Genomic DNA, 57,671 nt, shown 5'->3' on the forward strand with positions numbered 1-57,671 from the left:
TCAAGCTCTTTCAGAAAACTAAGAACAAGAGGATCGACATCAGTTTGCGAGTGTAATCTTGGTAACATTTGCTTCCTGCCCCTACGACGCTGATCCGATCAGCTGCGGGTTGTGTAATTATTTGCTCACTTCTCATACAAATTGGCGCTAAGCGAAAAAAACACCACAAAAGAGTTAGTGAAGTAATATTCTTTGAATTTCGTCACTTTACAACATTTAAAAAGACGAGCAAATCAGAATCTCGATACAATAATTAAACTTATGCTTTATTTTTTCACGCTTGATGCCTTACATTGGGGAACGAATCGCGTTTCTAGATGAGTTTTCAGAATGAAAAAAAATAAAATTGTGACCACTGAAGATATCCTTCTCAAACTTTGCCAGTCTGTTTCTGGCGTACTTACTTCGGCGACATCTTCTCAAGTAAATTATTCAGCAATGGTGCAAAAAATCCACAAGACTAGCCTCAAACCAGATTTTGGCTGTTTTGTTCTGTTTGATGGCGGATTTACCGGGCTAGTTGTGATTAATTTTACGGCAAAAGCCGCACTGGAGATCTACACCAACTACATGCGTAATATGGGCATGCCAGAAGAAGAACTGGCAATATCTCATACTTCTGACGAGGTAGGCGATGTTCTGGGTGAACTCATGAATCAACTGGTCGGAGACTTCACTAATAAAATTCGTAAAGACCTGCAAACGAACATCACACAAAACCAACCAAAAATGCTGGCGCTGAATAAGCAAGTTATCTTACAAGTTGATACCAACCTTGACCGCCCTCAAGCGCGCAGAGTGACGTTCTCCACCGAAAACAACAATATTTTCTATCTCGAGCTAGCAATGGATAAAACTGAGTTCATCCAACTGGAAGAGTTTGAAGTTGCTGAAGACGAAAACCCAGACGACATTTTAGAGGCAACACGTAAACAGTTGGCTGAGAAAGAATCTAAATCGTCGGGTTCAAACGATGATGCCGATGACTTGCTCAACCAGCTCGGGTTGTAATTCTAACGAATCTTAATGAAGAATGGCTTCTTAGACACAAGTACGACTTCATACTGATTACGACGAACTAAAACGCCAGCCTCGCTTAATGCGAGGCTTCTTTTTATGTGCAGAAATTATCTTCAGTCCCACCTTGTATTTCGTTTTTATGTCAAAAAAGGTAATATGTCTGACTTCATAAATTTTCTGCTTTCGTTACTGGTTGTCGATGGATAAACAAAAAGCTCTGAAAAAAATCGCCAAGTGCTTAGAACTGGGCAATTCCGCTAATGTTAATGAGGCTGCCAATGCTATCAAAATGGCACATCGCCTCATGCTTAAATATGGTCTCGATAAAGACGATATTGAGTTCATCAGAATGGGAAAAACACAATCTTCTCATCTGCTACCAGCGAACATCAGTTCTACCATATTGCGAGTGATTCGCGGCATTAACACAAAATTCGGTGTCGAAGCAGTATTGTTGAATCACAAAGGGCTCAAACGTGTCGAATTTATCGGTGAAGCAGATCGCGCTATTTTTGCTGCATTTGCTTTCGATATTGTTTATCGCGAGATGAACGAAAGTACCGGACAATTCCGAAACAGCTTTGCTGGCACAGGCACCTCTTCTCAGGAAGTGACTCGCCGTGTGAACTCATTTGTATCTGGCTGGGTGGAAGGCGCGATTGAAAAATTGCCAATTATTTCTCCAGATGAAGAGTCGGCCAATAAAATTAATGACTATATTGATAAAGAATTCCAAAACATTGACCGCGAAACGTTCAAGAAGCAATTGAAAGAAGCGATGAAAAACCTAACTGAAGACTACGAAGTGGGCTTAAAGAAAGGTAGAAAGGTTTCAGTTAACCGTGGAGTGGGCGGCGAACAAGCACGCAAAATGTTGGGCGATTCATCGAAATAGCCAGGATAGTAAAGGATTCACATAAGCAGCAATGACTTCGATGTCGATGGGGCTTACTTTGAGAGCTTTGGCAGTATTGATAGGAATTTTCTTACAGAAACTCTTATCAATCTTACTTTCTCATAACAAATATTAATGCTTGTTTATTCATAATTCGCATCCCATTATGAGGCATGGTTTCGCCTCAGTTTTATACGGAGATTTTCCCTTGAAAAAGATGCCTATTGCACTAGCTCTAGTGCTAGCTCTTACTGGCTGTCAAGCCACTCAACGCCAAAATGCAACAACGGGTGAATACGAAACTAACTCCACCACGCAAGGCGCGCTTATTGGTGCGATCGCTGGCGCAGCAATCGGCCTAGCAACGGGTGATGATGCTAAAGAACGTCGTCAGCATGCACTCATTGGTGCAGCCGCAGGCGGAGCGACTGGCGCTGGCGTTGGTTACTACTTTGACCAACAAGAAGCGGAATTACGTCGCGCTTTGCTAAACTCTGGCGTACAAGTTCAGCGTGTTGGTGAAAATCAGCTTTTACTGCGTATGGAAAACGGTATCGGCTTCTCTTCAAGCTCTTACCAGCTTGATGCTAGTATCCATAATACTCTACGCGGTGTTGCTCGCATCCTAGTTGAGTACCCAGATACCAGTCTCGTTATTGACGGTTACACGGATAGCACAGGTAGTGAGTCATACAACCAAACGTTGTCAGAGCGCCGTGCAGAGTCCGTACGTCAATTCCTAGTATCTCAAAACGTTGCACCTGGTCGTGCAATTGCACGCGGCTACGGCGAACGTAACCCAATTTGCTCAAACCAAACTTCTGAAGGTCGTGCGTGCAACCGTCGTGTTGAAATCCAGATCTTGCCACTGAAGTAATTTGGTTGCACCATAACGGTAATAATAAAAAATTACCGGAGCAGGCCTAACCATTATCGTTAGGCCTGACATATTAATGTCTGTCAAAACGTCTGCCCTACTCTGCTTATTTAGCCTCAGCTTTTCTGGCTACTCACTTGCCTCTCAAGCTCCAAATGACCCCATCGAACAATACGAGTACGCACAACAATTATTGGCATCAAACGAAGCTGAAGCCTCACCAGAAACGCGCTACTGGCTAGAGCAATCCGCCAACCAAGGTTACCTCCCTGCACAAAAACAGCTCGCGAACGACTTTGCTAAAGGGATAAATGGCGAAAAAAATGAAACACAAGCGTTATATTGGCTAACCTCTATCGCACTCAATGACCCAACCGATCGTGGCTTTCTTCTCGCCGATTTTATTCAGCGCAATCCAGATAAGGTCACAACTTCTCAATTGACTGAAGCCTTGTATCAAATGGCTTCTCAGCATAATCCAGCAGCAGAACAAGCTTATAATCAACTGTTAGAGCTGCGCTTCAACCAACTGCGAGCTAAGCAAGTCTCGCAAATAAAGTCGCTCGATAAAAAGGCGGAGCAAACACAAGAAGAGAAAAGCACAGTTGCAAACCCCAAAGTAGAACACTCGCAGTTTCTATGGCTGATTTGGCTAGCGGCGATACTCATCATCAGCGGCTTAAGTTTTCTCGTAATCAAGAAACTTAAGCAGAATAGAAAAGCGCTTGAAGCCAAAGAGGAAAGCCAAAATCAACGAATGGCGAAAAAAATAAAAGAGCTAGAGTTTACGAACAAGCAACTGAAACGCCAGCTAGAGAAAGTATTCAAAGAATTTAAGAAATCCAAAACCCAGGCAGAGAACCATAAGCTAAGCGTCGCGTGTGCTATGTTTGGCTACACACCACAAACCATCCCTGATTTACAGGCAATCAAGCTACGCTATAGACAATTATCAAAGCTTTATCATCCTGACACAAGGGGCAGTGAAGAAGAAATGAAGCGACTCAATCATGCCTTTAAGCTCGTCTCACAAAATGTTACAAAACAGTAAAAATAGGTCAGGATACTTTGGCTACCATGCTTTTATTCCCATATAATCAAACACCGCAATCGATCTCCCTCTCAAAGAAATTAACAGACATTTAACTTAAGTCGCGCTTTTATGCCATAATGCCCGGCGCAAAATAACACCTAACGACTCAAATTAATCTAGGTGGGGAGAAAATCAATGTTCACTGAAGAAGGCACCTGTGATTGGTGTAAAAAACCTAGTCTTGTAACTCGTCACGATTATTTAGATGGCAAGCACCACTACTCATGTAAAGCTTGTTACGATATGGCGAAAATCGACGTGCGCCTATTTAACCAAGGCGAATTGCAAATGCGCGAACGTTTGCAACGAGCGAGCTAAGCAAGACGGAATCAATGGAACTGATTTTCAAAAGCGCCTTTTATAAGGCGCTTTTTTGATCGCCCAAGCCTATTTCCAATCTCTATCTCGTATTCCCTCCTATCCTACATAGCATGTCGCATCGGTTATCAGCCCTCTTCCACTGTATACAAACCACTGTCCGTGAAAAACACCTGTATATACAGTAGTAAACCCCTGTATGTCTCTCGTCCAACTTTCTACTCACCTCACATTTTTAAATTGATGTTAGACATATCAGAAATGAAAAATAAACAAATAAATTCAATTACTTAAAGTAAAATCCTTTTATTTCCTTTTCAAAAAACCGCAAATAACTTTTGAGAAACTGGTTGATCAGGTCGCCAAAACAAACTACTGTATACACATACAGCATGTATAAAGGAACAGTAAGATGCAGTTACAAAGTCAATCTCATACATACTCTCGTTACAACGTATTGGCACAAGCAACTCAGCCCATGGCCGTTTCGGATCAGCTTCTATCTAAGCTGGCTGTTTTATCGCAGCAGAAACAATGGATTTTGTTTACAGCAGACTGCCCTCGTCCAGACTTTGAACAACTCACTGCTTCTAATATTTGCTGTAAAAACGTTATTCAAATGAAGCCCTCTCAACAGCTTTCAGAAGTCGAGATCGTGATCAAAGCCATCCGATCAGGTAATGCCAGTGCTGTTGTCGCATCCAATAAAATTGCACTTATGAATCAATCTATGTTGCGCGACGTGGCGCAGCGCTATCAGTGTGAAGTCTTTTTCGTCGAAGGCAGAGTTAATAAGTACCACTAATAAGTTCGACGTTATCCATCCTGCATCTCGCCTCCTTTTTAAGGGGGCTTTTTTAGTATTAAAGAAAACAGGCAAACGTTTGCTTTTTCTCTGGCGAGTTAAAATAGTTCTGGTATGATGCCCACATTCGATTTATTCAGCGCCCACATTTTGCTGAATATCTTCTCTTTCTGACGTTTGATTAAGATGATAGGAATGTCGCAATGAGCCTTGCTAATCAAGTACTTGCCGTCAATGACGACCTGCCAATTCGCACCCATAAACCCGTTCATAGTGGAAAAGTTCGTTCAGTTTACTGGTTAACTGAAGAAGACAGCGCCCGACTGATCAAAGAAAAAGGATACAATGTCGCTCCAGATGCGCCTTTGGCTATCATGGTGATTAGCGACCGAATCTCTGCATTCGATTGTATTTGGCATGCTGAAGGTGGTCTTAATGGTGTCCCGGGTAAAGGCGCTGCGCTAAATGCGATTTCTAATCACTGGTTCAAACTGTTCAAAGAAAATGGCTTAGCAGATAGCCATATTCTAGACATTCCTCACCCTTTTGTTTGGATTGTACAAAAAGCCAAACCGGTAAAAATCGAAGCCATCTGCCGCAAATACATCACGGGTTCGATGTGGCGCGCTTACGCAAATGGCGAGCGCGAGTTTTGTGGAATCCAACTTCCTGAAGGGTTAGGAAAAGACAAAGCACTGCCAGAGTTGCTAATGACCCCATCCACAAAAGGCATTCTAAAAGGCATTCCCGGTGTGCCAGAAGCGGATGACGTAAATATTACTCGTCAAAACATCGTAGACAACTACGAAGCATTTAACTTCTCAAGCGCTGACGATATCGCACTCTACGAAAAATTGCTGAAAGAAGGCTTTAACGTTATCAGCCAAGCGTTAGAAGAAATCGACCAAATCTTTGTCGATACCAAATTCGAATTTGGTTATGTTCATGATGCTGCTGGCAATGAAAAGCTGATTTACATGGATGAAGTGGGTACACCAGACTCGTCTCGTATATGGGATGCTAAGGAGTACCAAGCAGGTCACATCGTAGAGAACTCAAAAGAAGGTTTCCGCCAGTTCCTACTTAACCACTTCCCTGACCCAGATATCTTGCTAAACAAAGAACGTATGCCTGAGCGCGAAGCTCTCGCTCGTGATAATGCTTTGCCCGTCGAATCTTTGATGGCGATTTCGAGCACTTACATTGGTATTGCCGAGAAGATTACAGGCAAGCCGATTCATTTGAGTGAGAATCCGAAAGCGGAAATCATCGAGGTTCTGAGCAAAGAATACGGATTGATTGACTAGCACTGTCGCTAGATTGCTAAACGCTTTCCAATAAAAAGTCCGCACTAGCCTGCGGACTTTTTTCGTATTAGGCTCACCTTAGCCGATATTTAACGTAGTGCCATCGGTTGTGGAGGCTGACTTGGTCGTCACCTGATATGTTTTGTCTTTAATCGTTGATACGAAATACCAGGTCGACTCTGCCTTATCGGGCGTAAAAGTAACGCGCATAAAGCCACGCTGTTTGATGTCTGCCCACTGTAATTCTGACACTAAGTGAGGCAACGTGTATTCCATTTGAGTGATCGCAACAGGGTCTAACGCGAGGTAGGCTTCTAACCCAGGGGAACTCACAGAGCTAGTCGCAAACTCTACCCCGATAGGATGCTTAGATACGTCTTTAAGCTCACTTGCCCATGCATTGTGCGTATCTCCTGCCAAACAGACAAAGTTACCACTGCTGGCTTTGGCCAGTTGATAAACGTTCTCTCGCTCAACGTAGTAACCATCCCATGCATCTAGGTTATATGGCAAAGCAATGGTATCTAAACTTGGGTCAGAGAGATAACCCGTAATCGCAGAGTTTACCGCTAATAACGCCTCTGTTTTTTGTTCTTCAGTGGCAGTAAACAATTGAAACATCGCGGTCATAACCGAACTTGGCAACTCCATACGAGACATTAACACTTGTTGCCCTAGCACATTCCAAGTTGCGTCGTGCGTACTGAACGCATCCATCAGCCAAGCGAGTTGGTCACCGCCTAACAGCTCTCGGTCTTGACTGCGCGACTGGGCAACTAAACCGCCAATAGCTTCCATCGTTGGTGAGCTGAGCGAGAAATAATCCAACGGTTTATCACGCCCCACAAGTCGCGTGTCGAGCATCATCAAATTGACTAAACTTCCAAACGAAAACTGACGGTAAATCAGCATGTTTGAGAAAGTGTTTTCACGAACGGGCAACCATTCTGTCCACGCGGCAGCCGCAGCTGCACGACGATCATTAAAGCGGCCTTCCTCTTCTTGATGGTTTTCCGCACCATTTTTCCAACTATCATTTGCAAGCTCATGGTCATCCCAGACTGCAATCATTGGTAGGCTCGCATGTAACGCTTGCAGATCAGCATCTTGGCGATATTGCGCATACCGTTTTCGGTAATCATCTAAGGTAATGCATTCAGTGCCTTTGCTTGGCTCTCGCCCTAGTGCCTCAGCATCTTCACTAGCGTAGCCACCAGCCCCATACTCATAAATGTAATCACCGAGATGAAGTACCACATCAAACGGTTCTTGCTCATGTTGATTTAAGATCTCTCGATACACATGGAAATAACCAGCAGGATAGTTTGCGCAAGAAACAACGGCCATGGATGCCTTTTCTACACCACCCTCTGGTAATGTTTGAGTTTGCCCGACTTCGCTAGTGACATCTCCAACCATGAATCGATAGTAGTAGCGAGAATTTGCGTTGAGGTTTTGAACATCAACTTTTACCGTGAAATCTCGGCTCGTGTCTGTGGCAAAAGTGCCACTTTGCACGATATCAGTAAAATTTTCGTTAGATGAAACTTGCCAGCTTACATCTGCGTAGCTCGCTGAGGTTGTAACACGAGTCCAAATGATTACTTGTGTCTGAGTAGGATCTCCACTCGCCACTCCGTGCTCAAAGGTAACCGCAACAGATTCACTAGCATCGCTACCACAGCCCACCAGCCCGGTAACAATCGCCGTTGAAGAGGCAGCTTTCATAAAGTCTCGACGAGACAAAGACATATTGACTTCCTTTCTTATTGTGTTTGTTTTTATGCCCAAATGACGTGGTGACTCAATCATCCTTGTGTGCCAATAAGGGACGTTAATTCGAACTTACAGTACCAACCACTTAGTCGGTAATTTGTCCTAAAAACACAAAGTTAGAAGCTAGTTATGACAATTGCATTTCCAAACGTTACATTTTTGTTAATTTAAGTGCAAATACTCTATATTCATCACACTTCCAAGACCTGTGACAAAAACCTCAAAATAAAAAAGCGACCTACTTTGAGGTCGCTTTTCATTGCACTATTGTTAAGTGGTACATCGATGAAGTGGAAATGCTCAGCCTAAAACTTGATGTTAAGGACATCTTGTTCTGACGTATCCACCTTCAACTGACTGCGAGATTCTATGTACTCGATTTGCTGAACATCGAGCGAATATGGCATAACGACTCGCAATTCATTGATCCCTTCATGTTTAGCTAGCTGAGTTAAGCGGACCAAATTGGATTCATCACTTTTACGAGAAGACATCGATTTTAATGCGGCATCCCACAACCGATCTTCAGGCTTGCTCAATTCCGCAATGTTCTGTTTCCACATCAAACCGAAAATAGGCGCTATGGTGGCAAATGCCTCTAAAAAGGTCCATTTTTTACTACCTGTCGCTCCTAAAAAGCTAGTGTAGTCGAATTCAATGCACGTCTTTCCTTGTTGATCCATTCTATGCCCCCGACACTCGAAAATGAGATATACCAAATATCGTTCAACTGTTTTGATATAGCAATGGGATATAAAACATTCGTCTTTTATGCCCTAATTTACATACAAAAGGAAATATTAAAACCAGCTTTGTAACAACTGATGTACAGCTTCGCCATATATAAGCATTCAATTGATTAATATTTCAATTAAGAAACTAAAAACAACACGCAAGTAACGCTATCAATATGAAATCATTATAGATTCACCAAGAAAATATCAATTCTTGTCACAACGCCATCCGCCGACCTACTTTACATCAATCACTCGACTGGCCTTTTTATACTGTATCTTCCAACCAGCCCAGCGTGGCAGCTCCCAACGCTTCGGGTCTCCCTTACGGTTTCCCTCTCGATAAACGACCTGTACCAGCTTGCGAGACGCGTAATACTCGACATCTAGTTGGAGTTCTGGCAGCGAAAGTTCTAAAGGGTACTGCTCCGTGAAATCGTCGTATTCCCATTCTGGAACACCGTTAAATGTTAAGTCTTCTGGTTCAAACAACGCCATATCATCGATGTTTTCAACGCCTAATGTTTCCAACTGATCCTTTAACCAGCTAGAAAATGTCAAGGAGGCCAAGTCGTTAACCTCTTCTCCTTCGACATTAAGGCCCAATGCGTTGTAGAGTTTCCAGTGTTGGATTTGCTGTTTTCTTTGAGAAGCAAAACCTGGTAACAGTGTCTCGTCTTCTATCATTTCGACAATAGACTGAACAGCAACATCACCTTTTAACGCTTGATGTTCAGTACAGATTGTTCGCCCGGCGTAGACCAAGTGCATTGTTGCTCTTGGCGTCTCTTCTTCATAATTCGTCTCACCTTGTTGCCACTCCCCAAATTCAAGTTCGCGTAATAATGTCAGCGGGATAGGCATCATAACCGATGCGAGGTTCAGTGTTTGCTTAACGCCTCGTCCTGGCACGCTATGGCTATCTAGCACGATTGCCGCTTCTTCTTTGTCAGGAAAGCGGCTGTTACGCCCAACCAGCATCTCGACTACGCCATTTCCTAGAGCATCCCTTCGACGAGCTCGTCGGACAAACACAAGCTCAGGATGCAATGAGGCGATGGAGAAAAAGAGCGCTTCACGTTTATATCGAGAGGCAACGTCAAGTTCCGGCAATTCAAATACTTCTCGCATTTGTTTCGCTAAACCTTGTGACTCTTCGAGTGCGCTGGCATCAATGACAATGCCCGGAAGTCGCTCCCCTCGAACCAAACGGATCAGCAAAGAGGCATCACATCCGTATGGCTCCTCTTGAGATAGAAGCTCAGCAACTTCACCACTTTGTCGCTGATAGAGCTGCGCAGGCACAGATAAGGCGGCAGCCAAATCAATCATTGCTTCCTTCTCTGGCTTCGCTTGAATTCTGGTAACGAGATCGGCAAACAGTGCATCAATAGGTAGTGGATATACTTTTCTCCCGTGCTGCGTGACATTGCCATCCTCATCAATCGCTTCCATGGATAACAACGTCGAATGAGATGCCTCTAGCGACTTTGGGGGAATTGAGTCGAGAAAATCGAGTGTTGAGAGACGGTACCCACAACAAGCCGCTGCCAGCATGGGCTCGACGAGCTCTTCTCTGTGTAATTCTGGAGGCGTCACTAATTCTAAAGGCGCGTGCTCACCATATAGACGAATACAAGCCCCTTCGGTAACGCGACCTGCTCGCCCCATTCGCTGCGCGGCACTGGCCTTAGAAATGTTGGTTAATGTCAGTGCTGTACGTCCATTTCGTTGTACAGTTCTGCGCTCTAAACCACTATCGATTACCACACGGATATTAGGAATGGTCAGAGAGGTTTCCGCGACGTTGGTTGCCAATACGACTTTCCGTTGCTTTTGTACCGTCAGCGCACGATGTCGTTCTTCATCACTGACCGAGGCATGAAGTTTAACCACCATGACATCGCCGCAACTTTGTAGCATCTGAGCACATTGGGTGATCTCTTTGCGTCCTGGGAGAAAAACAAGAATATCGCCACCTTCATCTTCCAGTGCTTCTTTTACCGCTCCGACAACCTCCTGTTCACATCCCTTTTTGTTCGGTAAATAGCGGCTGTCTGTGGAACGATGTGTCACCGTGACTGGAAAGCAACGTCCCTCGGAACGCAGACGCTTAGCATTCAGGTAACGAGCAAGCTTTTCGCCTTCTAAGGTAGCGGAAGTGACGATCAATCGATGTTGATTTCCTTGCTTCAAAATGGCGGTTAATAGATCAATATCCCAGCGTCGCTCGTGAAATTCGTCCACTATCACGACATCAAAGTCTGCTAGCTTGTTTTCCGAAAACCAACGCAGTGCAACCCCCGGAGTCACAAATACAACTTCGGTTTTTTCATCAAAGTAGGCATGAAGCTTGATCGCGTAACCGACTTTGCGACCTATTGGCTCTCCAGATTGCTCCGCAAGAAATTCAGCCAGCGAGGTACAAGCAATTCGACGTGGTTCAATAACCAGAACGCGTCCGTGTTTTGCCGCCCACATGGGCAAGCGGGTAGATTTACCCGACCCGGTTTCGGCTTCCACCACAAGATGGTTAAGGCTTACATGATGGTCAAACTCGGCTTGCAGGCTGTCGATAGGTAGTTGAAACATAGAAATTGGATTTGATTTGATGATGCAAAACATTATACCCAAGTAAAAAAATCCTGCTTTAGGTATCTCTAAACAACCAATATTGCCGATATTTTCGTCGGTATCTGAATTTTTTTGCGACATTACATTGATGTGCATCAACGCATGTTTACAACTAAATAGTGAACCCGTTAAAATTTGGTGCGCATCCTTCAACCCTACATAAGGCACCCAATGAACAACGATAAACGCCCACTATATATTCCATATGCGGGTCCGGCTCTTTTAGCAACCCCTCTTTTGAACAAAGGCAGTGCATTCTCTGCTGAAGAACGTAGTTCATTCAACTTAGAAGGTCTGCTTCCAGAGTCGACCGAAACTATCCAAGAGCAGGTGGAACGTGCCTACCAGCAATACAAAAGTTTCGAAAGCGATATGGATAAGCACATTTATCTGCGTAATATCCAAGACACCAACGAAACATTGTATTACCGCCTAGTGCAAAATCACATTTCTGAGATGATGCCTATCATCTACACACCGACTGTTGGCGCAGCATGTGAAAACTTCTCTAACATTTACCGTCGTGGTCGCGGTCTGTTCATTTCATACCCAAACCGTGACCGTATTGACGACTTGCTGAACAACGCAGCAAACCACAACGTTAAAGTGATTGTTGTGACAGATGGAGAACGTATCCTTGGCTTGGGTGACCAAGGTATCGGCGGCATGGGTATTCCTATCGGTAAACTGTCACTATATACCGCGTGTGGTGGTATCAGCCCTGCTTACACGCTACCAATCGTGCTTGATGTGGGTACCAATAACCCGCAACGCTTAGCTGATCCGATGTACATGGGTTGGCGTCATCCTCGTATTACGGGTGCAGAATACGATGCATTTGTAGAAGAGTTTATCCAAGCGGTACAGCGCCGTTGGCCTGATGCTTTGATCCAGTTCGAAGACTTTGCTCAGAAAAATGCGATGCCTCTTCTAGAGCGTTACAAAGACCGCGTGTGTTGCTTCAATGATGATATTCAGGGTACTGCTGCTGTTACTGTTGGCTCTCTACTTGCAGCTTGTAAAGCAGCAGGAACTCAGCTTTCTAAACAACGTATTACCTTCCTAGGCGCAGGGTCTGCTGGTTGTGGTATCGCAGAAGCGATCATCGCACAAATGGTATCGGAAGGAATTTCTGACGAGCAAGCTCGCTCACAAGTTTACATGGTTGACCGTTGGGGTCTGTTACAAGAAGGCATGCCTAACCTTCTTGATTTCCAACAACGCTTGGTGCAAAAGCATACCAATACGAAAGAGTGGGAAAATGAAGGAAATGGCTTCTCACTACTCGATGTTATGCGTAACGCCAAGCCAACGGTACTAATTGGTGTTTCTGGTGCTCCTGGCCTATTTAGCCAAGAAGTCATCGAAGAAATGCATAAACACTGTAAGCGTCCGATTGTCTTCCCACTGTCGAACCCAACAAGCCGCGTGGAAGCGACACCGAACGACATCATTCGTTGGACAAATGGTGAAGCACTGGTTGCAACAGGTAGCCCATTTGAGCCAGTGGTTCATGAAGGTCGCACTTACCCTATTGCACAATGTAACAACAGCTACATCTTCCCAGGCATTGGCCTTGGTGTACTTGCTGTCAATGCAAAACGTGTCACTGACGAGATGCTAATGGAATCAAGCCGCGCGCTCGCAACATGTTCTCCTCTAGCAATCAACGGTCGTGGGGCACTACTTCCACCACTGGAAGAGATCCACTTAGTATCGAAAAAAATCGCATTTGCCGTTGGTAAAAAGGCAATTGAACAAGGTGTCGCATTAGAAATTACTGATGAAGCATTGAACGTGGCGATTGAACAGTCGTTCTGGCAACCTGTTTACCGCCGCTACAAACGCACTGCGTTCTAAGCTTGAGACAATTCGTTTAATAATTAGCCCCTACCATGTAGGGGCTTTTATTTTTTTATCATCCTAACCAGATTTTGGCATAAATGGGCTTCTCTCTTTTTGTTTCTATCAGATATGATGAGAACTACATTTTTAGTTAAGGATATAAAACGTTTTGTTGTTTTCTCGCATAAGATCAAAGTGGAAGCTGAAATTTTCCTGGAAGCGATTTGCTTTGATTTTGTCGATCTCTGCACTTAGTCTGCTTGTTTCTGTTATTGCCATCGACCGGTGGGTGGTTTTACAAGCCAAAGAGAGCATTTTCACTGAATACGAGCAAATCCCTCAACATGAGGTTGCCGTAGTTCTTGGTACCAGTAAATACATCGGAAAGATCCTCAACACTTACTACACTCATCGCATTAATGCGGCGATTGAGCTTTACAACCAAGGCAAAGTAAAACAGTTTTTATTGAGTGGCGATAACGCCCACCGTTCATACAACGAACCGTGGACAATGAAACGCGATTTACTTAAAGCAGGCGTGCCTGAAGAAGTGATTCACCTTGATTATGCTGGCTTTCGTACCTTAGATTCGATTGTACGAGCGAAAAAAATTTTTGCTTCGGAGCGATTTCTGATTGTGACTCAGCGCTTTCACTGTGAACGCGCACTGTTCATCGCTGATGCTTACAGCATTGATGCGCAGTGTCTCGCGGTAGCAGGGCCGACGGCCAACAAGCAAAAAACATCGATGCGTGTTCGAGAACTGCTAGCCCGTGTGAAAGCGTTTTTAGACCTGTATATTATCAATACGCAGCCTAAGTTTCTTGGCCCTCAAGAACCTATCGTCGCAGTAAAAGAGCCAAATAAAGCAGCTAACGAGCCTCTTCAAGTCCCCGTCGAATAGAGGAATAACGTGGCTCACAAGCCTAGTAACATTTCTATAAAACAAATGGGTAGTTTTCTACCCATTTCCAATTCTCAACATCACACTTTCTAATTTGCTCTACGATTCAGGCAAAACTCTTTTTCGCATTCAAAGTAACATTTCATCAATAAATAACTACAAGTCAGTTACTTTGCCATAAAAAAAACCGACAAAAGGCAATGCAAAAGGAGCACTACCCATGACCGCACTCGCTGTGACATTGAAGAATTGGTTCTTCACTCGCAACAGCATGATTTTGAACGCGAATATCCTATTGTTCATTATCTTGTTTAATACCTTACCCTTTGAACCACAAGTAGTAACCGGCCTGAGCATCTTAGTTTTTGTTGCTATTTTGTGGCTAACCGAAGCGATTCACGTCAGCATTACTGCGCTGCTCATACCACTACTTGCGGTATTTTTGGGTGTGTTCAACACTCAAGCCGCACTGAATAACTTTTCCAACTCCATCATTTTTCTATTTTTGGGTGGTTTTGCACTAGCTGCGGCTCTACATAAACAAAAGTTAGATCAAGCTATTGCAGATAAAGTACTATTGCTGGCAAGAGGAAAAATGTCTGTCGCTGTATTCATGCTATTTGGTGTGAGTGCTGGCCTGTCAATGTGGATTTCAAACACCGCCACCGCCGCGATGATGTTACCGCTTGTGCTGGGTGTGATGACAAAGCTAGACGCCAAGAAAAACCACAACACCTTTTTGTTTGTTCTACTCGGTATCGCTTACAGTGCTTCAATTGGTGGTATTGCAACACTGGTTGGTAGCCCACCAAACGCAATTGCAGCCGCTGAAGTTGGCCTAAGCTTCACTGAATGGATGAAGTTTGGTGTACCTATTTCCCTAGTATTAATGCCAATCGCTATCCTCGTATTGTACACGATGACTAAGCCTGACCTTAGCCACAAGTTTGACCTTGACCATCAACCAGTCGAATGGACAAACGGCAAAATGATTACGTTGGCGATTTTCTTACTGACCGTGACGTTGTGGATATTCAGTAAGCCTATTAACGCTATGCTGGGTGGCTTCGCGAAGTTCGATACTCTTGTAGCCATTGGCGCCATCCTTCTACTTGGTGCTTCTCGCGCCGTCGAGTGGAAAGATATTGAGAAAACAACCGACTGGGGTGTGTTAATCCTATTTGGTGGTGGTATCTGTCTGAGTAACGTCCTAAAAGCAACCGGAACAAGCGTATTTTTGGCTCATAGCTTGTCAGGCTTCCTTGAGCAAGCCGGTATTCTCTTAACGATTCTTGCAGTGGTTGCTTTTGTTGTCTTCTTGACTGAGTTTGCGAGTAACACCGCCAGTGCTGCGCTACTTGTCCCTGTATTTGCGACCATTGCAGAAGCCTTAGGCATGTCTCCGGTTATTCTCTCTGCACTGATTGCCGTCGCTGCATCTTGTGCATTTATGTTACCTGTTGCAACACCTCCAAACGCGATTGTGTTCGGTACGGGTCATATCAAGCAAAAAGAAATGATGCGAATTGGTTTCGTATTAAACATTGCCTGTATTGCTGCACTAACGCTTTTCGCTTGGTTGTTCTGGTAAAAATAGCAAATTCGATTAGCACTACACTGCTGCTCACGGTAATCGTATCGATAACCCAAACTTCCCCCCTAAGTGGTGTTCAGCAGTTTCCCTCTTGGTGGCCAGTTGGCCACCTTTTTTCTTTCCTTTTAGTGAACGGCTATCAGGCTTGCTTCTTTTCGCAAGCAAGTAAACCATAATGAGCTTCCACTCGGTTGCGACCATTGCGCTTCGCCTGATACAACACTTCGTCAGCTCTCGCCATTGTTTCTGAGACGCGTTCATTCTGCATTTGGGCAATGCCAATACTGCAAGTTAATGATTCACCGTGCACCCACAAATGATCCTCCACATTTTTGCGAATCATTTCTGCCTTCTCTAACGCTTGTTCAATATTGGTATCAGGGCAAAATACGACAAACTCTTCGCCGCCCCAACGAACGAGTCGATCGTCTGAGTAAATAGAAGTCGCTACCACCATGACAAATTCGCGCAATATGTCATCCCCCATTTGGTGCCCAAATTTGTCGTTCACCTTTTTAAACTTATCCAAGTCCAAATAGAGAATACTGAAGGTGTTATGCCCCCAGCGAACCTGACGAGATTGTTGTTCCAGCCAGTGTTGCACAGCATATCGGTTCATCGCGCCCGTCAAAGCATCTCGATGCGCTAGCTCTGCAAACTCATAGTTTTGAGCTCGCAAAGTATCATTCACCTTTTCCAAATGACGGTGACGCTTTTGCGCTTTTTCATAAGCCACTCTATTTTTTCGTAACTCATGCAGTGAAAAAGCCAGTCCAAGCGCCATCCAAGAGAGTAATAATGCATACAACAATGTTTCTTGCGCAAGGTAAGCGCCTTCAAACTCAATTTTATCAATCACAATTCTATGTTTACCAAGTGCCGCACCAGACCCAGTTGCAATATCAATACGTGTGATGTTTGAAAATTCAGGTGCAGAGTGCTCAATCGCGACTCCGTTATCTGCTAACCACCAGGTCATCACCTGAAGATTTTTAATCGGAATTTCGACAATATCGCTCGAACCCGACGGAGAAAACTGCATGCCATTATATTTAATGGTGTACTCGTCGTCCGGCTTGGAATACTCAGAATTATAATTGCGAAGATACAAACGTAGATCGTGGCTAGGGTTAGCCCCTATTCCTGCCTCTTCATATCGCACCTTCAATCGAATCGTATGGTAGTTGGAAAGGTCAATACCCTGTGTTGGCGTTGCTGAATCGGTATAAACCGAGATTCCGCAGTAAGGCCAAGCATACGAGCTCTGCTTTAGTGCACAGCTAAAGACTAGGCTTTGCTGATCGTATGTGATATCTGCCTCACTCACACCTCCTTCACTGGCATCTTTAGTTGCATAGATATTGAAATGCTCAGGTGTAATGGTCAGCTTTCGCGTATCGCCAAGCACACTATAAAGGGCAACCAAACTGATAGTGCAAATAGAAAGAGCAAAGATAAAGTTATGGATCCACTTCATGGGCAAGTGACCTGCTGAGATTATACAATACGTGGGGTTCAATAATTTCAAAAATGAAATCAAGGTGATTTATCAAGAAATAAAATCGCTTTTTCATTCAATTCTTAGTTTCGATACATGGTAACGGATTTTGAACCGTTATCACGTTTTAAAATTTCTAAAAAGTGCAGCCCAACTTCTATTTGCGAAGCATTTCACAGCCATAATTTTTAGAAAATAAAACACGATGCATAATAATTTAGTGCAAGACATTTACTTTAAAGCTCCTGTCAACCCTGCATCTCTTCTCCACTTCAGTATATACTGTGCAAAAACACAATAATGAGTAATGTCATGTCATTAATTGCAACTGGCACGCTAAACAAAATGCGTGCTTCTCTGGACGGTGCCGTCAACTACCGTCTTCCTGTCGGTGAGGAAGAAATCGACTTAACTCCTTTTCTGGGTAAAACGCTCACACTGACTCACACTGGCAATATTTTTTGTTGCTCATGTGGAAAGAAAACGAAAAAGAGTTATTCGCAAGGCCACTGTTTTGTATGCATGAAAAAGCTAGCAAGCTGCGACATGTGTATCATGAAGCCAGAGACCTGCCACTACGATCAAGGGACTTGTCGCGAACCACAATGGGGTGAAGAGAATTGCATGGTGGATCACTTTGTCTACCTGTCCAACACATCCAGCTTAAAAGTTGGTATTACTCGTCATACTCAAATCCCGACTCGTTGGATTGACCAAGGCGCGACTCAGGGCTTGCCAATTTTTAAAGTAAAAACTCGCCATATCTCCGGTTTAATTGAAGTTGAACTGGCGAAACATATCGCAGACAAGACCAATTGGCGCACACTGCTAAAAGGTGACGGTGAACCTATGGCATTGCAGGACCGTTTTGCTGAGCTATTGCCTTTAGTCGAAGAGAAAATTGCCGAGATAAAACAGCAATTCGGCGAAGATGCCATTGAAGTATTAAACGAAAGCATTACCGACCTTAGCTACCCGGTACAACAGCACCCAACGAAGATCACTTCGCATAACTTCGATAAAAACCCGGTTGTTACTGGCACTTTGCAAGGCATCAAAGGTCAATACCTCATCTTTGATACCGGCGTTATTAATGTAAGAAAATTCACTTCCTATGAAGTTGAAGTTAGTGCGTAATCGCTTGCAGAACGCGTTGATTCAAATAAAAACGAAAAAAGCTCGAGTTTGACCCGAGCTTTTGTTTTTCTATCAGGAAGAAATCGTTAGTTATGCGTCAAGGATGCTTTCAAGCACATCGAATAACATATCGACTTCTTCTATTGTGTTGTAATGCATACAACCAATTCGCACTACACCACCCGATTCTTCTAAACCAAGTTGACGAACTAAGCCCAACGCATAAAAGTGACCATTCCATACACAAATGTTATGTTCACCCAGTGTTTTCGCGATGAACTCTGGAGAATATCGGTCAAACGTTAGCGCAAAAGTTGGCGTGCGGAGTTGGCTATCTTCCTTTGCGATACCGAATAGATTGACACCATCTAATGCATTCAAACGCTGTAAGAAACGCTCACTCAAGCGCTGCTCATGTTGTTCATACAGTTGGTAGCTTTGCTCCAATCGTTGGCGAAGAGGTAAACCGACTTCACCAAATTGAGCCAGATACTCAACCGCAGAAACGACACCAGCAAGACCTTCAAAACTTTGCGTTCCTGTTTCAAATCGACCTGGGCCTATATTAGTGGCAGGCTCGACTTTGTAAGGGCGAATACTGTGGAGCCACTGATCGGCTATGTAAGCAATACCAACGTGCGGTCCGAAAAACTTGTAAGCTGAGCAAGCTAAAAAGTCACAACCTAACGCTTGAACATCAACCAAATGATGAGGCGCATAATGGACGGCATCCACATAAACTTGTGCCCCAACATTGTGCGCCATGCTGACTACTTGCTGTACATCCACAATAGAGCCCGTCGTGTTCGATGCATAAGTCACAGCGACAAGGCGCGTTTTATCAGAAAGAAGGCGGCTTAAATGCTCCATATCCAGCGTACAATCTTCTTCGTTGATACGAACTTGATGAACCGTAACGCCTTTATCTTCTGCCGCTTGCTGCCAGCTGGATACATTTGAATAGTGATCCAAAGCGGAAACAATGATCTCATCTCCTGCTTGCCAATCTCGACTAATCGCGCGACTAAGCTGAAAGGTTAGTGAGGTCATATTGGCACCGAAGACAATATTGCCAGATGAAGGGGCATTAAGTAGAACCTGAGCCGACTCACGCGCATTTTGCATTACGTCAACGGTCACTTGGCTAGAAAAATAATGCCCGCCTAAGTTAGCGTTGAAACGACCTAAATACCCTACCATGCTGTCTAGTACTGATTGAGGCACTTGTGAACCACCTGGACCATCAAAAAACGTCACGGGCTTGTCGTTGTGGTATTGAGCCAACGCCGGAAATTGCTCTCTGATCTGATTAAGATTGAAGTTCATTACGCTTATCCGTAGCAGTGAGTACAAATACATCCATATGGCCCGCTTCGTCATCAATAACAGAGCGGATTGGGCACGCGTTATGCCACAGCTTGCTATCAGCCAAGATTGCGACCTCTCCGGTTTCTAGCACTTTACGGAAAAATGGGGCTTGGTTATGGCTGCTATACAGCATGATGTCGCCACCGATGATGTTATGGCGTCCCACACCAACCATTGCAATGTGATCAAAACCGTCTTGGTGCACACCTTCAGGTGCTACTTGGGTTTCTTCTTCCAGTGCCCTGATACGGATTTGGTGAATTTCTATTTCTTGACCGTTTGGCAGATGATTCGCATTGACAAACAATTCACACATTTCTCGAAAGCCATCGCTGGTAAGAATATCCTTCTCAATTGGCTCGAATTGTCTTACAACATCACCTTGAAATCGGTTGATATCAGAGGATTGAACAAAGCTATTTTTATTTAAGTCGATGACTTTGCCGTTATCAAAACCAACCACAGAATAACGTCGTAGTCGATACTGACCATCTGCATGTTCGGTACGAGGCAGTTCTTCAAACGATGGGGAAAGCTGCTCAATTGCTGCCATGCTGAGCTGTGTTAAATGTAGAGTATTCTCACGTGAATGTAACATCATTTGCTCCTTTAATGAGGCACATTAATTAACATTTAATTTACACACTAGGTTACGCAAATATTCTGCAATTACCAGCTTTTAACGTTGATAGCTTCAACAAAACGACGAAAACAACATAACAAACCAAACCAAACCACAAAAACAGAGCCATGTTTCAGTTTTACGCTTTGACAATATTTGAAACTAGACTTCTCTACTACGAATAGAATTTTATGCTAGAAGTCAACGTTCTCAATCAATATTTAGTGGGTTCTAATCTATAACCAATTATTCGATCACAATCGTTGTTTATGCTTTTAAAGCACTAAGAATTTCCATACAATCGAGGGAAATGTTACGCCCTTTTTGGAGCCATAATGAGCGACGTAAAACACTGTAAATTATTAATTCTTGGTTCTGGTCCTGCAGGATACACAGCTGCCGTCTACGCAGCGCGTGCAAACTTAAACCCTGTGCTTGTAACGGGAATGCAACAAGGTGGTCAGCTAACCACCACAACTGAAGTTGAAAACTGGCCAGGCGATGCTGAGGGACTGACAGGTCCAGCATTGATGGATCGCATGAAAGAACACGCCGAGCGTTTCGAAACTGAAATCGTATTTGATCACATCAATGAAGTAGAGCTATCACAACGCCCATTTCGTTTAAAAGGCGACTCAGGTGAGTACACTTGTGATGCCTTAATCATATCTACCGGCGCATCAGCAAAATACCTTGGCCTTGAGTCTGAAGAAGCATTTAAAGGTCGCGGCGTTTCTGCTTGTGCAACCTGTGACGGTTTCTTCTACCGTAATCAGAAAGTTGCAGTTGTGGGCGGTGGTAACACGGCTGTTGAAGAAGCGCTATACCTATCTAACATTGCGTCAGAAGTTCACCTGATCCACCGCCGCGATTCATTCCGCGCAGAGAAGATCCTTGTGAAACGTCTGATGGATAAAGTTGAAAGCGGTAATATCGTTCTTCATACCGATCGCACTCTCGATGAAGTACTGGGAGACGATATGGGCGTAACGGGCGTCCGCATTAAAGACGTGAACAGCGGTGCGACAGAAGATATCGATGTAATGGGTGCATTCATCGCAATTGGCCACCAGCCAAACACACAAATCTTTGAAGGCCAAGTAGACATGAAAGATGACTACATCATCGTTCAATCAGGTCTTGAAGGCAACGCAACACAAACTAGTATCGAAGGTGTATTTGCAGCTGGCGACGTAATGGACCACAACTACCGTCAAGCGATCACCTCTGCAGGTACAGGTTGTATGGCTGCATTAGATGCTGAACGTTTCTTAGACTCACTTGGTGACAAATAACTTTTCACATTTGTGTCATATCCTTAAAGCCCAGCGGTATTCCCGCTGGGTTTTCTTTTGTATACTACTGCCTCATTAAAACAATTATCATTAAGCCTTCACGATGGATAAGAAAAAGCAAAGCAGCTTGAATAAGTGGCTGAAGCAACAAAGTAAGTTAGCCAAGCGCTGGCTTATGATTGCGATAGGCCTAGGCGTACTTTCAAGCGTGTTTTTATTGGCTCAAGCAGCCCTGCTCGCCTCCATTCTGCACCAGTTAATCATTGACCAAGTCGATAAAGCCGAGCTCATTTGGCATTTTGTTGGGCTCGGTGGCACGGTTATCGGTCGAGCTGCTTGTACCTGGGGTCGAGAGCTTGCCGGTTACCGTTGCGGGGAGCAAATTCGAGTTTATATTCGCCAACTCATTTTAGATAAAGTTCATAAACTTGGGCCAGCTTACATCAAAGGCAAACCTGCTGGCAGTTGGGCAACGCTCATCTTAGAGCAGGTAGAAGATATGCAAGATTTCTTCTCACGCTACTTGCCTCAAATGTCATTATCGGTACTAGTGCCTTTCATCATTTTGGTTGTCGTATTCCCAGTAAACTGGGCAGCAGGCTTGATCTTCCTGGTCACTGCACCACTAGTGCCTATTTTCATGGCACTGGTTGGGATGAAAGCCGCAGAAGCAAACCGTAAAAACTTTAAAGCGATGCAGCGTTTGTCGGGTCACTTTTATGACCGCTTGCAAGCAATGACGACCATTCGCTTATTCGATAGAACAAAATCTGAAACTGAGACGCTAAAGGGGGCTTCAGAAGTCTTTCGTACTCGTACCATGGACGTTCTGAAAATCGCGTTTCTGTCTTCTGCGGTGTTAGAGTTTTTCACTTCTATTTCTATCGCAATTACCGCTGTCTACTTTGGCTTTAGTTATATCGGGGAGCTGGACTTCGGCTACTACGGCACAGGTGTTACGCTCTTTGCTGGTTTGTTCATTCTGATTCTTGCTCCAGAGTTTTATCAGCCATTACGTGATTTGGGCACGTTCTATCATGCGAAACAGCAAGCGGTTGGCGCAGCAGAAAGCATTGTCGAGTTTCTGGATTTGGAAGTCGATCAAATCAAAGATGGTACCCAAGCGTTAGATAAAAACAGCCCTATCCATATTGAAGCGGACCAGTTAACCATTTTTAGTCCGGAAGGTAAGCAGCTCGCAGGTCCCCTATCCTTCTCTCTTGAAGCCAACAAAAGTACAGCGTTGGTTGGACCAAGTGGCGCAGGTAAAACAAGTTTGGTAAACACAATCCTCGGTTTCATGCCTTATCAAGGTAGCTTAAAAATTAATGGCTGCGAATTGTCGCAACTGGATCTAGCCACATGGCGAGAGGCAGTAAGCTGGATTGGTCAAAACCCGATGCTATTACACGGTAGCATTCGAGATAACATCACACTAGGTAAGCACAATATTCAGGATGCAGACGTACATTCTGTGTTGAATGACTCTCACGCTGCTGAATTTGTTGAAATGCATGGGTTGGATTATCCGATATCTGATCGTTCTGGTGGTTTATCTGTCGGCCAAGCGCAGCGTTTAGCACTGGCTCGCGCCATGCTACAAAATGGTCGTTTTTGGTTATTAGATGAACCAACCGCAAGCTTAGATGCTCGCAGTGAAAAACTCGTGATGGAAGGCATTAACAAGTATGCGCATGCCACAACGAATCTGATGATTACTCACCAACTTGCGCCTTTACAAAACGTATCGCAAATTCTTGTTATGCAGGACGGTCAGATTGTTCAACGTGGTGATTACGCCACACTGTCGACAGAAGATGGCTTATTTAAAGACATGTTGGAAGCGAACCTCGCACAACGTGAAACAGACAAGGGGAACTTAGATGCGTGATTTACTCCCTTATCTTAAACTCTATAAGAAACACTGGTTTGGTCTTTCGCTAGGTATGCTACTGGCATTTCTGACCTTAGCGGCGTCTATTGGCTTATTAACGCTATCAGGTTGGTTTATTTCAGCCGCAGCGGTGGCAGGCTTGACGGTTGCTCGTGAGACCTTCAACTACATGTTACCAGGTGCCGGGGTACGCGGCGCTGCAATGGCTCGAACCGCAGGTCGATGGGGAGAACGTGTCGTTAGCCACAATGCAACGTTCAAGCTGCTTACCGATCTACGTATCTTCTTCTTTAAGAAACTTGCACCACTGATTCCGGGTCGTGTTTCTACGATGCGTGATGCCGATCTGCTCAACCGTCTAGTAGCGGACGTAGATGCGATGGATCACGTATACCTTCGACTTATCAGCCCTGTCGTGATTGGTATTTTTGGCATATTGAGTTTAACGGCTGTCCTGGCGTTCTTTGATTGGCATCTCGCCCTACTGCTTGGCTCGATTCTTACCGTCATGTTGTTTGTATGGCCAGTGCTGTTCTATAAACTGGGTAAAAATAATGGCGAGAATCTCACTCATCATAAAGCGCAATTGCGAGTGGCGACACTGGACTGGCTTCAAGGCTACAGCGAACTGAGTATCTTTGGAGCAGAAGAACGTTATCGTAATCTCATTCTAGAGAAGCAGAAGCAGTTGCTGTCTAACCAATTTGTGAACGCGAATTTAACGGGCATGGCTTCAGGCCTGCTTATGCTGGTGAACGGCATTACACTGGTTGTGATGCTTTGGTTTGCTGCAGACGGCGTAGGTGGTTGTGCTCCTGATCCTTGGATTGCGCTGTTTGCGTTTGCAACCATGGCGAGCTTTGAGATTCTGATGCCTATCGCGAGCGCATTCCAGTATCTCGGTCAAACGTTGACTTCTGCTCGTCGTTTAAATGAAGTAATTTTGGCTGAACCTGACGTCGCCTTCCCTGAGCAGTCGAAACATAAAGACACAACGTTAGACATTGAATTCGACAGCATTGATTTCACTTACCCTGACGGTCAGCAAAAGGTGCTGAAAGACTTGTCACTCTCACTACCGTTGGGCACTAAAACAGCCATTGTAGGTCAAACAGGTTCTGGTAAATCAACACTGATTCAGCTTCTTTGCCGCTACTGGGATGTTAACCAAGGTGAAGTTCGAATCGGTGGTACAAAACTGCAAGATTGGAGCGAGTCGGACCTGCGAGCAGCAATGACTGTGGTCAGTCAACGCGTAGATGTACTAAACGGGACACTACGTGACAACTTACTCATGGCCGCTCCGGATGCAAGTGATGAGCAACTGTCTACTATTTTACAAAAAGTCGAGCTTGGCGGACTTCTTGAAGAGCCGGGGTTAGACGCTTGGTTAGGCGACGGCGGTCGTCAGTTATCTGGTGGTGAGAAACGTCGAATCGGTATTGCTCGAGCATTGCTACGTGATGCCCCAATCCTACTCTTAGATGAACCGACTGAAGGCCTCGATAAGCGTACGGAACGAAAAGTGATGGCGCTTTTCAATGAACACTTTGCTAATAAGACAGTAGTATTCATTACACACCGACTGATAGAGCTAGAAAGTATGGATAGCATCTGTTTGATGGAACAAGGTGAGATCATCGAACAAGGCGACCATCCAACGCTACTCGCTCAAAAAGGTCGTTACTACCAGCTATTACAATCTCTATGATTCGATTTTCAGTGACGAAAAGGGCTCATCAAACGATGAGCCCTTTTGTTATTCCTGTATTATTAGTTACCTAATTAAGCACGTATACAGTGCTGATTTACCGACCAGATTTTTTGAGATAAGCCGCCATTTCATCTTCCGGAACCATGCCCCCACCTGTTGCCCAAACAAGATGTGTTGCGTTTTTGAGTTTTTCTTCGTCAAATTTCATTCGAGACTGATAAGCATGGTTATTCGAGACGTGCACTGCCCCAATCATACCGGCTAATGCAGAAGGCTCTAGATTAATACCTTCCAGTTCACTTAACTCACCCAAGTGGTGATACATACGAGCGTCATCAATGGTGTAAAAACCATCAAGTAGCCTTTCCATCGCTCTTCCGACAAATCCCGAGGCACGCCCGACTGCCAAACCATCAGCGGCGGTGATGTTATCGATACCCAAATCTTGTACCGAAATATCGTCATGCAAGCCTGTATGTACGCCCAACAGCATGCACGGGGAGTGCGTTGGCTCTGCGAAAATACAATGGACATGCTCGCCAAACGCTACCTTCAAGCCAAATGCCACGCCACCAGGCCCGCCGCCAACACCACAAGGAAGATAAACAAACAATGGATGATGCTCATCAACCACGATTCCCAAGTCATCAAACTGCTGCTTAAGACGCTCACCCGCAACAGAGTAACCTAGAAACAGCGTCCGTGAGTTTTCATCATCGATAAAGAAACAGTTGGGATCTTTTTCTGCCTCTTTACGACCTTGCGCGACAGCAATACCATAATCTTCTTGGTGCTCTACGACATTAACACCATGTGACCGGAGCTTATTTTTCTTCCATTCCCGCGCATCCGCAGACATGTGGACTGAAACTGAAAAACCCAGCTTCGCACTCATGATACCGATGGACATACCAAGATTGCCGGTTGAGCCAACTGCAATACTGTACTGCTTAAAAAACTGCCGAAACTCATTGCTGAACAATTTGCTGTAATCATCGCTTTCACAGAGCAAGCCAGCATCAAACGCCAACTTTTCTGCATGAGTGAGCACTTCATAAATACCACCTCTCGCTTTGATCGAACCAGAAATTGGCAAATGACTGTCTTTTTTGAGCATTAAACGGCCCAATATTGGCGTGTCGTATTGCTGCTCCAAACGCACTTTCATATTGGGAATATCCACCACTGGGGACTCAATAATGCCACGCGACGTTTCCGTTTCGGGAAACGCTTTCATCAAATAAGGCGCAAATCGTGCTAGCCGTTCACTCGCCGCTTGAATATCTTCTTCATCTAACCCGACATGAGGTAAGCCTTCCTCCAAGGAAGTGATATGGGGGTTAAACCAACAAACCTCTTCAAGATCAATAAGTGCTGCCAAGAGTGGGAACTGCTTAGTCAGCGCTTCAATATTTGCCTTGGTCATTTTACCTTCCTGGAATGATGTGAGTTGAGATAAACAAAAGCGCCGCAATAGCGACGCTTTGGAGAACAACTATCAGTTTGAGCTTACGCGTAGTTTTTCTCAAACTCTTGCATGAAGTCTACTAACGCTTGAACGCCTTCAAGCGGCATTGCGTTATAAATGGATGCTCGCATACCACCAACTGCTCGGTGACCTTTTAGCGCTTTCAGCCCTTTAGAGTCTGCTAGCTCAAGGAAGGTTGCATCCAGTTCAGGCTTAGCAAGTTGAAATGGCACGTTCATCAAAGAACGGTTTGCTGAGTGCACGCCATTACGGTAGAAATCAGACTGATCGATGTAATCATACAGTAGCGCGGCTTTAGCGCGGTTCACTTGCTCAATCGCTTTTACTCCACCCTGTGCCTTCAGCCATTTGAAAACAAGACCAGACAAGTACCATGCAAATGTTGGTGGCGTGTTGAACATTGATTCTTTTTCTGCCAAAACAGTGTAATCCAAAATACTTGGTAGTACCTGCTTCGCCATACCTAATAAATCATCGCGCACGATAGCAATAGCAATGCCGGAAGGACCAATATTTTTCTGAGCGCCCGCGTAAATCACACCGTATTTAGACACATCGATTTCACGAGAAAGAATTGTCGAAGACATGTCAGCAACAATCGGTTTGTCGGTGATAGGAAGATCGTTAATCTCAATACCATCAATGGTCTCATTTGGACAGAAGTGAACGTAAGCCGCTTCTGGAGCAATTTTCCATTCACTTGCAGGTAGAACCGCGACTTTCCCGTTGATTTCTGTTTTTGCATCAAACACGTCTGGTTCGCAGTATTTTTTCGCTTCAGCTACCGCGCTTTCAGCCCAATAACCACCATCGATGTAAGTTGCCGTATCGGCATCACCAAGTAAGTTTAGAGGAACAGCAGCAAACTGAGCACGAGCACCACCTTGGCAGAACAGCACTTTATAGTTGTCCGGAATATTCAGAAGATCACGTAAATCCTGCTCGGCTTCTTCTGCAACTTTGATGAACTCTTTGCTTCGGTGGCTGATTTCCATGACCGAAGTACCAAGGCCTTGCCAATCGATTAGTTCCTGTTGTGCTTGCTGCATAACTGCTTTAGGCAGACCTGCTGGTCCTGCACTGAAGTTAAATACGTTGTCCGTATTTTGTTCCATGATGCTCATTGCTCCTGCTATGTAAATATTACGAAATTAATATCACGTTTTTGCAGTGATAAAAACAAGAAAAGAGGTCTTACGACCTCTTTTTAAAGACTAAGCGTTGAATTGGAACAAATTCGCAACAACACGAATTACTGTTGCTGCATCAAAGCAGGCATAAGTAGAGCCACCAATGGGAACTCATGCCCATTTTCGAACTTCAATTTGCCTTCACCAATTTCTGCTTTTAATTGATAACCGCCCTCTACTTTTTCGATCAACTCCATAATAAGGAGCTCATCAATCCCTTCTTGAATAAATGGGTAATGCGTTACTAATTCATCAGAGAAGTAAGTGCTAAGTTCACCAGTAGTGGCCGTCACCAACTTCATTGGATCTTGAGTAATATGCTTAGTACCTTCAGGGATGGATAGTTGCCACTCGTTGTGGAACTTGCCGTCACCGAACGCGAGTGAAAGCTCGTTCACGGATAAATCAAAACCTTTGCTAAACAGCGTATCGACATGCGGCAATAAATTCGCAATTTCCTGCTCATCTAACATAGGAGAGCTTTGATAGATAGACATAATTTGATCAAAAGACTGGCTATCCACATCTGCAATTGAGAAATCCAACTTAAAGTTATCGACATCCGTCCCATCAGTTAAACGTAGTTTCTTAGCATCTAGGTTTAATTGACTGTTCAGCTTATCACCAGACTCACTCATCGTAGTGTTACCACGGTAGCTCGCATTTTCAATCAAAAAGACAGGCGTTAAGTTCGCATCAACCACATCTAGCTTCTCTAGAGAGAAAGATTGCTCGCCTAACCAGTAGCCTTTTGCTTGCTTTCCTTTACCTTGCCCTGTCAATGCATTCAGATGAAGCTCTTCACCGTTTTCAAAATCCACTTGAACAGAAGGAACGGAAACTTGGTAATTGAGATCACCCAATACCGTAACATCACCTGTTACTTTTGCAGGGCTTGTAGAAACAGAAACACCTTGCGCTTCGTTACGATAATGCCAACTGTCTAGGTCGAGGATAAATGCTGTATTGCCATTTAGTTGAGTCTGGCTATGCATCGTGAGAGGCAAAAAGTCATTGTCCACCAATTTTGAATCTGCTGTTAGGCTTGTTAGACCGTGGCTAACATCACTGGTTACGTCAAACGTCGTTGGCATACCATCACGCTCTAACTGCGTTTTAAGCTCAGGATCAACAACTGAATAACGAGTCAGCACGACTGAAGACAAATAGCCACGCTGATACTCGACCACTTCGCCTTTAATCATTTCATCATTCATATTGGTAATACCATCTTCAATGATGGACTGACCAATTTGTCCGACAGCCAATGGCCAACACAGTGCTAATGAGATAGCACCACCAATGGCGCCGATTTTTTTAAGATTTTGCATAACGTCACTTATTAGATATTTTCGGTCAGTCTACCCCAAACCACCTGCGGAGAAAACATTGAGACAAATCAGACTATTGATGCTTATTCTAGTCCATTAATCAGGAATCATACTTGGCTCCCACTCATCATGTCCTTTTATTGTTAAAGTTTGCGTGGCTAAGTTTTAACCGGAGCTAAAACATCTGTGAATCGTTATGCTGTGTTGTGTCTCGACAACAACCCAATCAGTGCTGAACAGTTTCGATTGGAGCTGTCTGCCTTCTCAAGTAAGTTTGATATTTTTTCTGTCGAATCGATAGAAGAGGCTCAAAGCGCTTTAGAGTATCTAGAAGAAAGAGAACAGACCGTTGCTTTAGTTATAGCGAGCCATCACGCTCATTTTAACGGCGTGGATTTTCTTATTGGTTTAGACCGGATGCCACATACCGAGCAAGCAAGAAAAATTCTTATTAGCTGCTCGTCTGATATAGAGGCAATTCTCACTGCCGTTAATGAGGGCAGGCTCGACCACTGCCTCACTAAACCTTTGCCAGATCACGTCTTATTTAACACAGTGCAAAAAGAGCTGACCCAATTTATCTTGCGAAATGGCAAAGAAGACCTGCTAAGTTACAGTCAGATATTGGATCATCACAGCTTGTTGCGAGCGCACATCAATAACCAGATGAGCCATTATCAAGCCGGATTCTTACACGACTACCACTCGATGTCTGATGCCGAGTTAGCCGAGCAAGTGATCTCCGCTCTCCAGCAATTTTTTAAAGATAATGACGAAACAAGAGCGTGCCGTACATACTCACCTGAACACTTATTAACCGTGGAAGGCGAGCCAAATTGCTTTTTGTGGTTTATCACCGAAGGTGAAGTGGCTCTGTACAAGCGCGATGAGCAAGGCATGCAGCGAGAGGTTGTACGCCATAACAAAGGGAATATTGTCGGAGGCATGTCGTTTGTTACTGGGGAATGTTCTTTCTCGACAGCTCTGACACTAACCAAAACAGAAGTTATCAAACTCGATCGCAACGTATTCAATAAAGTGATGCAAAGCGACTCAAACTTACTGCCTCTTTTTACAAACTTGCTCTTACGCCACTTCAACCGCCGATTGCAAAGAAGCATCAACACCAAACTGCAACTTCAAAAAACGCTCGAATCTTTAGAATCAGCCCACCAGCAGCTCATTGAAAGAGAAAAAATGGCGATGCTTGGTCAATTGGTTGCGGGAGTGGCACACGAACTAAACAATCCAGTAGCCGCGATATTAAGGGGCGTAGAGAATTTAACGCATACGCTAGAACGATTACTTAACGATGCGCCCAGTTCCGATATACAAAGCAAAGGCATTGAATTACTGAGCAAAGCGCAAACCTCAAAACCCGCTTCAACCGCCGAGCTCAGATCACGCGTAAAAGCGCTTAGCCATACACTTCCAGACAGAGCATTAGCTAAGAAAGTGGTGAGCCTTGGTTTAGAATCCGATCGCGAGCTACTTACCCAACTAACGAGAAAGCAGCAAGCGTCTTATCATGCCCTCAATACACTTGAGCAATACCACAAAGCAGGTTCCACACTTCGCTCAATTAATGTCTGTGCAGCACGAATTGCTGATATGGTAAAAAGCCTGAAAGGATATGCTCGGTCAAATGATGAAACCCTGCACTATGCCGATATTCATGAGGGTATTGAAGACACCTTGGTGATTTTCGAGAACAAATTAAAAATGCACCAAGTTTCAACCGACTATGCAAACTTGCCTTCCATCCTTTGTCAACCGATCGCACTCCAACAGGTGTGGACGAACTTGGTCTCTAACGCCATTGACGCATTTCCTGAGAAAGGTGTGTTAAACATACAAACACGCCTTGTAGAAAAAGAGCATACACATTATGCCGTTATCTCATTTGAAGATAATGGATATGGTATTCCTGAGTCGCAAAGAGACGCCATTTTCGAGCTGAACTTCACCACAAAAAAAGAAGGTAATTTTGGCTTAGGCATTGGGCTGTCCATCTGCCAGCAAATCGTGACAGCACATAAGGGATGGATTGACGTCGAATCAGAGCTCGACAAGTTCACACGAATGACAGTCTGGTTACCAGTCATCGAAAAAGGAGATGAAACATGACCAAGTATCTAATTTTATGTGTCGATGACGAACGAGAAGTCTTGGATAGCGTGCTCCAAGATCTTGCTCCCTTTGAGGAGAACTTTGTCGTCGAAGGAGCGGAATCGGTGACTGAAGCTCGGCAAGTGATTGAGGAGATGGCGGAAGAAGAAGTTCAGCTTGCGCTCATTTTATGTGACCACATTATGCCGGAACAAACTGGGATCAGCTTCTTAATCGAACTCAGTCAAAATGGTGACACAAAAGCAGCGCGCAAAGTTTTACTCACAGGACAAGCTGGTTTGGAAGACACCGTAGAAGCCGTAAATAACGCGAGTCTTGATTATTACATTGCCAAACCTTGGAAAGGTGAAGCATTGAGAAAAGCAATCGTGTCTCAGCTTACCGCGTTTGTGATTGAGAATGATGATAACCTGCTATCCTGGACTCAAATCCTTGATTCTGAGGCAATCCTCAACGCCATGGCAGAAAGAAGAGCAAGCTTTGGCGAGTAATAAAGTGTTTGGTTCTAACTTGAACTCAACGATGCTCATTGCACCACCTAACCTCGCATAGTCGAATGAGGTTAGAAAAACATCGTTACTTGTCCGAGTGAAATTCTCGGACACTACGTATATGGCGTAGTTTTTGCTTAAACCAAGGAACTATTAAGTTAATTGACAAAACATCGACACATTTTTGTTGGTCGTGGACCTTCCTTTTTATTATGATGTCGGACAAATCAGATTACGGTTCAAGTGGTTGCTTGAATCCATGGAAATAATGAACAAGGTTTATCGTTAGTTATGCGTAAAACACTATTAGCCGCTGCCTTACTAGTGGCATCAAGCCATGCCCTAGCTGCAAACGATCGCAATGCGCCAGCAACTATGAGCAACTTTAGCTACGACTATTTCGAAGCACGTATTGGCGCAAGTCCTGTGACATTTGGTGCTGGATTCAGCAAATCAATTCACCCGAACGCGCATGTTATTGCTCGTATTGACTCTGAGTTTGAAAGTGATTTTGACTCAGCTGCAGGCTTTGGCTTCCATTCTCCGCTAAACAACTGGGCAGATCTTACTGGTGAAATGCTAATGCGCGTTGTGCAACCTTCGAATGAGAGCAGCACAGATGTTGGTATGGAGCTTAACTTAGGTGTTCGCCAATGGTTGGGCCCTCAATTAGAAGTAGGCGGCAAAGTCGGCTACGTTTCTATCGATAACGATGACGATTGGACTGGCTCTGCCTACGCTCGATTCCACTCAACAGAGCTTTTCTCTTTGGGTGCTGAAGCACGTATCAACGATTTTTACGGTGATCAGGTAATGTTCACTACGCGTTTTAAGTTTTAAGATTTGTGCTATAAGAAAAGAGCAAATTAAAAAAACAAAAACCGAGGTCTCTGCCTCGGTTTTTTTGTCTAATTTAATGACTAACTCAATGAAGTGGTAAAAAACTTCAACGTCCTTTTTCCGCTTTTCACACTTGCCTTTACGACCCGCTAACTCCATCGAAACGAGTCAATCATTGTGCGATCAGCTTCGCTTAGTCACACAGTGCCAATAACTGTTTTTTACGCGGCTCTTGGATCAGTTTCCAATGTACGCCATCAGTTGCACCAGCAAATTTCCACAGTAGCTTTACATCAACATCATTACCGTAAGCCGTTTTAACTTTGTTGAAGACTTTTACAGGTCCAAGTTCTAAAAAGGTTTCTACGTCATCAACACCGGCTTTCTTGACCATACGTTCAAGGGTTAGTTGCATGTTGGGTAAGTCTCTTAAGCGTCTACTGGCAGAGGACTTTTGATATTTCCGTTCCTTAATTGAGTATTCAATTGATTTCTGTACCAGTTCATCAAGCCCTACATATCCGGATTCGAATAAATCGGTTACATCATAATAATTTACGGTTGCCGTCGTCTGTTTTTTGACGTGCTTATACTTCTCACAGCTCAGTTGAGTAAACACTTCATCTAGCCCATTACCACCACGTAAGTAGCAGCAATCATTGCTGACAAGCGCAAACATAGCATCATCGGTGAATAAACCAATACCACCGAACATAGAACGTTTTTGGTACTCACTGAAGGTGCGTACATATTTAAAAAAAGCTTGGTCTGTCATGTCCATTGACCTCTTTAATCTGAATAAATTACCCCGATTAGCGATGTCACCAGATAAACAGCAGCTTATAGCGAATTATAAATGTCGATTTGTTGGCGATATTTTTGTGAGTTGTGCTCACCAACTTGCTTAATCATACTTAACGTTGAAAAATAAGTTAGGACATAGGTCACATATAAAAAAGTATAAATTCTGCATACGTGATTAGTTTCACACTTATTGTTTGTGTGGTGATATTTTTTTGACGCATAGCATGCCTAAAACACGCCATCATTATGATCTCGCTGGCAATTACGGGCACATAATACGCATTTAATTGATAAAGAATACGCTGTAAGGGTACACTGTACGAAAGATCTCAAGTACAGCGTCACAATGGAACATTTATCATTTTTTTGGCTGCCAAATAATAAAGATAAGCTTATAAACGCACTGGAATCCGAGTTTGCTCAGCTGGTAGAACAGTCCATCGCCACGGGTAAGATTTCGTTACCTCCTATTCCTGATGTCGTGCTTAAAATTCAGCAGTTATGTGTCGAAGAACACACCACGATTGCCGATGTTGCTAACTGTTTATTGGAAGATCCCGGATTAGCAGCGGTCGTTTTACGAGTCGCTAACTCTGTGATTTTCAATCGCAGAAATATCACCTGCAACGACTTAACTACAGCGGTATCTCGTCTCGGAATACTTCGTGTACGTGATATTGTTACCGCACAAGCGATCGAGCAACTTAAACACTCAGTTAATCTCACTAAAGAATGCAATGCCATCTTGGTGAAGAGTGCAGCGATATCTCGTGAGCTCGGTGCCGTCATGGTGATGTTGGTTCAATCGTTTCGTAGCCACGAGCCAGGCACTTATGGTCATCTAGAGCAAGAAAAGGCGTTATTGGTCGGTCTATTAGCCGATATAGGGTTATTTTGCCTAATTAATGAGTACCACTTGTACTTAGATAGGGGCAATTACTTAGACCCAGATATTGCATTGCAGATCTTCCAAACACGTTGTTCTGCCACAAGTAAACTGGTACTTGAGCGTTGGGGGTTTGACAACGACTTCAGAGAAGTATCCTCAAATGAAAAATACGAGTTAACGCGACCAGAAGTGAGTTATCTCGACATCGCTAGAATTGCGCATCATTTATTGATGTTCCGCAATCACGATGAACGCATTGACGAACATGAAGTTGAATTCAACGTAACTGGTGCAGAAGTCTTGTATGAACTTAGTAACATGAGTGATACTGACTTCAATGATCAAATCCGTGCTGTACTCAATGCTAGCGGTTTGTAATTTATCGCTTTCTGATAATACCTTATCCGTGATAAAACGATTCGCTCAAGGCTGAGCTGTGTGTGGTGAAATGTCTTTAATTTCAACCGATAGATAATTTGATTTATGCGTGTTGATGTTATCTCAAAAAGGAATCATTGAGCTTTATGTTTTCAGGGATGCTATTTATTTTCGCTCCGCTTGTGGTGGGGTATCTAATTCCTATATCTCGATCTTCGTTATTGGAGAAGATCAATCAGTCAACGTCCTACCTTATTTACGTCATTTTGTCGTTGATGGGTCTTAGCTTAGCGGCGCTCGATAATTTAAGCAGCAACTTACAAAGTATTCTCCTCTATGCGAGTACGTTTTTTTTGTGTCTAAGTGCCTGCAACCTGTTGGCTCTGCCTATTATTGATAAAATTATCCCACTCCAGACCAATCAAAATCAAAAGAAGCTACCGTTATCTTCGATGGCTTTAGAGTCTGTTAAGCTTATCGTGGTCGTTGGCGGCGGGTTAGTGGTTGGCCTGCTGTTACCCATTGATTTGAGTTGGGTAGATACAGCAAGCGAATGGATACTCTTTCTACTTCTATTTTTTATTGGTATTCAGCTGCGCAATAGTGGACTTACTCTGCGTCAAATCCTATTAAATAAACAAGGAATGGCCATTGCGGCTGTTGTCATCGCAACATGTATGCTTGGTGGCGTTCTTGCAGCGGTGCTTTTGGATCTTCCTCTTTATCAAGCACTCGCAATGGCTTCAGGTTTTGGCTGGTATTCACTCGCAGGTATTTTAATGGGTGACGCTTTTGGTCCGGTATTTGGTGGCGCGTCGTTCTTGATTGAATTGATGAGAGAGCTAGTCGCACTGGTTGCCATTCCTCTCTTTATTCGTAGCTATCCGTGCACCGCAATTGGTTATGCCGGTGCAACAGCAATGGACTTCACCCTACCCGTTATTCAAACCACCGGTGGTGTGCGTTGTGTTCCTGTTGCTATCGTTAGCGGCTTTATTTTGAGTTTATTGGTACCAGTTATGATGCTTTTCTTTGTATCACTTGCTAGCTAGATCTCAGGTTTTCGCTTTAACATCCATTACAATACGGCAAAAATTTAAATACCCAGTTAACGTCAAAGTGGTCAATATTTTTTGGCAAGACCCCTCTTTCTTTTCGTCATTCAGCCCAACGATTTGTCACGACCAAATAGAAAGAAGGGAGAAACATCAACTGATGTGCATTGCGTTAATAAAGGGATAACAACCAGAAGGAAGAAGAATGAAACGCTTTGTCGTTGCAGCGCTCCTCGCTACAAGCTCAACTTTTACGCTTGCCGCAGATCAACAATGTCTTGCTAGCAAATATGATGGCTACGTCGATGCCTCACTACAGTGGTATCAAGATCTTGTTGATTTGACGGTTACCCAATATCCAGATCTGAAAGAAGTTAGCCAATGGTTCTTGGATGGACGTAAACATCACTTTGAATTAAACCGCGAAGCGGTTCACTACTTTCTAGAGAACGACCCTAGCCGCGTTGCGACGGAACAGCCAATCGAAGCATGGTTAAAACTAGAGCAACATGACGTTAAGCAGTTAGCGACCCGAAGCGATAAGTTAGGTGAAGTTGCAAAACAGACATTTAGCGACCGTCAATCAACTAACCATCCAAAAAACTACGAGCTTCGTTCAGCATTCGCTGATCTGCTTAGTCATCCCCAACAAATTGATACCGCACTTAATAAGTACAATCAGTCAATAGAAAAGATTGAAAAGCAGAAATGTGACTAAGATTGCTCACATTAGTCGTTGATTAGCATTCGATAACATCAGAGTGTTTTAACGTACTCAATCTAGAATTTTTTAATGTGAATATCGTAACCTTCACCTAAAATTTTCATTTCTACAACTTGGGTTTCAACAATTAAAACGGGACTTTGCGCCCGTTTTAGTTTAGATTGTGCCGCTCGCATTACCAAAATAACTACAAAGATTCTTTGCTATGGTTAAGGAACAAAAAACCGCTGATGTTAGCTTTGAGAGCTTGCTAAAGATCTTCACTGTCCCAGAAGGTCCGGACTCAACGTTAACTAAAATTGACGAGAGCCTCTCGCGAAATCTAAATCAATTTCTTCGTGAACACATCGTGGCAGAAGAAAAGCCTTTACGCGAAATCGAAAAAGACTTTTCTTCTGCTCAGATTCCTGAGCAGCCAGAGTTCGTGTCAGATCATACAGAGCACTTACTCGACACTTTGGTGTCGCACTCAGTTCACACATCTTCACCAAGCTTCATTGGTCATATGACATCGGCACTGCCTTATTTCTTGATGCCACTGTCAAAGATCATGATCGCCTTAAACCAAAACCTGGTAAAAATAGAGACTTCCAAAGCCTTTACGCCACTTGAGCGTCAAGTTTTGGGTATGCTGCATCGCTTGATATATGGTCAGAATGATACTTTTTACAATCAGTGGATGCACAGTGCAAACCACTCATTAGGCGCATTTTGTTCCGGCGGCACCATTGCCAATATCACTGCGCTTTGGGTAGCACGTAACAAAGCGTTAAGAGCCAATGGCTCATTTAAAGGCGTGGAAAAGGAAGGCCTTTTTAAAGCCATGAAGCACTATGGCTATGATGGCTTAGCGGTGCTAGTGTCTGAGCGTGGTCACTACTCCCTTAAGAAAGCGGCCGATGTATTAGGGCTAGGCCAAGAGGGCTTGGTTGCGGTTAAAACCGATACCAACAACCGTATTATTATCGACGACCTTAAAGCGAAAATTGTTGAGCTCGAAAAACAAAATATCAAGCCTATTGCTGTTATTGGTGTGGCTGGCACAACAGAGACAGGTAATGTTGATCCATTGCCTGAAATCGCTGAAGTCTGCCAAGCTCACGGCTGTCACTTCCATGTGGATGCCGCATGGGGTGGCGCAACACTGATGTCTAACCATCACCGTCATCTTCTTAAAGGTGTGGAAATGGCAGACTCAGTAACTATTGATGCACACAAGCAGCTCTATATCCCGATGGGCGCTGGTATGGTTCTGTTCAAAGACCCTGACGCAATGAAATCCATAGAGCATCACGCTCAATATATATTGCGCAAAGGTTCAAAAGATCTAGGCAGCCATACATTAGAAGGCTCACGTTCGGGCATGGCGATGTTGGTCTACGCCGCAATGCACATCATAAGTCGCCCAGGTTACGAGCTTCTGATTGACCAAAGCATTGAAAAAGCTCGATACTTTGCGGATTTAATCAAACAGCAAGATGATTTCGAGTTAGTTTCTGAACCAGAGCTTTGTCTGCTCACATACCGTTATTTGCCGCCATTCATCCGTGAAGCATTAGCACAAGCAGAAGGCTCACAAAAAGAACAACTGAATGAGCTGATCAATGAGTTAACACAGTTTATTCAAAAGCGTCAGCGCGAAACGGGCAAATCGTTCGTTTCACGTACAAGACTGAACCCAGACCAATGGCAACGCATGAATACGATAGTGTTTAGAGTGGTTTTGGCAAATCCACTGACCACAAAAGAAATTTTGAGCTCAGTGCTTGATGAACAACGCGAAATCGCCAAGCAAGCACCAAATTTGATGAAAAGAATTCAACAGCTGGTTGTCGATATTCAATCGTCTTAACAGCCAGATCGAGTTACATCAATTTGAAATTTTTTTTCGTTTTGATGTAACTCAAACATCATTATCGTGCGACTAGCGCAACAAAACTTCGTTTACACATCCAATTCTGTAGTTTTTACAACATTTTGTTTGAGGCCTGTCAAATTCTCACTAAATAGTACCCGTTATTGGTTTAGACTGATTGAAGATCAGGTTTATACTGATTCTATGGCGCTGGTTGTTTTCGTTAACGCCCCACTCTACTCCGGAATCTTCGTGTTTCCTTTCGTTAGCAGAGCCAGCGAGTTGTTCTCTATACCCTCGTGAACACTATGAATACATTAGAAAAAATTCAAAAAAACCTGGAGAATTTCAGTAAGTCAGAGCGCAAAGTTGCGGAAGTAATTATGGCGTCTCCACAAACTGCAATTCATTCAAGCATTGCAACGCTGGCTAAAATGGCTGACGTTAGTGAGCCCACTGTAAACCGCTTCTGTCGTCGTCTGGACACCAAGGGCTTTCCAGATTTTAAGCTTCACTTGGCACAGAGCCTAGCAAACGGCACCCCTTACGTTAACCGTAATGTGGAAGAAGACGATGGCCCAGACGCGTACACCCATAAGATTTTCGAATCGACGATGGCCTGTTTAGATGTCGCGAAAAATAGCCTAGATCCAATGCAAGTGAACCGTGCGGTCGATTTGCTAACGCAAGCGAAGCGCATTTCATTCTTTGGCCTTGGTGCATCATCTTCTGTTGCCCGAGACGCACAAAACAAGTTTATTCGCTTTAATATTCCAATTACTTGTTTTGAAGATATTGTTATGCAGCGCATGAGTTGTATCAACTGCAGTGATAATGATGTTGTGGTTCTTATTTCTCATACCGGTCGAACAAAGAGTCAGGTAGAAATAGCGAACCTTGCTCGTGAAAATGGCGCAACGGTTATTGCGATTACAGCGAAGGATTCTCCTCTAGAAAAGGCAAGCTCGCTGGCCATCACGCTCGATATTCCAGAAGATACCGACGTTTACATGCCAATGGCAAGCCGGGTTGTACAAATGACAGTGATTGATGTGCTAGCAACTGGCTTCACTCTTCGCCGTGGTACAGGTTTCCGTGAGAACCTAAAACGCGTAAAAGATGCGTTGAAAGACAGTCGCTATGACAAACTAAGCCAGTACTAAGCACTAAAGCTTAGTCAATACTTTATCTAGGGGAGCTCAAGGCTCCCCTTTTGTTTTAATGCTGCTAAGGGAGCAATCACCCTAAGTCGTTGACACTCGATAAGTCCGTTCTTGATTCCAGTACTTCAACAGAACTGACATGTTGTGCACTCTCTGCTACACACTCTCCACTACAATCACAGACTTGCTGCAATATGTGTATCAAACGTTCCTGATTAAGAGGTAAAGGATTCCCTTTGATTGCCATTGATTTAAGCGCATCATTCGCCACTTGCTCAAAAGAGGTTTGGCATACTCCAAATTGAGCCAGTAGCGGTAACGCTAACTTATCTAGCACCATATTTACCCAAAGAATTCCATCGTGTTCGTTAGCATTTACTCGCTCAGTGACTAATTGGGCCAGCTTACGATAACGACTTATCACATCATTCCTACCCGCGAGTTTAGCAGCGTTAATGTTCTCCTGCATCACGTGCGGAGCTAGGCGAGCCGTAATAACGCTATGGGGGGCGTCTAACTTGCCTCCTAACGCCGATGCTAACCCATGAGCAGCACCTAATTTGGCATTAGTAATCGCCATACCACCAAGCAATGCAGCGAACGATAAATCAGAGCGCGCCTTATGATTATCTTGCTTACAAGCGGCAATCACTGAACGGCTTAAACGGCGTAGCCCCTCTTCGCAGACCATATCAGTAAGAGGGTTTGGCTCACCACACACATACGCTTCCATTAAATGAGTGAACGCATCCATTGCGCCACGTCCAGATGTGTATTGGTCGGTCCCGTAAGTAAGTGTCGGGTCTACAATGGCAACGTCTGCGAGCATATCAGGGCTTCGAAGACTCACTTTCACTTTATCTTGTCCAGATTTCAGCACAGCATTTCTGGTCACTTCTGAACCAGTGCTTGCTGTCGTAGGAATTGCAATAAAATGAAGAGGCTTTGCTTTTAAAGGGACGCTTCTTCCTACCACTTCTACGTAATCGTAAACATTGCCTTGATTGGGAATAATGGCAGCTAAGGCTTTGCCCATATCGATGACGCTGCCACCACCTATCGCAACCACCATATCAGGTTGGAATTTTCTACCGAGCACTGCGGTCTCTTCTACCATCGTGATGTATGGTTCACCAACGATAGCTACGTGCTGGTAACGCATATTTTGAGCTTTAAGATATTGGATAATGGGGGCGGCTCGTTGGGTATCCTGCCCAGTAACCAGCAAAACACTGTAGCCAAATTGGTTAATAACGGACAATGAAGATTGAAGTGCACCTTCACCAAATATAATCCTTGTTGCAGTCATAAACTGAAACATACACACCCTCCCAAAAGAATATACCCAAATAACCTCTCGCCCTCTGATTTAACACTTATGTAAGAGTTGAAGTTATTTGCGTATAGCCAAAATAGATTGCTATTTTTTTAAACAAAAAAAATTGACCAATTCCACCTTGCCATCATTAACCCTTTAGAATGTATGTTTTTTATGCGTCACTTCACATACTTCAGAGCCGTAAAATAAGCACGCGCGTTTAGTTTTTATTCGATAGATTTCACCTATAGAACCAAGAGGTAATTGCCGCTTTATTTCCGTATCTGGATCGGGCATAGTTACTCCAACAAAAGAAAGCGCACTCAGCCGCTATGTTTTGTACGCTTTCAAAAAAGAATAGATTTAGGAGAAATAAGATTATGTTCGTTGTTATCTTTGGTCGCCCTGCATGTCCTTTCTGTGTTCGTGCAAAAGAGCACGCAGAAACGCTAAAAGCAAAACGTGATGACTTCAACTACCGTTACGTTGATATTCACGCTGAGGGTATTTCTAAAGCAGATCTTGAGAAAACAGTTGGTAAACCAGTTGAAACCGTTCCCCAGATCTTTATCGACCAAGAGCACATCGGTGGCTGCGACGAATTCGAAGCATACGCGAAAGAGCACCTAGGTCTATTTGACGAGTAATAAAGACTGTTTTCAAAAAAGCCGCTTCATGCGGCTTTTTTATTATTTTTCAGCTGGTTATTACGTTAAGTCAACTAATGGTAAAACCTAAAAAAATTCACTTATCTTTTTGCTATATTTAGTTACAATTCACAGTTCTTAATCTTTTTTGGCACACACTCTACCGAGCCACACAGTGAACATAGACGTCGTATACCTTCTTGAGCAAAACCCTATCCTTCTAATCTTCGTCGTATTAGCCATTGGCCTTGCCATCGGAAAAATTCGATTTGGCAAATTACAATTAGGCAACTCTATTGGCGTTCTTATTACCTCTTTGGTAATGGGCCACCTTGGTTTCTCATTTAATGCAGAAGCTTTAACCATTGGCTTTATGCTGTTTATCTACTGCGTTGGCATTGAAGCTGGACCAAACTTTTTTGGTATATTCTTCAGAGATGGTAAGCATTATTTTATTTTAAGCATGACTGTTCTCGTGTCTGCGGTCAGCTTAACGTATGGTTTGAGTCACTATTTCGGCCTCGATTTTGGCTTATCCGCCGGTATGATGGCAGGCGCATTGACCGCAACGCCAGTACTGGTTGGTGCACAAGATGCTCTTAACTCTGGCCTTGCGACTATACCGCGGAATATGGAATTTTCTCTGGTATTAGAAAATCTATCCGTAGGCTACGCGATGGCTTATCTGGTCGGCTTAATTAGCATGATCATGTTTGCTAAATTGTTGCCAAAACTGCAAAAACAAAACCTTTCTGACTCCGCGCAGCAAATCGCACAAGAGCGTGGCCTTGGAAATTCAAGCCAGAGAAAAGTGTATTTACCCATTATTCGAGCTTACCGAGTGGGCCCAGAGCTAATTGACTGGACTGATGGTAAAAACTTGCGAGAACTGGGTATTTATCGTCAAACTGGCTGTTACATTGAACGAATCCGTCGCAATGGTATTCTCGCCCACCCAGATGGTGATGCTATCTTGCAAGAGGGAGATGAAATTGCACTGGTTGGCTTCCCTGACAGCCATGCTCGATTAGACCCTAGCTTCCGTAATGGTAAAGAAGTATTCGACCGTAACTTGCTTGATTTACGCATCGTTGAAGAAGAAATCGTCGTAAAAAGTGACGCTATCGCTGGTAAACGTTTATCGGATTTGAATTTGTCTGAGTTTGGCTGTTTCTTAAACCGCGTAGTTCGCGCTCAGATTGAAATGCCTATGGACTTAGACATTGTGCTCGCTAAAGGGGACGTCCTTCAAGTGAGCGGCGAGAAAAGCCGAGTACATGGACTGGCGGAAAAAATCGGTTTCATCTCGATCCACAGTCAAATGGCCGATTTGCTCGCTTTTTGTAGCTTCTTTATTTTGGGTATTCTGTTTGGCCTCATCACAATGACGTTCGGTCAGGTGTCTTTCAGTTTGGGTAATGCGGTGGGTCTTCTGTTGTCCGGTATTACGCTTGGTTTCTTACGAGCAAATCACCCTACTTTCGGTTATGTCCCACAAGGGGCGCTGAATATGGTCAAAGATCTAGGGTTAATGTTCTTTATGGTGGGAATTGGTCTAAGTGCAGGTGGAAAGATGTTCGAGCACCTAACGCAAGTAGGACCAAAAGTCATTGGTTTGGCATTTATTGTCAGTGTTGTGCCTGTAGTTCTGGCTTACTTAGTTGGCGCACACGTACTCAAGATGAACCGTGCTCTGCTCTTCGGTGCCATTATTGGCGCCCGTACTTGCGCTCCAGCTATGGATGTCGTTAACGACTACGCTAAGTCCACCATCCCTGCCCTTGGTTATGCGGGTACCTATGCGATTGCGAATATTTTAATGACGCTAGCTGGTACGATTCTGATAATACTAAGTTAATACTCACTTTGACTATGAAATACAAAAAGGCGCTCAATGAGCGCCTTTTGTTTATTGGTTATCTAGTCTGTGATTCGATTAGATTTGAATGAAGTCTGCTTCAACTGCTGGATTCACATCCGCTTCGTAATCTACGCCTTCAACGCCGAAACCAAATAGTTTCAAGAACTCTTCTTTGTACTCAACGTAGTCAGTCAGCTCTTTTAGGTTCTCAGTCGTAATTTGAGGCCATAGCTCACGACAGTGCTGCTGAATGTCGTCACGAAGTTCCCAGTCATCCAGACGTAGGCGGTTCATCTCATCAACTTCTGCCGCGCTACCGTCTTCTTTGTATAGACGTTGGCTGAACATACGGTAGATTTGTTCCATACAGCCTTCGTGTACACCTTCTTCGCGCATTTTCTTGAATACCATTGCGATGTACAGTGGCATAACAGGAATTGCAGAACTCGCCTGAGTTACAACAGATTTAAGTACCGCAACATTGGCACTACCACCTGTTGCTGCTAACTTGTCGTTTAGCGCTTTCGCTGCACGGTCTAGGTCCATTTTTGCTTTACCTAGTGCACCATCCCAATAAATTGGCCAAGTTAGCTCAGTACCAATGTAGCTGTACGCGACGGTCTTACAACCTTCAGCAAGAACACCAGCATCAGACAACGCATTGATCCAAAGTTCCCAATCTTCACCGCCCATTACAGTGACAGTGTCTTTGATTTCTTCTTCTGTTGCAGGCTCAACGCTAGCTTCGATGATCACATCTTTGTTGGTATCAACAGCCGTTGATGTGTAAGTTTCACCGATAGGTTTAAGAGATGAACGAACTAATTCACCAGTTTCTGGCATTTTACGTACTGGAGATGCCAGTGAGTAAACCACCATATCGATTTGACCTAAGTCTTCTTTGATCAGCTCGATAGTTTTCTGTTTCGCTTCATTTGAGAAAGCGTCGCCGTTTAAGCTTTTTGCGTACAGACCTTCTTCACGCGCTAGCTTTTCAAAAGCAGCGGCATTGTAAAAACCTGCTGTACCTGGCTTCTTCTCAGTACCTTCTTTTTCGAAGAAAACACCGATAGTTGATGCACCGCCACCAAATGCCGCAGCGATACGAGAAGATAGACCGTAGCCACTTGATGCACCAACAACAAGAACACGCTTAGGTGCGTTTTTGATTGGACCTTGCGCTTTGGTGTACGCAATTTGTTCTTTTACGTTAGCTTCACAACCAACAGGGTGCGTTGTAGTACAGATAAATCCACGAATTCTAGGTTTGATGATCATATTCAACTTCCTTTAAAAAACCTTGTTAGGATAAAAGTTTCGTTGGGATTTCGCATCTAATTTCTGTAAAAATGCTCTTAAAAGGCAAGTGGTTGGAGCACTATCCCACCATCCACTCCCCAAGAATACAAAAAAGCACCTCATTGAGGTGCTTTTCTTAACATTAGTTGTCTATTATGCCGCCGGATTCAACTGCGACTTTTTTGGGCTATGAGTTCGCACTTCAGAAAAGTCATGACTAAAGTGGTCAACTTGAATCGCCTTGTAGCGCAATTTATCTGCAGCCATGATTTGATCAATTTCTTGTTCAGTTAACACGCCTGCTTCAAATGCTTGCTGCAAACGATCATGTAGCAGACCTTTACGAGCCACTTTACCATCCTTCGCAGCCTTCATAAGTTTACGCTCCAAAGGTTTAATGTCGTACATTGCAAGGAATGCATTCTCCATTAAGCCTACGCTGTCATCCTCTGATTTTCCGATGTAGCACAGATGCGTGAGGCGATCACGTTGCGCGCCTGGCGTCATCATCGCTTCAGCCAAATTCACACACAGCTCATCACTTGGCTTATTGAAATGATTACCAAGCGGGAACAATAGCCCCTTAAGCACACCGCCAACGTATTTCACAGGGAAGTTGGTGTAAGCCTCATTTAATGACTTAGAAGCGTTATACAAACAGTGTTGAACAGCGTAATGAACGAAGTCTAGATCGCCTTGTTGACGGCCTTCATCTTCATACTTTTTCAAGGCAGCAGATGCCATGTATAGATAGCTTAATCCATCACCCAAACGTGCGGAGATCATTTCTTTACGCTTCAAGTCTCCACCTAAGGTTAACATCGCAAAGTCTGCACTTACTGCAAGTGCACGACTGAGACGAGTAATGTCTTTGTAGTATTGCTGCGTTGGGCCACTCATGTGCGCGTTAACAAATCGAGAACCAGTTAGTGCTGCACCAAATGCACCGAATGTATTACCGAGCGCGTGCTTGATGTGTTTAAAGAGTAAGTTGTCAAATTCTTTCGCACCTTGTTCAGAATCTGGATTCGCCGCTGCTTCCATTTCTTTTAGAACATATGGGTGACATCGAGTCGCACCTTGACCAAAAATCATCAGGTTACGAGTCAGAATATTCGCGCCTTCAACGGTGATAGCAACCGGGATACCAAGGTAATGTTTAGCAAGATAGTTCATTGGGCCATCTTGAATCGCACGACCCGCATGGATATCAAACGAATCATTTAGAATGGTACGCGCGATTTCCGTCATGTGGTACTTGGCAATCGCGGTTACAATCCCAGGTTTTTCTTTCATATCGAGAGAAGTCGTCGTTAGCGTACGCGTCGCTTCTAGTAGGTAAGTAAGACCACCAATGCGCCCCATTGCTTCTGCAACACCTTCAAACTTACCGATCGACATTCCAAACTGTTTACGCACGTAAGCATAAGCACCTGTTGTACGTGTAGTAAGGTGACCAATCGCTGTGCCAAGCGCTGGAAGAGAGATACCACGACCAGCAGAAAGACACTCAACCAGCATACGCCAACCTTTACCTGCGTAATCAGCGCCACCGATCAACCAGTCCATAGGGATGAAGACATCTTCACCACGAGTTGGGCCATTCATGAACGCAGACCCCAGAGGATCATGGCGCTCGCCTATCTCGACACCTTCATGGTCAGCGGGAATCAACGCACATGTAATGCCAACCTCTTTCTTGTCTCCAAGTAGCCCTTCAGGATCCTGCAGTTTAAATGCTAACCCGAGCACTGTCGCAACTGGCGCAAGCGTGATGTAGCGTTTATTCCAACTAACTCGCACGCCAAGCACTTCTTTGCCTTCATGGGTGCCGTAACAAACCACGCCTTGATCAGGTATGCCACCTGCATCAGAACCCGCTTCAGGGCCAGTTAGGGCGAAACAAGGGATGTCTGTACCATCAGCTAAACGAGGCAACCAGTAATCTTTTTGCTCTTGCGTACCATAGTGCGATAGCAGCTCACCAGGGCCAAGAGAGTTCGGTACCATTACCGATACCGCGGTACTGATACTTCGAGTCGCAATACGAGAAACAATGGTTGAGTTCGCCAAAGCGGAAAATTCACGACCACCATATGCTTTCGAGATGATCAAAGAGAAAAATCGCTCTTTACGTAGGTACTCCCATACTTCAGGCGGTAAATCCCTGTCTTCTTTGACAATCTTCTGGTCATCAAGCATTTCTAGCAGGGTTTCAAGCTCATTATCCATAAATGACTGCTCTTCTGCCGTCAGTGTAGGCGTTGGATAATGATGCAATGTTGTGAAGTTTGGCTTGCCTGAGAATAGTTCGGCATCCCACCATACACTACCCGCTTCCATCGCCTCTTTCTCGGTGCTAGACAGAGGTGGCAATACTTTTTTGAACACTTTAAAAGCCGGGTCACTAATCCATTTTCTTCGTAGAGAGCTCATAGTTCAGATCCTTTTGTTCACGTAACCGCTCGGGGTATAATCTTATTATTGGTTTAACTTTCTTATTTGTCTTATGCCAACTGCTTTGCTGACATTCCTGCTGACAAATATGGAATCAGTAAATCGACGACAGATTTCACATCGACTTCCTTTTCAAACTTACTTTCTGCCAGCTCCGAAAGAGCTTGGCTTGAAGCCATCGTAAATACACAGGTTCCTAACGTGAAGTGCAGTCGCCAAAACAACTGTTCTTCACATAGTTCCGGGTTCGCCTTCATTATCGAGAAAGTGAAAAGGTTCAGTACCTCTTCGTATCTGGTGGTAATGAACCAGCGTAGATGACCTTGAACGTCTGTATAACCGCGGCCAATTAACAACATAAATAGCGCAGTACCATTTGGGCGTACATCATTTAATGTACGTAAAGGTAATCGCAATGACTCAAAGACATCGTCCATGTTGTAGCTATCGCGCGTGTTTAGCTCAATTAATGAAGTCTTAATGCTCGGCATTAGTGCTTCTAAATACCTATCTAAAACCGCTCTAACCAGCGTTTTTTTATCGCCAAAGTGATAGTTTACCGATGCTAAGTTAACGTTAGCTTTACCTGTTATCGTTCTTAGCGAAGTATCATTAAAGCCATGTTCAGCAAAGAGTCCTTCTGCGACATCGAGTATTTTTTCTTTTGTTGATGTTCTCGGGGCCATTTTAATCACTCGTATTAAACAACTGTTTGAAAATATACTCCCGAAACCTAAGATTAACAAATGATTAACATCACACTTTAACCAATTGGTCTGACCAGACAGCAAAAGGTGTGATCTAATCTTTTGAAATTCAATCGAATACTCCAATGAAGCTTGTCAGAAGAAAACGATCAAGTTTCTCAGACCAGCGCAATTGAAACGCTAACAATAGCGTTGGCGGCTCGGAGTGAGCGAAGAGAGTATGAAATACATCTTCGGTTCTAGGGGAGATAAAATGAGAAACACAGAAGTTAGTAACTTCGCCAAGTTGGTAATCCATCTCGATTTTTCTATTACTTTCGGATGTGTAAGAAGCTAGAAAGCATTAAGTAGAAATTTTTTGAAAAAAAATGGAACTGTTTGGAAAAGGCTCGGTCTGAATATACGTAACAGTTAGGGCATTTGAAGTTTCACTGGCCGTCAAACTTGTTTCCATCTAATTGTTACGTTGCTGCTTTTTTCTTATTAACTCCTATGTTTGTATCCGCCCAGTCAAATTTTCGGCTGGGCTTTTTTTCGCCTATAGATTTACCAAACGCCCCTTTCGATGATTTGCCCCGACTCCATAAGCTAGACCTTAGTTGGTCACAAAAGTAACCACCCTGAAGTGGTTGATGTGCCAATCTGCAGACATAAAAAAGCCTCCCGAATGGGAGGCTTTACTAAACAGTGTGTATCTTACGCTTGCGCTTTCTTAGGCAAAGAAAAGTGCAGTAACGCGTAGCCAAGTAACGCGGCTGTCGTCGAGCCCATTAAGATACCTAGTCGAGCATAGGTATCAAACTCAGGGCTTACATTTCCAAACGCTAAAGAGGAAATGAATATAGACATTGTAAAACCGATACCACACAACACAGAGACCGCAAAGATATGCTTGAAGTTAATGCCTTCCGGTAACTTAGCTACACCCATTTTCACAGCTGCCCAACTAAAGGTGAAGATACCTAGAGGCTTACCAACCAGTAGCCCCAAAGCAATACCTAATGGCAGCATTGAAGTTAGGCCTGACATCGATACGCCTTCTAGCGAAATCCCCGCATTTGCAAATGCGAATAGAGGTAAGATACCAAATGCCACGTATGGATGAAGTGCGTGCTCCATGTGCTTAAGTGGGGAATGTTCGCCCTGTTTACCCTTAAGAGGAATAGCAAAGCCGATCACTACGCCTGCAAGTGTTGCGTGAACACCAGATTTAAGTACCGCAAACCATAAGATCGCGCCGACTATCATGTATGGCGTCAGTTTCGTTACTTCCTTAGCATTCAACATGAACAGGACACCAGTCATGATGAAGCCAACAAGCAGCGCCATGCTAGAAAGATCACCTGTGTAAAACAGTGCAATAATAACAACCACACCTAAATCGTCGATGATAGCGAGAGCTAACAAAAACACTTTAAGGCTTACTGGTACGCGCTTACCTAGTAGCGCCATGATACCTAGAGCAAATGCAATATCCGTCGCAGCTGGAATTGCCCAGCCAGAAACCGCCTCTGGGTCGTTAGCATTAAACGCAACGTAAATAAGAGCAGGGGCTAACATACCACCAACCGCTGCAATCGCAGGGAAAATTGCGGTTTCTTTTGATTTTAGCGCTCCTTCAAGTAGCTCTCGCTTCACTTCAAGGCCAATAAGTAAGAAGAAAACAGCCATTAGGCCGTCATTAATCCAGTGAGAAACTGACATACCGAATACATAAGTATGCAGTACAGATTGATAAGTTTCGCCCAGCGGTGAGTTAGCAATGGTCATCGCAATTGCCGCTGCAATTACGAGAAGAATACCACCTGCTGATTCCATTTTGAAAAAGTCACGAATGACATCGTTCATGGTTTCGTCCTTATATTTATTATCTTAATAAACGATTAACAAAGAGTGATAAGAGTGTATAGCTGTCGAAAACTTTAGAATAATCGCTTCTTCAGAGTATAAACTTCGGTTTTTTCGATGTTAAGTTTACTATACATCGTATTTTCCAACATGACACTCAGTTTTGATCGGAGATCGTATTTGTTTTTGTCGCACCAAATATTTATCAAGATGATGAGAAAATCAGCATAACACGGCTTGTACCATCATGATAACCCCGTACTTTTGAGAAAAAGCTAGGAAGCTTCGCGCACTAAAAAACCACCCGTAGGGGGTGGTTTTCTTCACAACTCAATAGCCTGTCAGCTGCATAAAGCCCCAAGCCTCATTGGAGCCGGAAGCTAAAGTAGGCCCTTCCCAGTAAGGTATTACAAAGGGTAGCCACATATCTGACTTGATAATACGGGTAGTCAAGTTAATTTGATGCTTCGGAATATTGATAATCCACTGCAAAGGTAACCTTCTTCCATTGGATAAACTGGTCACTTGCATTGGTTTAATACTGATATCATCGTCTGAGAGGTTGATGACTTTACCTGAGCGTGTCGACAACGTGCCAAACACGTGCGGTGTTTGCCCATGGTGACGATAACGGCTAACAGTTAATGCTCGACCATCATCTAAATTGAAAACAAACCAATCCCAGCCTTGTTGCCCCTCACCAATTAAGCCGCTGCCCCACTCTTTTTGCGCCCAAGCAGAACCCGTCACTGAGAATCGCTTACCATTTAAGCTTAAGCTACCTTTTACTCTTAAAAATGGAGCACTGAAGCTAAAAGAAGCAACAGATTGCAACGCATGTTTAACTTGGAAACCTTTGTCTCCATTCACGACAAAGGGGCCGCTTGTCATGGTATTGAGCTCAAGTCCAAACGTATCAGTATTCACATTCAAGTTGCCCGGGAAAGGCGTCGCACCGAGTGATCGCCAAGTCCAATTATCAATCCATAACCTGAAAGGGCGATTGATCATACCAGCTTGGCCTATCCCACCTCTAGCTACCCGTTGCTCTTTCCATACATGCGAGCCATGACTGACGACAACATGTGAAATGTACAATTGAGGGTTCTGCCAACCGCTGGTTTCTCGCTCGTCCGTCGCAACCCTAAAATAGCTCCATTGAACATTGTAGATCTTGCCTTGCTCATCTTTTAGTTTCGCAAAGTAGTGCCACCATTCATGCTGATACTCGGGATGAAAGCGAAAGTCTGAGGGTAAAGAGACATGCTCATTAGGTAGTACAGGCTCGAAAATCGTTTGATTTTCACGCGTTAAGATAGAATCAAGTTCGCTTTCTCGTGTTGCTGTCGCCTCTAACCAAAAAGTTGAGTAAAAAGCAGCCCCAGTCAGAAAAGCGAACGTAACAACAATGAGCGTTGAAACCAACAAGCGTTTTTTAGAGCCCATTTTTTTCATTACAACGCGTCCCTTAATGACTTCATCGGTGTACTTTTGATCATTCTAATAACTGGCAATGCGCCAGCAACCATGATGGCAAGCATCGCCCAAGCAATGGTTTGAGCATACTCCCATGGAATCGTTTGAAGCTCTAGAGACCAGCCAAATGATTGCTTAATGATAATATCAACGATCAAATGTGCGAGCGCCAAGCCGAGCGGCACTGCAATAATCGCAGAAATGGCTCCGAAGACGAATAGCTGCAAACCACCTAATACGACAAGTTCTTTTCCGGACACACCCATGCACCTTAATAAGGAAAAATGCCGCTGCCGTGAAAGTTCTCCTGCCAACGTCGCAAAGAATAAACCAAACACGGCAATAATCAGCGTGATATTGCCCAAGGTTCCTGCTATCGCAAAGGTATGATCAAACACTCTCATTGCTTGGCTATAAATATTACCGTTATCAAACACACGATCTTGCGGGAGACGGAATACATTCTCTAAGCGATTTTTCAGCCCTTCTCCATTGACGTTATCTTTTAATACTACGCCAAGACCAACATTACCCGTACCTGCAAATGCATACAGCCAATTCCGGTGCGACATCATCACCTGGTTATATGGGTTTCCATAATCGTAGTAAACGCCTACGACTTGCCAATCACCACCAAGCGGTTCTTGCAAGTTAATGAAATCGCCAGGGCGGATATCCAGCTTCAAGGCCATCGACTCACTGACCATTAAGCTCTTGGTAGCGTGCAGTTGATACCAGTAATTTGGGACACCTAACTTGACGGTAAGTGAGTCTAACTCACCTTCAGAAGAGCCCGTACTTACAACTTGTAGAGCACCGTGCTCGGTCGGCATATCTTTTTCCCAGCGCCACCAAACCGAGTTCACCTCTGGCTGATTCTGGAGCCATGCGCTCATCCTAGCGGCTGAATTGTTGGTCGGATAGATGTACACATCAGCCGCTAATCGCTGATTTAGCCACTTATCGGTTGTATCTCGAAAGCTTCCGACCATTGTTTCTACACCAATGTTTGCCGCCAGCGCTAACATAAACGCCATCGTAGCCACACCGCGATAGCTCATGCTGGCTGCTGCATCAGCAAAAAACCAACGGACACGAACCCATCGCATGGTATAAGAAAAACTTTGGAACATATGCCACATAATAAATGGCATAAACAACGCCACACTAACCAACATCAGCGCAATAATTGCAAAGCCGGTTTCTTGTGTTTTCGGCGCCTGATATACCGCTATTGCAGCGACACAAAACGCACATGCCGCAAGCGCCTGCCAAGAGAACTCTCTTCCAGCAAATCGCATTAGCGACAGTCGAGAAGAAAGGCGGATTGGTTGTGACTTCAGCAAACGGATTAATGGCCACAGACACGATATCAACGCACCCATCGCTGCCATGATTAGGCTATATAAGCTAGATTGCCATGACCATCCTATGGTTAAACCTACGTTGGCATCATACAAATCACTCAGGCTCGAAGACACTGCTGGGATAAGTTCATTCGCTAAGATCAAGCCAAAAAAGTTACCACACGCCCACGCAATAAAGACGAGCAAAGACAACTCTAGCAATAAGGCTTGCGCTAACTGTGTTCCGTTAACACCAGTCTGTCTCAAAATACCTACCAAACGTTGTCGCTGGATGAAAGACAGAGACATCGCTTGATAAAAAATAAACAACCCGACCAAAAACGACAGCATTCCCATCGCGGTGAGATTCATATGGAATGCGTTAGTTAGCGACTCAAGCTCAGTACGCGTATTCCTAACGAGCGTCATTCCGTTTGGCAACATGTTTTTCAGTGCTATCAGCTTTTCCTCTGGCATTTCGCCACAAGAAATCGCAGACAAACCTGAGCTCCGCTTGAGCATACGCAACAACGATATATCAGTAACCAGCCGAGTACCCGAAAGCATCTTGTCCTTATCTACTTGAATAGGCCCAAGACGGCTTCCGTCATTCATCTCAATGAAGTCCCCATCCTGCCAACTCATGTAAGCGGCCAAATCTTGACTAACGAGAATAGGATAAGGAGGCTTCATTAGTGATAAAACAGGCATCTCACCTAGCGATTTTCCTTGTTGTAGTGGGATCATCGCGACAGGATCTATCCCCACCAACATCAGGCTCATATCGGTCTTGGCATCTAGATGCAGCACGTCAAACGGTGCACATTGGTTGAACCCAGCTCGACGTAACTGAATATAGAAACCTTGAGGAATTTTATTGGCAGAGTGCTTCGTTCGGATTCGGTATGGCAAAGGATTGGAGAAAAGCTTTTCCCCAGTAGCATAACTTTGTTTTGCATGCTGGTTGATAGAAGTAACACCAACAAGGAGGGACACGCCTAAAGTTAATCCCAGCCAGACAAGAATAATTTGTAGAGGGTAACGACGGTAATGACCGAGTAGTGCCTTAACTACGGGCCATAACATGTAGCTGCCCTCCTTGAAGTCGAATCTTTCCTTCCATATGGGCGGCCACTTTTTCACTGTGCGTCACTAACAGCAAAGTACACTCCAGTTGGCGAGCGAGACTCGTTAATAAGCGCATTACTGCTTCTGCGTTTCGCTCATCTAGACTACCAGTTGGCTCATCAGCAAGCAGGATTTTGGGTTCCATATAGAGTGCACGAGCAATCGCCGCACGTTGTTGCTGACCACCAGACGCCTCTTCCGGATAACGTCCTAGCAATGGCATTAAGTCCAAAGCAGAAAGAATTTGACGCCACAACTCTTTATCTTCCGGCAGACCTTTTAACTGACGACAAAAACGAATATTGTCGGCAATATTAAGTGTAGGAAGCAGGTTGAATTGTTGGAAGATATTCCCAATATTGTTGCGGCGATAAAGGGTTCTTAAATGCTCCGGTGCTTCATGCATAGCAAAATTTGGAAACTGCACTTCACCAGAGTCAGCAGTATCTAATCCGGCGATTAAATTCAGCAGAGTACTTTTACCCGAACCACTTTCTCCCATCAGAGCAACTTGGTCGCCTTGCTGCAATGTTAATTCTGCCCCTTGTAATACAGGGTGAAACTCTCCCCCGTCTACATAGCCTTTACATAGGTCTGACAGTTTTAACATTGATTATGCCGCTCGGATGGTGTTTAAAAATTGGGATCAGAATCTACACTAAAATCCTGTTAGTAGAAAGTATTTTGAATGCTTGATCACACTATGGAAGTACAAATGCAACTCGATTCACTTTCTGTTGCTAATTTTGTTGACGTTTTGAGCAGATTTTTGCAGCCAAAATAAACTCTGTTCCTCCTTACTGGCCAATCAGGTTTTTCATCCATTTTCGGCTAACCATTCTTGGCAAGCAAATCGCCCACTTCACAACTTCTTCCGTCAAAAAGAGTAAGTAAACCCATTGTGGGTCCCAATTGAGATAAATCGCTGCAAATGCTGCGAGTGGAATCCCGATCACCCACTGCGCCAAGATGTCTTGATACAAACAAAACTTAACATCACCGCCCGCACGTAATACACCAACAATAGCCATCATCGGCACCGAGCGTAGCACGACACCCAACGCAAGAATCACCATAAACTGTTCAGCTAGCTCGCGAGTGTCCGTTGTCAGTGCACTAAACGCATTAAGGATCCATTGATTTGACACTATCAACAAGACGGCGACCACAAATGCGATAAGCACATTCAAAATGACCGTAGCCCATGCTTGATAATAAACGGGTTCAAAATTACGAGCGCCGAGCTGGTTCCCGACTAGAACTGCAGCCGCATTCGATAAACCAATCATCATCGCCAATGCGATCGACTCAACAGGTGTCATTACGGAAAGTGCCGCCAAACCTTGTACACCTGCTTGCCCCATGATGGCGTGATAAGCAAACAGCCCACCAGCCCACGCCAAGAAGTTAAATGTGGTTGGCAAAGAGAGGCTCAAGAAACGCGTAATTTTATCTAAGACCAATCCTGCGCGTATATCATCCCAACCAAATGCGATTATGTGTTTTTTCAACCATAGATAACCAAACAAGCAACCTACTTCGATCGCGCCACTGATTACCGTTGCGATCGCTGCTCCCGTAATACCCAGAGCAGGAAAGCCTAATTGACCAAAAATTAAAACCCAGTTAAGAAACACATTAGATAAAATGCCTATACCACTAAAAAAAGTGCTTAAGCCTGGTTGGTGCATCGCCCTTAGGCCCACCGACATACTGGCCACACATGCAACAGCAAACATGCTAACCGACGAAATAATGAGATAGCTGGCCCCTAGCTCAATCACTTCTTGTGAATCGGTAGTCAAACTCATGATGGGCTGTGGAAAAACAACAAACAAAGCAACAGCAATCGCAGCAAACATCATTGCGATCATCCATGTTAAAGCGGTACTGCGACGCACCCCAACTTTATCGCCAGCCCCCCAATATTGAGCGGTTAACAACGCACCGCCCGTTGTCACCCCAACTAACATGATGGTGGTGACGAAAGTCGCGCGCGCAGCAACTCCAACAGCGGCAATTTCAGCTTCACCAAGTTGACCAAGCATAAGAACATCGACGAGGCTTCTGCTAGAAAACATCATGCTTTGCAGTGTAATTGGTAACGCGATTGCAAATAAACGACGTAAGAATGCTTTATCTGCGTGTATTGAGAGTTGAGAAAGAAAAGTCACAAGCGCTCCAACGACAACTTATTGATAGAATGGGGAAAGTGTCTCATGATTATACTCTGTGGTGTTTATTCCACCAACGATAAAAGGACAGATAATGAAAAAGGTGTTGGTGCTAGGCGCCTCGGGTTACATTGGCTCTCAACTTCTTCCGTTACTTTTAGATAAAGGTTACGCCGTCACAGCAGCGGCGCGACATATTGATTATTTAGAGTCAAGAACTCAGCCTCACCCTAATTTAACGTTAAGGTATCTCGACTTGGCTGACGCAGAGACCACGAAGGCTGTAGTGAACGATTTTGATTTAGTCTTTTTTCTCGTGCACGGGATGGCTCAAGGTGATGACTTTGTTGAGTACGAACTAAACCTTGCTTTGAACTTCAAATATGCGTTGGAACAAAGCTCCGTCGAGCATGTTATCTATTTGAGTGCCATTCAACCTCAAACCGGAAACTCTCGCCATTTAGCCGCTCGTAAAGCCACGGGAAAAATAATTCGGCAGTCTGGTGTTCCAGTCACTGAATTGCGTGCTGGCGTTATCATCGGCCCCGGCTCTGCCGCTTTCGAAATCATGCGTGACTTTGTCTACAACTTACCTATTTTGATCGCGCCTAAATGGGTCGACTCAAAAGCGAACCCTATCGCCTTGCCCAATCTCAACCACTATTTGTTGAAGTTAGCAGAAGCCCCCTATCCAGAAGAAAGTGAAATTTATGAAGTTGGAGGGCCAGATACACTTAGCTACCGCGAGCAGTTCAAAGTCATTTGCCGAATCACGAACAAGCCGTATCGGTTGTGGTCGACCCCACTACTTACTCCGAAAATGGCATCGTACTGGCTAGGTTTAGTTACCTCAGTGCCAACTAGTATCGGTAAAGCATTACTTGCGGGCTTAGAGCACGACTACATTGCAGACTCCAAAGCGATTGAAGAACGATTTCCTCAAACGCTGATCAGCTACGAGCAAGCGGTAACTGATACCATTCAAGATGAAGGCACATTTGTACGCAGTAATGTCTGGGGGTTTGAACCCGCAGCGCTTCGTCGATGGCAACCAGGATATGGTTATTACCCAAAACAAGCTGGATCGAGCATTAAAACTCATGCCTCCGCTGCGGAATTATGGAAAGTGGCGCAAAAGATCGGGAGTCGCGAAAAAGGCTATTACTTTGCCAACATCTTGTGGCGTACACGTGAATGGCTCGATATCTTTTTTGGTGGCGGAAAACCGATTCGCGTTTCTCCTCCTGGACCAGAGCTTAAAGTCGGTGATTTTATTGACTCTTGGAAAGTGATTCGCTGCGATAATAATCAGTTTCTTTCACTGTTTTTTGGTATGAAAGGCCCAGGCCTTGGGCGTTTAGAAATTACCATCAAAGATCTCGGTGACGAACGAGAGCTGGATATTACCGCCTGGTGGCACCCGCAAGGGTTTCTTGGGCTGCTTTATTGGTTTGCAATGATGCCAGCCCATCTTTTCATATTTAAAGGCATGGTCAAAGCCATCGCGAAAGAAGCAAACCGTTTAGAAAACAAAAAGCCCCAATAACAGGGGCTTCTAAACACTCACAATGTCACTTTAGTCAGCTTTGAACGAGAGTGGAATTTCGGCTAACTGGTTGCCTTCGTTTGCTGGAAAAATAAGGTACTCGCCATGGTATTTCACCATCGATTTGTAGTCTGTTACCTTATGAACCATAAAGCCCGCTTGCGCTGCTTTCTCAACAAACTCAGCATGATTGCC

The 57,671-nt window shown here is 44.2% G+C and carries 45 protein-coding genes (1 of these 45 running past the window's edge); 25 read left to right on the forward strand and 20 right to left on the reverse strand.

The genetic code is table 11. The annotated features are described in order from the left end of the window. Window positions 1-330: 330 nt before the first annotated feature. The 7 genes from R7E29_RS01815 to R7E29_RS01845 all read left to right on the forward strand — a co-directional run bounded on the left by R7E29_RS01815 (window position 331) and on the right by R7E29_RS01845 (window position 6,315). A complete protein-coding gene (locus R7E29_RS01815) occupies window positions 331-1,011 on the forward strand; it encodes a DUF3334 family protein (RefSeq protein WP_005388843.1) in 681 nt (226 codons plus the stop codon). 208 nt (window positions 1,012-1,219) lie between these two features. Then, window positions 1,220-1,915, forward strand: a complete 696-nt coding sequence (locus R7E29_RS01820) for a DUF2786 domain-containing protein (RefSeq protein WP_005377954.1) — start codon at window positions 1,220-1,222, stop codon at window positions 1,913-1,915. A gap of 217 nt (window positions 1,916-2,132) precedes the next feature. Then, window positions 2,133-2,792, forward strand: coding sequence for an OmpA family protein (locus tag R7E29_RS01825; protein WP_005377956.1), 660 nt, complete (start codon window positions 2,133-2,135; stop codon window positions 2,790-2,792). Window positions 2,793-2,868: 76 nt separating this feature from the next. After that, window positions 2,869-3,843, forward strand: a complete 975-nt coding sequence (locus tag R7E29_RS01830; protein WP_054576437.1) for a molecular chaperone DnaJ — start codon at window positions 2,869-2,871, stop codon at window positions 3,841-3,843. 177 nt (window positions 3,844-4,020) lie between these two features. Further along, window positions 4,021-4,203, forward strand: a complete 183-nt coding sequence (locus R7E29_RS01835) for a hypothetical protein (RefSeq protein ID WP_005377960.1) — start codon at window positions 4,021-4,023, stop codon at window positions 4,201-4,203. A gap of 412 nt (window positions 4,204-4,615) precedes the next feature. Continuing rightward, on the forward strand, window positions 4,616-5,008 hold the full coding sequence (locus R7E29_RS01840) for a cell division inhibitor SulA (protein ID WP_054576436.1): 393 nt from the start codon (window positions 4,616-4,618) through the stop codon (window positions 5,006-5,008). 203 nt (window positions 5,009-5,211) lie between these two features. Further along, entirely contained in the window at window positions 5,212-6,315 is a 1,104-nt protein-coding gene (locus R7E29_RS01845) for a phosphoribosylaminoimidazolesuccinocarboxamide synthase (RefSeq protein WP_005377963.1), read from the forward strand. A 78-nt stretch (window positions 6,316-6,393) separates the two neighbouring features. On the opposite strand, the gene R7E29_RS01850 is transcribed toward R7E29_RS01845, so the two are convergent. The 3 genes from R7E29_RS01850 to R7E29_RS01860 form a co-directional block, all read right to left on the reverse strand. Beyond that, complete coding sequence (locus R7E29_RS01850) at window positions 6,394-8,067, reverse strand: alkaline phosphatase D family protein (RefSeq protein WP_054576435.1); 1,674 nt, start codon at window positions 8,065-8,067, stop codon at window positions 6,394-6,396. 329 nt (window positions 8,068-8,396) lie between these two features. Next, window positions 8,397-8,774 (reverse strand): hypothetical protein, encoded by a 378-nt coding sequence (locus tag R7E29_RS01855; protein ID WP_005377965.1) that lies wholly within the window; start codon window positions 8,772-8,774, stop codon window positions 8,397-8,399. Between the two features lie 288 nt (window positions 8,775-9,062). Continuing rightward, window positions 9,063-11,417, reverse strand: a complete 2,355-nt coding sequence (locus R7E29_RS01860; RefSeq protein WP_054576477.1) for a helicase-related protein — start codon at window positions 11,415-11,417, stop codon at window positions 9,063-9,065. A gap of 213 nt (window positions 11,418-11,630) precedes the next feature. On the opposite strand from R7E29_RS01860, the gene R7E29_RS01865 reads away from it, so the two are divergent. The 3 genes from R7E29_RS01865 (at window position 11,631) to R7E29_RS01875 (ending at window position 15,799) form a co-directional block, all read left to right on the forward strand. After that, a complete protein-coding gene (locus tag R7E29_RS01865) occupies window positions 11,631-13,319 on the forward strand; it encodes an NAD-dependent malic enzyme (RefSeq protein WP_005377977.1) in 1,689 nt (562 codons plus the stop codon). A gap of 154 nt (window positions 13,320-13,473) precedes the next feature. Continuing rightward, on the forward strand, window positions 13,474-14,208 hold the full coding sequence (locus R7E29_RS01870) for a vancomycin high temperature exclusion protein (protein WP_005388862.1): 735 nt from the start codon (window positions 13,474-13,476) through the stop codon (window positions 14,206-14,208). A gap of 220 nt (window positions 14,209-14,428) precedes the next feature. Continuing rightward, window positions 14,429-15,799: an SLC13 family permease gene (locus R7E29_RS01875; RefSeq protein WP_017634863.1), complete on the forward strand. Its 1,371-nt coding sequence runs from the start codon at window positions 14,429-14,431 to the stop codon at window positions 15,797-15,799. 142 nt (window positions 15,800-15,941) lie between these two features. Here R7E29_RS01875 and R7E29_RS01880 read toward each other — a convergent pair whose 3' ends face one another. After that, the gene (locus tag R7E29_RS01880) at window positions 15,942-17,279 is read right to left on the reverse strand and encodes a GGDEF domain-containing protein (RefSeq protein ID WP_213906464.1); all 1,338 of its coding nucleotides are present in this window, start codon (window positions 17,277-17,279) and stop codon (window positions 15,942-15,944) included. Between the two features lie 333 nt (window positions 17,280-17,612). Between R7E29_RS01880 and R7E29_RS01885 the strand changes: the two genes are divergently transcribed. Continuing rightward, window positions 17,613-18,437: a DUF2797 domain-containing protein gene (locus tag R7E29_RS01885; RefSeq protein WP_053303179.1), complete on the forward strand. Its 825-nt coding sequence runs from the start codon at window positions 17,613-17,615 to the stop codon at window positions 18,435-18,437. A 90-nt stretch (window positions 18,438-18,527) separates the two neighbouring features. Here R7E29_RS01885 and R7E29_RS01890 read toward each other — a convergent pair whose 3' ends face one another. Both R7E29_RS01890 and R7E29_RS01895 read right to left on the reverse strand, forming a co-directional pair. Then, a complete protein-coding gene (locus R7E29_RS01890; protein ID WP_054576433.1) occupies window positions 18,528-19,763 on the reverse strand; it encodes a cysteine desulfurase-like protein in 1,236 nt (411 codons plus the stop codon). Beyond that, window positions 19,747-20,403 (reverse strand): 2OG-Fe dioxygenase family protein, encoded by a 657-nt coding sequence (locus tag R7E29_RS01895; protein ID WP_005377989.1) that lies wholly within the window; start codon window positions 20,401-20,403, stop codon window positions 19,747-19,749. The genes R7E29_RS01890 and R7E29_RS01895 overlap by 17 nt, the downstream gene beginning before the upstream one ends. A gap of 359 nt (window positions 20,404-20,762) precedes the next feature. On the opposite strand from R7E29_RS01895, the gene trxB reads away from it, so the two are divergent. From trxB to cydC, 3 genes are all read left to right on the forward strand, one after another. Further along, window positions 20,763-21,722, forward strand: coding sequence for a thioredoxin-disulfide reductase (gene trxB / locus R7E29_RS01900; protein ID WP_213906465.1), 960 nt, complete (start codon window positions 20,763-20,765; stop codon window positions 21,720-21,722). Window positions 21,723-21,825: 103 nt separating this feature from the next. After that, entirely contained in the window at window positions 21,826-23,613 is a 1,788-nt protein-coding gene (cydD, locus tag R7E29_RS01905; protein WP_206225506.1) for a heme ABC transporter permease/ATP-binding protein CydD, read from the forward strand. After that, window positions 23,606-25,327, forward strand: a complete 1,722-nt coding sequence (cydC, locus tag R7E29_RS01910; RefSeq protein ID WP_318082379.1) for a heme ABC transporter ATP-binding protein/permease CydC — start codon at window positions 23,606-23,608, stop codon at window positions 25,325-25,327. Before cydD ends, cydC begins: the two co-directional genes overlap by 8 nt. A 97-nt stretch (window positions 25,328-25,424) precedes the next feature. On the opposite strand, the gene R7E29_RS01915 is transcribed toward cydC, so the two are convergent. The 3 genes from R7E29_RS01915 to R7E29_RS01925 all read right to left on the reverse strand — a co-directional run bounded on the left by R7E29_RS01915 (window position 25,425) and on the right by R7E29_RS01925 (window position 29,340). After that, window positions 25,425-26,756 (reverse strand): D-serine ammonia-lyase, encoded by a 1,332-nt coding sequence (locus tag R7E29_RS01915; protein ID WP_213904722.1) that lies wholly within the window; start codon window positions 26,754-26,756, stop codon window positions 25,425-25,427. Window positions 26,757-26,839: 83 nt separating this feature from the next. Next, entirely contained in the window at window positions 26,840-27,934 is a 1,095-nt protein-coding gene (gene serC / locus R7E29_RS01920) for a 3-phosphoserine/phosphohydroxythreonine transaminase (RefSeq protein WP_005378000.1), read from the reverse strand. 137 nt (window positions 27,935-28,071) lie between these two features. After that, entirely contained in the window at window positions 28,072-29,340 is a 1,269-nt protein-coding gene (locus tag R7E29_RS01925; protein WP_042521988.1) for a DUF945 family protein, read from the reverse strand. 186 nt (window positions 29,341-29,526) lie between these two features. Between R7E29_RS01925 and R7E29_RS01930 the strand changes: the two genes are divergently transcribed. The 3 genes from R7E29_RS01930 to R7E29_RS01940 all read left to right on the forward strand — a co-directional run bounded on the left by R7E29_RS01930 (window position 29,527) and on the right by R7E29_RS01940 (window position 32,801). Beyond that, window positions 29,527-31,467, forward strand: coding sequence for an ATP-binding protein (locus R7E29_RS01930; RefSeq protein WP_054576429.1), 1,941 nt, complete (start codon window positions 29,527-29,529; stop codon window positions 31,465-31,467). After that, window positions 31,464-31,961, forward strand: a complete 498-nt coding sequence (locus R7E29_RS01935; RefSeq protein WP_005378005.1) for a response regulator — start codon at window positions 31,464-31,466, stop codon at window positions 31,959-31,961. Before R7E29_RS01930 ends, R7E29_RS01935 begins: the two co-directional genes overlap by 4 nt. A gap of 291 nt (window positions 31,962-32,252) precedes the next feature. Next, a complete protein-coding gene (locus R7E29_RS01940) occupies window positions 32,253-32,801 on the forward strand; it encodes a hypothetical protein (protein ID WP_005378006.1) in 549 nt (182 codons plus the stop codon). A 193-nt stretch (window positions 32,802-32,994) separates the two neighbouring features. On the opposite strand, the gene R7E29_RS01945 is transcribed toward R7E29_RS01940, so the two are convergent. Beyond that, the gene (locus R7E29_RS01945) at window positions 32,995-33,582 is read right to left on the reverse strand and encodes a TfoX/Sxy family DNA transformation protein (protein WP_005378007.1); all 588 of its coding nucleotides are present in this window, start codon (window positions 33,580-33,582) and stop codon (window positions 32,995-32,997) included. A 369-nt stretch (window positions 33,583-33,951) separates the two neighbouring features. Between R7E29_RS01945 and R7E29_RS01950 the strand changes: the two genes are divergently transcribed. The 5 genes from R7E29_RS01950 (at window position 33,952) to R7E29_RS01970 (ending at window position 39,669) form a co-directional block, all read left to right on the forward strand. Continuing rightward, window positions 33,952-34,872, forward strand: coding sequence for an HDOD domain-containing protein (locus R7E29_RS01950; RefSeq protein ID WP_054576428.1), 921 nt, complete (start codon window positions 33,952-33,954; stop codon window positions 34,870-34,872). A 146-nt stretch (window positions 34,873-35,018) separates the two neighbouring features. Further along, window positions 35,019-35,924, forward strand: coding sequence for a lysine exporter LysO family protein (locus tag R7E29_RS01955; protein ID WP_005378011.1), 906 nt, complete (start codon window positions 35,019-35,021; stop codon window positions 35,922-35,924). A gap of 208 nt (window positions 35,925-36,132) precedes the next feature. Continuing rightward, on the forward strand, window positions 36,133-36,645 hold the full coding sequence (locus R7E29_RS01960; protein ID WP_017634875.1) for a hypothetical protein: 513 nt from the start codon (window positions 36,133-36,135) through the stop codon (window positions 36,643-36,645). A gap of 211 nt (window positions 36,646-36,856) precedes the next feature. Then, complete coding sequence (gene panP / locus R7E29_RS01965) at window positions 36,857-38,503, forward strand: pyridoxal-dependent aspartate 1-decarboxylase PanP (protein WP_033905124.1); 1,647 nt, start codon at window positions 36,857-36,859, stop codon at window positions 38,501-38,503. 311 nt (window positions 38,504-38,814) lie between these two features. After that, window positions 38,815-39,669 (forward strand): MurR/RpiR family transcriptional regulator, encoded by an 855-nt coding sequence (locus R7E29_RS01970; protein WP_005378021.1) that lies wholly within the window; start codon window positions 38,815-38,817, stop codon window positions 39,667-39,669. Between the two features lie 76 nt (window positions 39,670-39,745). On the opposite strand, the gene R7E29_RS01975 is transcribed toward R7E29_RS01970, so the two are convergent. Continuing rightward, entirely contained in the window at window positions 39,746-40,990 is a 1,245-nt protein-coding gene (locus tag R7E29_RS01975; RefSeq protein ID WP_054576427.1) for an iron-containing alcohol dehydrogenase, read from the reverse strand. Window positions 40,991-41,367: 377 nt separating this feature from the next. Between R7E29_RS01975 and R7E29_RS01980 the strand changes: the two genes are divergently transcribed. Together R7E29_RS01980 and R7E29_RS01985 are read left to right on the forward strand one after the other, a co-directional pair. Further along, window positions 41,368-41,634, forward strand: coding sequence for a GrxA family glutaredoxin (locus tag R7E29_RS01980; RefSeq protein ID WP_005378026.1), 267 nt, complete (start codon window positions 41,368-41,370; stop codon window positions 41,632-41,634). 175 nt (window positions 41,635-41,809) lie between these two features. Continuing rightward, a complete protein-coding gene (locus tag R7E29_RS01985; protein WP_005378028.1) occupies window positions 41,810-43,492 on the forward strand; it encodes an aspartate:alanine antiporter in 1,683 nt (560 codons plus the stop codon). A gap of 78 nt (window positions 43,493-43,570) precedes the next feature. Here the strand turns inward: R7E29_RS01985 and fabV are convergent, their stop codons facing one another. The 8 genes from fabV to R7E29_RS02025 form a co-directional block, all read right to left on the reverse strand. After that, entirely contained in the window at window positions 43,571-44,773 is a 1,203-nt protein-coding gene (gene fabV / locus R7E29_RS01990; RefSeq protein WP_005388648.1) for an enoyl-ACP reductase FabV, read from the reverse strand. A gap of 174 nt (window positions 44,774-44,947) precedes the next feature. Then, window positions 44,948-47,230, reverse strand: a complete 2,283-nt coding sequence (locus R7E29_RS01995; RefSeq protein ID WP_017634878.1) for an acyl-CoA dehydrogenase — start codon at window positions 47,228-47,230, stop codon at window positions 44,948-44,950. A 71-nt stretch (window positions 47,231-47,301) separates the two neighbouring features. After that, window positions 47,302-47,937: a TetR/AcrR family transcriptional regulator gene (locus tag R7E29_RS02000; RefSeq protein WP_005378033.1), complete on the reverse strand. Its 636-nt coding sequence runs from the start codon at window positions 47,935-47,937 to the stop codon at window positions 47,302-47,304. 717 nt (window positions 47,938-48,654) lie between these two features. Further along, window positions 48,655-49,806: a Na+/H+ antiporter NhaA gene (gene nhaA / locus R7E29_RS02005; RefSeq protein ID WP_005378034.1), complete on the reverse strand. Its 1,152-nt coding sequence runs from the start codon at window positions 49,804-49,806 to the stop codon at window positions 48,655-48,657. 330 nt (window positions 49,807-50,136) lie between these two features. Then, on the reverse strand, window positions 50,137-51,261 hold the full coding sequence (locus tag R7E29_RS02010) for a lipocalin-like domain-containing protein (RefSeq protein ID WP_054576426.1): 1,125 nt from the start codon (window positions 51,259-51,261) through the stop codon (window positions 50,137-50,139). Next, complete coding sequence (locus tag R7E29_RS02015; protein ID WP_005378038.1) at window positions 51,261-53,714, reverse strand: ABC transporter permease; 2,454 nt, start codon at window positions 53,712-53,714, stop codon at window positions 51,261-51,263. The genes R7E29_RS02010 and R7E29_RS02015 overlap by 1 nt, the downstream gene beginning before the upstream one ends. Continuing rightward, window positions 53,695-54,366, reverse strand: coding sequence for an ABC transporter ATP-binding protein (locus R7E29_RS02020; RefSeq protein WP_005378040.1), 672 nt, complete (start codon window positions 54,364-54,366; stop codon window positions 53,695-53,697). The genes R7E29_RS02015 and R7E29_RS02020 overlap by 20 nt, the downstream gene beginning before the upstream one ends. Window positions 54,367-54,553: 187 nt before the next feature. Beyond that, window positions 54,554-55,930, reverse strand: coding sequence for an MATE family efflux transporter (locus R7E29_RS02025; RefSeq protein ID WP_005378048.1), 1,377 nt, complete (start codon window positions 55,928-55,930; stop codon window positions 54,554-54,556). A 94-nt stretch (window positions 55,931-56,024) separates the two neighbouring features. Between R7E29_RS02025 and R7E29_RS02030 the strand changes: the two genes are divergently transcribed. Continuing rightward, window positions 56,025-57,476 (forward strand): DUF2867 domain-containing protein, encoded by a 1,452-nt coding sequence (locus R7E29_RS02030; RefSeq protein ID WP_054576425.1) that lies wholly within the window; start codon window positions 56,025-56,027, stop codon window positions 57,474-57,476. A 30-nt stretch (window positions 57,477-57,506) separates the two neighbouring features. Here the strand turns inward: R7E29_RS02030 and R7E29_RS02035 are convergent, their stop codons facing one another. After that, window positions 57,507-57,671: the final stretch of a DUF2913 family protein gene (locus tag R7E29_RS02035; RefSeq protein ID WP_005378053.1), read on the reverse strand. 498 nt of this gene lie beyond the right edge of the window; 165 of the gene's 663 nt are visible here — the last part of the coding sequence; the start codon falls outside the window, past its right edge; it ends in the stop codon at window positions 57,507-57,509.

The sequence above is a fragment of the Vibrio sp. Vb1729 genome (assembly GCF_033338655.1).
GTDB classification, from domain to species: Bacteria; Pseudomonadota; Gammaproteobacteria; order Enterobacterales; family Vibrionaceae; genus Vibrio; species Vibrio alginolyticus.

Bases quoted from the DNA above. Each gene is read 5' to 3' on its own strand.
- R7E29_RS01815 (WP_005388843.1), top strand. From the start codon at position 331: ATGAAAAAAAATAAAATTGTGACCACTGAAGATATCCTTCTCAAACTT.
- R7E29_RS01820 (WP_005377954.1), top strand. From the start codon at position 1,220: ATGGATAAACAAAAAGCTCTGAAAAAAATCGCCAAGTGCTTAGAACTG.
- R7E29_RS01825 (WP_005377956.1), top strand. From the start codon at position 2,133: ATGCCTATTGCACTAGCTCTAGTGCTAGCTCTTACTGGCTGTCAAGCC.
- R7E29_RS01830 (WP_054576437.1), top strand. From the start codon at position 2,869: ATGTCTGTCAAAACGTCTGCCCTACTCTGCTTATTTAGCCTCAGCTTT.
- R7E29_RS01835 (WP_005377960.1), top strand. From the start codon at position 4,021: ATGTTCACTGAAGAAGGCACCTGTGATTGGTGTAAAAAACCTAGTCTT.
- R7E29_RS01840 (WP_054576436.1), top strand. From the start codon at position 4,616: ATGCAGTTACAAAGTCAATCTCATACATACTCTCGTTACAACGTATTG.
- R7E29_RS01845 (WP_005377963.1), top strand. From the start codon at position 5,212: ATGAGCCTTGCTAATCAAGTACTTGCCGTCAATGACGACCTGCCAATT.
- R7E29_RS01850 (WP_054576435.1), bottom strand. From the start codon at position 8,067: ATGTCTTTGTCTCGTCGAGACTTTATGAAAGCTGCCTCTTCAACGGCG.
- R7E29_RS01855 (WP_005377965.1), bottom strand. From the start codon at position 8,774: ATGGATCAACAAGGAAAGACGTGCATTGAATTCGACTACACTAGCTTT.
- R7E29_RS01860 (WP_054576477.1), bottom strand. From the start codon at position 11,417: ATGTTTCAACTACCTATCGACAGCCTGCAAGCCGAGTTTGACCATCAT.
- R7E29_RS01865 (WP_005377977.1), top strand. From the start codon at position 11,631: ATGAACAACGATAAACGCCCACTATATATTCCATATGCGGGTCCGGCT.
- R7E29_RS01875 (WP_017634863.1), top strand. From the start codon at position 14,429: ATGACCGCACTCGCTGTGACATTGAAGAATTGGTTCTTCACTCGCAAC.
- R7E29_RS01880 (WP_213906464.1), bottom strand. From the start codon at position 17,279: ATGAAGTGGATCCATAACTTTATCTTTGCTCTTTCTATTTGCACTATC.
- R7E29_RS01885 (WP_053303179.1), top strand. From the start codon at position 17,613: ATGTCATTAATTGCAACTGGCACGCTAAACAAAATGCGTGCTTCTCTG.
- R7E29_RS01890 (WP_054576433.1), bottom strand. From the start codon at position 19,763: ATGAACTTCAATCTTAATCAGATCAGAGAGCAATTTCCGGCGTTGGCT.
- R7E29_RS01895 (WP_005377989.1), bottom strand. From the start codon at position 20,403: ATGTTACATTCACGTGAGAATACTCTACATTTAACACAGCTCAGCATG.
- trxB (WP_213906465.1), top strand. From the start codon at position 20,763: ATGAGCGACGTAAAACACTGTAAATTATTAATTCTTGGTTCTGGTCCT.
- cydD (WP_206225506.1), top strand. From the start codon at position 21,826: ATGGATAAGAAAAAGCAAAGCAGCTTGAATAAGTGGCTGAAGCAACAA.
- cydC (WP_318082379.1), top strand. From the start codon at position 23,606: ATGCGTGATTTACTCCCTTATCTTAAACTCTATAAGAAACACTGGTTT.
- R7E29_RS01915 (WP_213904722.1), bottom strand. From the start codon at position 26,756: ATGACCAAGGCAAATATTGAAGCGCTGACTAAGCAGTTCCCACTCTTG.
- serC (WP_005378000.1), bottom strand. From the start codon at position 27,934: ATGGAACAAAATACGGACAACGTATTTAACTTCAGTGCAGGACCAGCA.
- R7E29_RS01925 (WP_042521988.1), bottom strand. From the start codon at position 29,340: ATGCAAAATCTTAAAAAAATCGGCGCCATTGGTGGTGCTATCTCATTA.
- R7E29_RS01935 (WP_005378005.1), top strand. From the start codon at position 31,464: ATGACCAAGTATCTAATTTTATGTGTCGATGACGAACGAGAAGTCTTG.
- R7E29_RS01940 (WP_005378006.1), top strand. From the start codon at position 32,253: ATGCGTAAAACACTATTAGCCGCTGCCTTACTAGTGGCATCAAGCCAT.
- R7E29_RS01945 (WP_005378007.1), bottom strand. From the start codon at position 33,582: ATGGACATGACAGACCAAGCTTTTTTTAAATATGTACGCACCTTCAGT.
- R7E29_RS01950 (WP_054576428.1), top strand. From the start codon at position 33,952: ATGGAACATTTATCATTTTTTTGGCTGCCAAATAATAAAGATAAGCTT.
- R7E29_RS01955 (WP_005378011.1), top strand. From the start codon at position 35,019: ATGTTTTCAGGGATGCTATTTATTTTCGCTCCGCTTGTGGTGGGGTAT.
- R7E29_RS01960 (WP_017634875.1), top strand. From the start codon at position 36,133: ATGAAACGCTTTGTCGTTGCAGCGCTCCTCGCTACAAGCTCAACTTTT.
- panP (WP_033905124.1), top strand. From the start codon at position 36,857: ATGGTTAAGGAACAAAAAACCGCTGATGTTAGCTTTGAGAGCTTGCTA.
- R7E29_RS01970 (WP_005378021.1), top strand. From the start codon at position 38,815: ATGAATACATTAGAAAAAATTCAAAAAAACCTGGAGAATTTCAGTAAG.
- R7E29_RS01975 (WP_054576427.1), bottom strand. From the start codon at position 40,990: ATGTTTCAGTTTATGACTGCAACAAGGATTATATTTGGTGAAGGTGCA.
- R7E29_RS01980 (WP_005378026.1), top strand. From the start codon at position 41,368: ATGTTCGTTGTTATCTTTGGTCGCCCTGCATGTCCTTTCTGTGTTCGT.
- fabV (WP_005388648.1), bottom strand. From the start codon at position 44,773: ATGATCATCAAACCTAGAATTCGTGGATTTATCTGTACTACAACGCAC.
- R7E29_RS01995 (WP_017634878.1), bottom strand. From the start codon at position 47,230: ATGAGCTCTCTACGAAGAAAATGGATTAGTGACCCGGCTTTTAAAGTG.
- R7E29_RS02000 (WP_005378033.1), bottom strand. From the start codon at position 47,937: ATGGCCCCGAGAACATCAACAAAAGAAAAAATACTCGATGTCGCAGAA.
- nhaA (WP_005378034.1), bottom strand. From the start codon at position 49,806: ATGAACGATGTCATTCGTGACTTTTTCAAAATGGAATCAGCAGGTGGT.
- R7E29_RS02010 (WP_054576426.1), bottom strand. From the start codon at position 51,261: ATGAAAAAAATGGGCTCTAAAAAACGCTTGTTGGTTTCAACGCTCATT.
- R7E29_RS02015 (WP_005378038.1), bottom strand. From the start codon at position 53,714: ATGTTATGGCCCGTAGTTAAGGCACTACTCGGTCATTACCGTCGTTAC.
- R7E29_RS02020 (WP_005378040.1), bottom strand. From the start codon at position 54,366: ATGTTAAAACTGTCAGACCTATGTAAAGGCTATGTAGACGGGGGAGAG.
- R7E29_RS02030 (WP_054576425.1), top strand. From the start codon at position 56,025: ATGAAAAAGGTGTTGGTGCTAGGCGCCTCGGGTTACATTGGCTCTCAA.